This is a genomic window from Leucobacter sp. VD1, assembly GCF_037150695.1.
Lineage (GTDB): Bacteria > Actinomycetota > Actinomycetes > Actinomycetales > Microbacteriaceae > Leucobacter.
Genome location: NZ_JBBCPO010000003.1, coordinates 227,665 through 284,544, shown reverse-complemented (window position 1 = coordinate 284,544; position 56,880 = coordinate 227,665). Strand labels below are relative to the sequence as shown.

The 56,880-nt window shown below is 66.9% G+C and carries 55 protein-coding genes (1 of these 55 only partly in view); 28 read left to right on the top strand and 27 right to left on the bottom strand.

The features are described from left to right. Window positions 1-69: 69 nt before the first annotated feature. From WFL22_RS10375 to WFL22_RS10360, 4 genes are all read right to left on the bottom strand, one after another. Window positions 70-834: an amino acid ABC transporter ATP-binding protein gene (locus tag WFL22_RS10375; protein WP_336651965.1), complete on the bottom strand. Its 765-nt coding sequence runs from the start codon at window positions 832-834 to the stop codon at window positions 70-72. Next, the gene (locus WFL22_RS10370; RefSeq protein WP_336651966.1) at window positions 831-1,781 is read right to left on the bottom strand and encodes an amino acid ABC transporter permease; all 951 of its coding nucleotides are present in this window, start codon (window positions 1,779-1,781) and stop codon (window positions 831-833) included. The genes WFL22_RS10375 and WFL22_RS10370 overlap by 4 nt, the downstream gene beginning before the upstream one ends. 3 nt (window positions 1,782-1,784) lie before the next feature. Then, complete coding sequence (locus WFL22_RS10365; RefSeq protein ID WP_336651967.1) at window positions 1,785-2,708, bottom strand: transporter substrate-binding domain-containing protein; 924 nt, start codon at window positions 2,706-2,708, stop codon at window positions 1,785-1,787. Window positions 2,709-2,772: 64 nt separating this feature from the next. Further along, on the bottom strand, window positions 2,773-4,434 hold the full coding sequence (locus WFL22_RS10360) for an amidohydrolase (RefSeq protein ID WP_336651968.1): 1,662 nt from the start codon (window positions 4,432-4,434) through the stop codon (window positions 2,773-2,775). Between the two features lie 156 nt (window positions 4,435-4,590). Here WFL22_RS10360 and WFL22_RS10355 point away from each other — a divergent pair, with 156 nt between their 5' ends. After that, complete coding sequence (locus tag WFL22_RS10355; RefSeq protein ID WP_336992698.1) at window positions 4,591-5,583, top strand: LacI family DNA-binding transcriptional regulator; 993 nt, start codon at window positions 4,591-4,593, stop codon at window positions 5,581-5,583. A 41-nt stretch (window positions 5,584-5,624) separates the two neighbouring features. Here the strand turns inward: WFL22_RS10355 and WFL22_RS10350 are convergent, their stop codons facing one another. Next, complete coding sequence (locus WFL22_RS10350) at window positions 5,625-6,656, bottom strand: 4-hydroxy-3-methylbut-2-enyl diphosphate reductase (RefSeq protein ID WP_336652201.1); 1,032 nt, start codon at window positions 6,654-6,656, stop codon at window positions 5,625-5,627. A gap of 162 nt (window positions 6,657-6,818) precedes the next feature. On the opposite strand from WFL22_RS10350, the gene xseA reads away from it, so the two are divergent. Continuing rightward, window positions 6,819-8,048: an exodeoxyribonuclease VII large subunit gene (gene xseA / locus WFL22_RS10345; RefSeq protein WP_336651970.1), complete on the top strand. Its 1,230-nt coding sequence runs from the start codon at window positions 6,819-6,821 to the stop codon at window positions 8,046-8,048. A gap of 31 nt (window positions 8,049-8,079) precedes the next feature. After that, window positions 8,080-8,601, top strand: a complete 522-nt coding sequence (locus tag WFL22_RS10340; protein WP_336651971.1) for an Lrp/AsnC family transcriptional regulator — start codon at window positions 8,080-8,082, stop codon at window positions 8,599-8,601. Between the two features lie 20 nt (window positions 8,602-8,621). On the opposite strand, the gene WFL22_RS10335 is transcribed toward WFL22_RS10340, so the two are convergent. Next, window positions 8,622-9,743: a class II histone deacetylase gene (locus tag WFL22_RS10335; protein ID WP_336651972.1), complete on the bottom strand. Its 1,122-nt coding sequence runs from the start codon at window positions 9,741-9,743 to the stop codon at window positions 8,622-8,624. A gap of 260 nt (window positions 9,744-10,003) precedes the next feature. Between WFL22_RS10335 and WFL22_RS10330 the strand changes: the two genes are divergently transcribed. From WFL22_RS10330 to WFL22_RS10295, 8 genes are all read left to right on the top strand, one after another. Then, a complete protein-coding gene (locus tag WFL22_RS10330) occupies window positions 10,004-10,987 on the top strand; it encodes a sugar ABC transporter substrate-binding protein (protein ID WP_336651973.1) in 984 nt (327 codons plus the stop codon). A gap of 78 nt (window positions 10,988-11,065) precedes the next feature. Further along, entirely contained in the window at window positions 11,066-12,583 is a 1,518-nt protein-coding gene (locus tag WFL22_RS10325) for a sugar ABC transporter ATP-binding protein (protein WP_336992696.1), read from the top strand. Between the two features lie 12 nt (window positions 12,584-12,595). Then, the gene (locus WFL22_RS10320) at window positions 12,596-13,606 is read left to right on the top strand and encodes an ABC transporter permease (protein WP_336651975.1); all 1,011 of its coding nucleotides are present in this window, start codon (window positions 12,596-12,598) and stop codon (window positions 13,604-13,606) included. A gap of 157 nt (window positions 13,607-13,763) precedes the next feature. Then, a complete protein-coding gene (locus WFL22_RS10315) occupies window positions 13,764-14,006 on the top strand; it encodes an exodeoxyribonuclease VII small subunit (RefSeq protein ID WP_336651976.1) in 243 nt (80 codons plus the stop codon). Window positions 14,007-14,011: 5 nt separating this feature from the next. Further along, window positions 14,012-14,701 (top strand): DUF4245 family protein, encoded by a 690-nt coding sequence (locus WFL22_RS10310; RefSeq protein WP_336992695.1) that lies wholly within the window; start codon window positions 14,012-14,014, stop codon window positions 14,699-14,701. Then, window positions 14,701-15,375, top strand: coding sequence for a carbonic anhydrase (locus WFL22_RS10305; protein WP_336651978.1), 675 nt, complete (start codon window positions 14,701-14,703; stop codon window positions 15,373-15,375). The genes WFL22_RS10310 and WFL22_RS10305 overlap by 1 nt, the downstream gene beginning before the upstream one ends. An 84-nt stretch (window positions 15,376-15,459) precedes the next feature. Further along, window positions 15,460-16,863 carry a class II fumarate hydratase gene (locus WFL22_RS10300; RefSeq protein WP_024355581.1) on the top strand — a complete coding sequence of 468 codons (1,404 nt, stop codon included), beginning with the start codon at window positions 15,460-15,462 and terminating at the stop codon, window positions 16,861-16,863. A 176-nt stretch (window positions 16,864-17,039) separates the two neighbouring features. Further along, window positions 17,040-17,816 (top strand): SGNH/GDSL hydrolase family protein, encoded by a 777-nt coding sequence (locus WFL22_RS10295; RefSeq protein WP_336651979.1) that lies wholly within the window; start codon window positions 17,040-17,042, stop codon window positions 17,814-17,816. Window positions 17,817-17,874: 58 nt separating this feature from the next. On the opposite strand, the gene WFL22_RS10290 is transcribed toward WFL22_RS10295, so the two are convergent. After that, a complete protein-coding gene (locus tag WFL22_RS10290; RefSeq protein ID WP_336993000.1) occupies window positions 17,875-19,170 on the bottom strand; it encodes a PhoH family protein in 1,296 nt (431 codons plus the stop codon). 319 nt (window positions 19,171-19,489) lie between these two features. On the opposite strand from WFL22_RS10290, the gene mtnA reads away from it, so the two are divergent. From mtnA to WFL22_RS10255, 7 genes are all read left to right on the top strand, one after another. Beyond that, on the top strand, window positions 19,490-20,533 hold the full coding sequence (gene mtnA, locus WFL22_RS10285; protein WP_336651980.1) for an S-methyl-5-thioribose-1-phosphate isomerase: 1,044 nt from the start codon (window positions 19,490-19,492) through the stop codon (window positions 20,531-20,533). 40 nt (window positions 20,534-20,573) lie between these two features. Then, the gene (locus WFL22_RS10280) at window positions 20,574-21,632 is read left to right on the top strand and encodes a BMP family ABC transporter substrate-binding protein (RefSeq protein WP_336651981.1); all 1,059 of its coding nucleotides are present in this window, start codon (window positions 20,574-20,576) and stop codon (window positions 21,630-21,632) included. A gap of 105 nt (window positions 21,633-21,737) precedes the next feature. Then, window positions 21,738-23,330, top strand: a complete 1,593-nt coding sequence (locus WFL22_RS10275) for an ABC transporter ATP-binding protein (RefSeq protein WP_336992692.1) — start codon at window positions 21,738-21,740, stop codon at window positions 23,328-23,330. Then, window positions 23,327-24,544, top strand: a complete 1,218-nt coding sequence (locus WFL22_RS10270) for an ABC transporter permease (RefSeq protein ID WP_336651983.1) — start codon at window positions 23,327-23,329, stop codon at window positions 24,542-24,544. Before WFL22_RS10275 ends, WFL22_RS10270 begins: the two co-directional genes overlap by 4 nt. Next, window positions 24,541-25,455, top strand: a complete 915-nt coding sequence (locus WFL22_RS10265; protein ID WP_336992691.1) for an ABC transporter permease — start codon at window positions 24,541-24,543, stop codon at window positions 25,453-25,455. Before WFL22_RS10270 ends, WFL22_RS10265 begins: the two co-directional genes overlap by 4 nt. 8 nt (window positions 25,456-25,463) lie before the next feature. After that, the gene (locus WFL22_RS10260; RefSeq protein WP_336651985.1) at window positions 25,464-25,985 is read left to right on the top strand and encodes a cupin domain-containing protein; all 522 of its coding nucleotides are present in this window, start codon (window positions 25,464-25,466) and stop codon (window positions 25,983-25,985) included. Next, window positions 25,982-26,563, top strand: a complete 582-nt coding sequence (locus WFL22_RS10255) for a TetR/AcrR family transcriptional regulator (protein ID WP_336651986.1) — start codon at window positions 25,982-25,984, stop codon at window positions 26,561-26,563. Before WFL22_RS10260 ends, WFL22_RS10255 begins: the two co-directional genes overlap by 4 nt. Here the strand turns inward: WFL22_RS10255 and WFL22_RS10250 are convergent. The 4 genes from WFL22_RS10250 to WFL22_RS10235 all read right to left on the bottom strand — a co-directional run bounded on the left by WFL22_RS10250 (window position 26,560) and on the right by WFL22_RS10235 (window position 30,701). After that, window positions 26,560-27,687 carry a DUF1648 domain-containing protein gene (locus WFL22_RS10250; RefSeq protein WP_336992690.1) on the bottom strand — a complete coding sequence of 376 codons (1,128 nt, stop codon included), beginning with the start codon at window positions 27,685-27,687 and terminating at the stop codon, window positions 26,560-26,562. The two genes, WFL22_RS10255 and WFL22_RS10250, sit on opposite strands and share 4 nt — an antisense overlap. After that, the gene (locus tag WFL22_RS10245; RefSeq protein ID WP_336651988.1) at window positions 27,684-28,079 is read right to left on the bottom strand and encodes a GntR family transcriptional regulator; all 396 of its coding nucleotides are present in this window, start codon (window positions 28,077-28,079) and stop codon (window positions 27,684-27,686) included. The genes WFL22_RS10250 and WFL22_RS10245 overlap by 4 nt, the downstream gene beginning before the upstream one ends. A gap of 161 nt (window positions 28,080-28,240) precedes the next feature. Next, entirely contained in the window at window positions 28,241-29,404 is a 1,164-nt protein-coding gene (locus tag WFL22_RS10240) for an acyl-CoA dehydrogenase family protein (RefSeq protein WP_336651989.1), read from the bottom strand. Window positions 29,405-29,444: 40 nt separating this feature from the next. Beyond that, window positions 29,445-30,701 (bottom strand): CaiB/BaiF CoA transferase family protein, encoded by a 1,257-nt coding sequence (locus WFL22_RS10235; RefSeq protein WP_336992688.1) that lies wholly within the window; start codon window positions 30,699-30,701, stop codon window positions 29,445-29,447. An 84-nt stretch (window positions 30,702-30,785) separates the two neighbouring features. Here WFL22_RS10235 and WFL22_RS10230 point away from each other — a divergent pair, with 84 nt between their 5' ends. Then, window positions 30,786-32,351, top strand: coding sequence for a PucR family transcriptional regulator (locus tag WFL22_RS10230; RefSeq protein ID WP_336992687.1), 1,566 nt, complete (start codon window positions 30,786-30,788; stop codon window positions 32,349-32,351). A 5-nt stretch (window positions 32,352-32,356) separates the two neighbouring features. On the opposite strand, the gene WFL22_RS10225 is transcribed toward WFL22_RS10230, so the two are convergent. From WFL22_RS10225 to WFL22_RS10210, 4 genes are all read right to left on the bottom strand, one after another. Next, complete coding sequence (locus tag WFL22_RS10225; RefSeq protein WP_336992686.1) at window positions 32,357-32,539, bottom strand: hypothetical protein; 183 nt, start codon at window positions 32,537-32,539, stop codon at window positions 32,357-32,359. Window positions 32,540-32,605: 66 nt separating this feature from the next. Further along, entirely contained in the window at window positions 32,606-33,226 is a 621-nt protein-coding gene (locus tag WFL22_RS10220) for a hypothetical protein (protein ID WP_336992684.1), read from the bottom strand. Between the two features lie 26 nt (window positions 33,227-33,252). Beyond that, window positions 33,253-33,759, bottom strand: a complete 507-nt coding sequence (locus WFL22_RS10215) for an amino-acid N-acetyltransferase (protein WP_336651993.1) — start codon at window positions 33,757-33,759, stop codon at window positions 33,253-33,255. Between the two features lie 121 nt (window positions 33,760-33,880). Further along, window positions 33,881-36,406, bottom strand: coding sequence for an ATP-dependent Clp protease ATP-binding subunit (locus WFL22_RS10210; protein ID WP_336992682.1), 2,526 nt, complete (start codon window positions 36,404-36,406; stop codon window positions 33,881-33,883). Window positions 36,407-36,609: 203 nt separating this feature from the next. Between WFL22_RS10210 and WFL22_RS10205 the strand changes: the two genes are divergently transcribed. From WFL22_RS10205 to WFL22_RS10165, 9 genes are all read left to right on the top strand, one after another. Beyond that, on the top strand, window positions 36,610-37,224 hold the full coding sequence (locus WFL22_RS10205; protein ID WP_336651995.1) for a hypothetical protein: 615 nt from the start codon (window positions 36,610-36,612) through the stop codon (window positions 37,222-37,224). Beyond that, window positions 37,221-37,463 carry a helix-turn-helix domain-containing protein gene (locus WFL22_RS10200; RefSeq protein ID WP_336651996.1) on the top strand — a complete coding sequence of 81 codons (243 nt, stop codon included), beginning with the start codon at window positions 37,221-37,223 and terminating at the stop codon, window positions 37,461-37,463. The genes WFL22_RS10205 and WFL22_RS10200 overlap by 4 nt, the downstream gene beginning before the upstream one ends. Window positions 37,464-37,559: 96 nt before the next feature. Next, a complete protein-coding gene (locus WFL22_RS10195) occupies window positions 37,560-38,420 on the top strand; it encodes a MurR/RpiR family transcriptional regulator (RefSeq protein WP_336651997.1) in 861 nt (286 codons plus the stop codon). A gap of 151 nt (window positions 38,421-38,571) precedes the next feature. Beyond that, on the top strand, window positions 38,572-39,309 hold the full coding sequence (locus WFL22_RS10190) for a tyrosine-protein phosphatase (RefSeq protein ID WP_336651998.1): 738 nt from the start codon (window positions 38,572-38,574) through the stop codon (window positions 39,307-39,309). Next, window positions 39,306-40,139: a metallophosphoesterase gene (locus tag WFL22_RS10185; protein WP_336651999.1), complete on the top strand. Its 834-nt coding sequence runs from the start codon at window positions 39,306-39,308 to the stop codon at window positions 40,137-40,139. The genes WFL22_RS10190 and WFL22_RS10185 overlap by 4 nt, the downstream gene beginning before the upstream one ends. Beyond that, window positions 40,129-41,151 (top strand): ABC transporter substrate-binding protein, encoded by a 1,023-nt coding sequence (locus WFL22_RS10180; RefSeq protein ID WP_336652000.1) that lies wholly within the window; start codon window positions 40,129-40,131, stop codon window positions 41,149-41,151. Before WFL22_RS10185 ends, WFL22_RS10180 begins: the two co-directional genes overlap by 11 nt. After that, entirely contained in the window at window positions 41,135-42,811 is a 1,677-nt protein-coding gene (locus WFL22_RS10175) for an ABC transporter permease (protein WP_336652001.1), read from the top strand. The genes WFL22_RS10180 and WFL22_RS10175 overlap by 17 nt, the downstream gene beginning before the upstream one ends. 8 nt (window positions 42,812-42,819) lie before the next feature. After that, window positions 42,820-44,022 carry an ABC transporter ATP-binding protein gene (locus WFL22_RS10170; protein WP_336992678.1) on the top strand — a complete coding sequence of 401 codons (1,203 nt, stop codon included), beginning with the start codon at window positions 42,820-42,822 and terminating at the stop codon, window positions 44,020-44,022. Further along, window positions 44,019-44,669: a histidine phosphatase family protein gene (locus tag WFL22_RS10165; protein ID WP_336652003.1), complete on the top strand. Its 651-nt coding sequence runs from the start codon at window positions 44,019-44,021 to the stop codon at window positions 44,667-44,669. The genes WFL22_RS10170 and WFL22_RS10165 overlap by 4 nt, the downstream gene beginning before the upstream one ends. On the opposite strand, the gene WFL22_RS10160 is transcribed toward WFL22_RS10165, so the two are convergent. The 12 genes from WFL22_RS10160 to folE form a co-directional block, all read right to left on the bottom strand. Then, a complete protein-coding gene (locus WFL22_RS10160; RefSeq protein ID WP_336652004.1) occupies window positions 44,650-45,870 on the bottom strand; it encodes a serine hydrolase domain-containing protein in 1,221 nt (406 codons plus the stop codon). The genes WFL22_RS10165 and WFL22_RS10160 overlap by 20 nt on opposite strands. A gap of 21 nt (window positions 45,871-45,891) precedes the next feature. Next, window positions 45,892-47,580 (bottom strand): biotin carboxylase, encoded by a 1,689-nt coding sequence (locus WFL22_RS10155; RefSeq protein WP_336652005.1) that lies wholly within the window; start codon window positions 47,578-47,580, stop codon window positions 45,892-45,894. Between the two features lie 236 nt (window positions 47,581-47,816). Beyond that, window positions 47,817-49,298, bottom strand: a complete 1,482-nt coding sequence (cls, locus tag WFL22_RS10150) for a cardiolipin synthase (RefSeq protein WP_336652006.1) — start codon at window positions 49,296-49,298, stop codon at window positions 47,817-47,819. 70 nt (window positions 49,299-49,368) lie between these two features. Continuing rightward, window positions 49,369-49,548: a hypothetical protein gene (locus tag WFL22_RS10145; RefSeq protein WP_024355613.1), complete on the bottom strand. Its 180-nt coding sequence runs from the start codon at window positions 49,546-49,548 to the stop codon at window positions 49,369-49,371. Window positions 49,549-49,627: 79 nt separating this feature from the next. Further along, a complete protein-coding gene (lysS, locus tag WFL22_RS10140) occupies window positions 49,628-51,166 on the bottom strand; it encodes a lysine--tRNA ligase (RefSeq protein WP_336992676.1) in 1,539 nt (512 codons plus the stop codon). A gap of 255 nt (window positions 51,167-51,421) precedes the next feature. Further along, the gene (locus tag WFL22_RS10135; protein WP_336652008.1) at window positions 51,422-52,138 is read right to left on the bottom strand and encodes a Rossmann-like and DUF2520 domain-containing protein; all 717 of its coding nucleotides are present in this window, start codon (window positions 52,136-52,138) and stop codon (window positions 51,422-51,424) included. Further along, complete coding sequence (locus WFL22_RS10130; RefSeq protein ID WP_336992674.1) at window positions 52,135-53,922, bottom strand: PH domain-containing protein; 1,788 nt, start codon at window positions 53,920-53,922, stop codon at window positions 52,135-52,137. Before WFL22_RS10130 ends, WFL22_RS10135 begins: the two co-directional genes overlap by 4 nt. Beyond that, window positions 53,919-54,437, bottom strand: a complete 519-nt coding sequence (locus tag WFL22_RS10125; RefSeq protein ID WP_336652010.1) for a PH domain-containing protein — start codon at window positions 54,435-54,437, stop codon at window positions 53,919-53,921. Before WFL22_RS10125 ends, WFL22_RS10130 begins: the two co-directional genes overlap by 4 nt. Window positions 54,438-54,482: 45 nt before the next feature. After that, window positions 54,483-55,004, bottom strand: a complete 522-nt coding sequence (locus WFL22_RS10120; protein WP_336652011.1) for a DUF3180 family protein — start codon at window positions 55,002-55,004, stop codon at window positions 54,483-54,485. Then, window positions 54,991-55,536, bottom strand: coding sequence for a 2-amino-4-hydroxy-6-hydroxymethyldihydropteridine diphosphokinase (folK, locus tag WFL22_RS10115; RefSeq protein ID WP_336652012.1), 546 nt, complete (start codon window positions 55,534-55,536; stop codon window positions 54,991-54,993). Before folK ends, WFL22_RS10120 begins: the two co-directional genes overlap by 14 nt. After that, complete coding sequence (gene folP, locus WFL22_RS10110) at window positions 55,533-56,828, bottom strand: dihydropteroate synthase (RefSeq protein ID WP_336992672.1); 1,296 nt, start codon at window positions 56,826-56,828, stop codon at window positions 55,533-55,535. The genes folK and folP overlap by 4 nt, the downstream gene beginning before the upstream one ends. Then, window positions 56,825-56,880: the final stretch of a GTP cyclohydrolase I gene (gene folE / locus WFL22_RS10105; RefSeq protein WP_336992670.1), read on the bottom strand. It continues 541 nt past the right edge of the window; only the last 56 of its 597 coding nucleotides appear in the window; the start codon falls outside the window, past its right edge; it ends in the stop codon at window positions 56,825-56,827. The genes folP and folE overlap by 4 nt, the downstream gene beginning before the upstream one ends.

The following is a 56,880-nucleotide window of genomic DNA, read 5'->3' as shown; positions in this document are numbered from 1 at the left end:
CTCTGGCGGCGCGCAGCGCGTCGGCGCGAACCGTGAACCGAGACAGCGATCCACGATCCGCCCCTCTGCTTAGAGCACCTTTGAGAGGAACGCTTGGGTTCGACCATGCTGGGGTCGCACCAGCACCTCTTCGGGTGAGCCGTGCTCGACGACCTGACCACCGTCCATGAAGGTCACCGTGTCTGCGACCTCCTTGGCGAACCCCATCTCGTGGGTGACCACGATCATCGTCATACCGGTCTCCGCGAGCGACTTCATCACGTCGAGCACTTCGCCAACGAGTTCTGGGTCAAGCGCGCTGGTCGGCTCGTCGAAGAGCATGAGATCGGGTTTCATCGCGAGCGCCCTGGCGATCGCGATCCGCTGCTGCTGCCCACCGGAGAGCTCACTCGGGTACGAGTCGGCTTTGTCGGCCAACCCCACCCGCTCGAGCAGATCGATCGCCGAGCGCTTCGCTTCTGCCTTCCCTTCGCCTTTGACGAACATCGGAGAGCAGGTGATGTTCTCCAGTGCCGTCATGTGCGGAAAGAGGTTGAATCGTTGGAACACCATGCCGATGTTCTCGCGCTGCTTGGCGGCTTCACGTGGGTGCAACTCGTACAGCTTGTCGCCGTGCTCACGGTATCCGATCACTTCACCGTCCACCTCGATGCGCCCGGAGTCGATCGTCTCGAGGTGGTTGATGCAGCGCAGAAACGTCGACTTGCCCGAGCCCGAGGGGCCCAGCAGGCAGCTGACCTCGCCCCGCTTCACCGTCATGTCGATGCCTTTTAGCACATGGTTGTCCCCGAAGGACTTGTGCACATCGAGCGCCGTCATCTTTGCTTCGCTCATCGCGTGGCCTCCTCGTTACCGACCACCGAGGTCTCGGCCTGTGCCGAACCGCGGGTCTTCTTACGCTTGCGCTCGATTCGAGCGTTCTGCCCCTTCGAGAAGTGACGCTCGAGTCGGCTCTGGCCGAACATCATGATCGATGTGAAGACCAGGTACCAGACCGAGGCGACCAGGAGCAGCGGGATCGGGTTGAGTGTCGCAGATGAGATGTCCCTAGCGCGGGTGTACAGGTCGTAGTTGTAGGGAACCGCGGTGACCAGAGAGGTCGTCTTGAGCATCGAGATGAGCTCGTTGCCTGTCGGCGGAATGATGACCCGCATCGCCTGCGGGATGACAACCTTGCGCATCCGCAGCCACCAGCTCATGCCGAGAGCGTCGGCGGCCTCGCTCTGGCCGCGGTCGACCGAGAGCAGACCTGCGCGCACGATCTCGGCCATGTAGGCTGCCTCGTTCAAGCCGAGGCCGACGACAGCAATCCAGAACACCGGGATGACGTCGGCGAGCTCGAGGGTGAACCAAGGCTCGGCGAACGGCAGTCCGACATTCACCTGCTGGTAGATCGCAGTGAAGAGACCCCAGAAGACCAACTGCACGTAGACGGGGGTGCCGCGGAACAGCCACAAGAACCCGAAGGCAATGCTGCGGAGCACCGGGTTTGTCGTCTCTCGCATGATCGCGATGACGATACCGACGACAATCGCAAGGATCATCGAGAGCACGGTGAGCGCGAGCGTGTTCAGCGCACCCATCATCACGCGGCCGTCAAAGAGGTACTGCGCGAAGGAGGGCCAGTCGTAGGCCTCGCGCTGAGCCGCATCGAGCACGAACGCGATGATCGCAATGATGAGAGCGACCGCGAAGAAGTTGCGCCAGGGGTGGCGGAGTGGCACCGCGCGAATTGGCTTCGGCGGTGCCACATTGACCACCTGGGTGATCGGCTGGGTCACGTGTTAGTCCTTATCGCCAGCGTTGATGGTGATCTTGTCGTAGCGACCGGCCTCGACGCCCCAGAACTCGAGGATCTGGTCGTAGGTGCCGTCGTCGTGCATCGACTGCAGGGCCACCGCGAAGGCCTTGGCGAGTTCGCCGCCGGTCTTCTTCGAGAACGGCGCACCGGCGGGCATGTTCTCGTAGATCGGCGAGCCGACAAGCTTGCCCTCGGAGTTCTTCACCGCGTAGCTGACGACGGGCGAGTCTGCGACGAGCGCGTAGGCGCGTCCCAGGTTCACCGCGGCGACCATTTCGTCAGTGGTGTCGTAGCCGAGGGTATCGATGGTGCCCTTGCCTGCCGCATCGCACTTCTTCTGCACCTCGGGGAGGTAGTAGAGGGGTGCGGAGCCACCGTTGGGCACGGCGATCTTCTGGCCGCAGATGTCGAGCTCGTCGTCGATTGGGTTCTTTTCCAGGGAGGCGAACTGGTTGCCTGCCCAGATGAAGTCGACCACGTCGAAGTCCTTCTGGCGCTTCAGCGTGTCGTAGTAGCCGGCGATGCCGAGGTCGAACTTGCCGAGCTCGATGTTCGGGATGATGTTCTCGAACTTCGCGATCTTGAGCTCGGGCTCGAGGCCCATTCGGGTGATGGCGGCGGCGACCATGTCGACCTCCCAGCCGATCGCGTTGCCGTCCGCATCCTTGAACTCGTTGGGCGGGTACGTCGCGTCGACGCCGACGACGACGCTGCCACGCTCTGCGATATCAGCGGGAACGAGGGCCTTGGCTTCTTCATTGACGCCGAGCTTCGCGAGGTCGACCGCGGTGTTCGCAGACGTCGACTCGTCAGCGGGCTTCGTGTCGGCGTCGTTGCCGGCGCCCGAGCAACCGGCGGTGAGCAGCATGGCGGCGATCGCCGCTGCTGCCAGCAGGCTCTTCTTCATGGGGGTTCCTTTCATTGGATGGGTGTGAGGGATTCGAGGTGCGGATGGGGTCGGAGAGCGCGGATCAGCGGCTGTGCACGAGGCGACCGTCGACGTAGACCCGCTCTGCCACGGTTTCGTGGATGCTCGCGCTTTCGCCTGCGAAGGGGTCGCGATTCGCGATGACCACGTCAGCGAGCATTCCGGGGGCGATACGCCCGACCTCGTGATCGCGACCGTTGGTCTCGATACCGCCGAGGGTGTAGGCCCGCAGAGCGGCGGCGAGCGGGAGCCGCTCATGTTCAAGGAACACGCGTTCGCTGAAGTCGGGGTGGTCGGCGGGCACCTGGCGGTTCACCGCGACGTGGATCCCGAGCCACGGGTCGGCAGAGGTGACGGGCCAATCCGAGCCGCCGCTCAGGTGGCTGCCTGCGTTGAGCAGGGAGGCGAAGGGATACTGGTGCCCCACCCGCTCGTCGCCCAGGAAGGGCACTGTCAGTTCGACCATCTGGGGGTCGTAGCTGGCCCAGAGCGGCTGCATGTTCGCGGAGGCGTTGAGCTGCGCGAAGCGGGGCACATCGTCGGGGTTGATGATCTGGATGTGGGCGATCGTGTGCATCATGGTCGATGCCTCGCCGTTCGTCTTCCGTGCCTGCTCGACGGCGTCGAGGGCCTCGCGCACGCCGCGGTCGCCGAGGGCGTGAAAGTGCACCTGGAAGCCTTGCCTGTCGAGCTCGGTGACGTAGTCGCGCAGACGCTCGGGATCGACGAAGGAGATGCCGGAGTTGTTGGACACGCGGTGTTCGCATCCCGGAGCGAGGTAGGGCGTGATCATTGCCGCGGTCTGGTTCTCGGCCACGCCGTCCTGCATGATCTTGACGGTGTCGGCGCGGAACCGACGCCCGGCCACCGCGGCTCGACGTGCGGCGAAGTCTGCGATCTGCTCGACACCTTGGGTGCGTTCCCACCAGAGCGCACCGTTGACTCGTGCGATCAGTTCGCCGCGCTCTTCTGCCGCACGGTAGACGTTGTAGAACTCGGGACTGTGATTGCCGTACTGGCCGATCAGCGCGTCTTGCCAGCTCGTGATGCCGTATTCGATGAGTTTGCGCTGCCCGACGAGGAATCCTTCGTACATGAGCTCGACGGTGGGCTGCGGGGCGTGACGGAGGGCGAGCATGCGCGCGCCTTCGTGCAGGGTTCCGGTCGGTTCGCCTTGGTCGTCGCGCTCGATCCGCCCGTCTGCAGGGTCGGGGGTGTTCCGGTCGATACCGCATCGACGGAGCGCTTCGCTGTTCACCCAGGCGCTGTGATGGTCGCGGTTCGAGATGATAATCGCCCGGTCGGTGCAGATCGCGTCCAGGTCTTCTTTTACCGGGGCCCCGCCGGGGAAGGCGGCCTGCTGCCAGCCGGCGCCGATGATCCAGTCGACGTCCGGGTTCTCTTCGACGTAGGCCCGCACCAGCTTGAGGTAGTCCTCGCGGGTGTATCCCTCGCTCAGGTCGCAGCCGAGCATCTCCATCCCCGCTTCGATCGGGTGGACGTGCGAGTCGTTCATGCCGGGGTGCACCAGCTTGCCGTCTGCGTCGACCACCTCGGTCGAGCTCTCGACAGCGTCGAGGACCTCCTGGCCCACCATAACGATTCGACCGTCGCGGATACCGATGTGGTGGGGTGCCGGAATATACTGCTCACCGTCGAACACCGCGCCGTTCAGAATGGCGAGGTCGAGAGAAACGTGCTCCACAGGACTCCTTTGTCAAGACAGGTCTTTCAGTAACTTAATCGTTTAAGCTACGAGAAGTGACATTAGACGACCGCGCATCGAGGTGTCAAGCCGCGAGGGCTACGCCCGATGCGAGAACGATTGCCGTCGCTATACTCGGGACGGCAACGGAGGACTATGGCGACGAAACTGACTGATATTGCGGCGAGCACCGGATTCTCGGTGGCCGCGGTATCCATGGCGATCAATGGCAAGCCCGGCGTCTCGGAATCGACGCGCGCAGTCATCCTCGCCGAGGCCGATCGTCTCGGATATCGGCCCAATCAGAGCGGGCGTGCCCTGCGACTCTCGCGGGTCGGCTCCATTGGCATCTACACCCCCGCGTCCCTCATGGAGTACCCGCTCTACTATGGCGAGATCACCCGCGGGGTGGTCGCCGGCCTGGCGGACTCCGGGTACTCACCCGTCATGCTGCCCTCAGCCGGCGAAACCGGAGACCTGCGGGATCTGCCAGCCGTCGACGGATATATCCTCGTCGAGCCGCACTCGGACGATCTCGGCACGCATGAAATTCTGCGCGGCGAAGCCGCAACTGTCTGCATCGACCCCGCGCCGCCTGGTTCAGCTGAGCCCTGGGGCGTTGTCGAGTCCGATACGCGCACCAGCACCACCGAGGCGCTTGACCTTATGGCTGCGAGGGGCAGCGAACGCCCGGGGCTGCTGACCGTCGAGACGGTCTCGCAGTGGACCGTGAGCATCGAGGCCCGATACCGCGAATGGTGCTCTGAGCGCGGGATCCCCCCTGAGGTGGTTCGCCTTGACCCCGGTGAGGGGAACGGTTCGCTGCGCCAGAAGCTGGCCGCAGCGATCGGCGAGCAGGCCGAGTCCTGCGATGGGCTGTTCATCTGCGGCGACAGCATCGCGGTCAGAATCGCCGGTGTGCTGCGCAGTTTGGGGTACGTCGTCGGCGAGGATGTGAAGCTCGTCTCAGGTGTGGACAGCACCATGATGGAGTATCACACGCCTCCGATCACCTCGGTCGACCTGAGCCCGCTCGTGTTCGGGCAACGCGCCGCCCGCATGATGCTCGACCTGCTCGAACTTCCCGAGCGACCGTCGGCCATGCATCGGGAAGTGCTGCCCGCGCCGCTTGTGCCTCGCGCCACGTGACCGAGGCCGACACGCGACGCAGGCCGACAGGCAACAGCGCGTCAGCGCACGCGCCCGCCGAGGGCACGCTCGTCTCGGTTGCCCGAGGCGTCCTGTCGCAGCTCCTTTGGCAGCGAGAAGACGAGGTCTTCTTCTGCGGTGACGGTCGCTTCGACGTCCGTGTAACCTGCGTCCGCGAGGTCGTCGAGCAGTTCTTGCACAAGCACCTCGGGCACTGATGCCCCGCTCGTCACGCCGATGGTGCGCACACCGTCGAGCCATTCCTGCTTGACCTCGCTCGCGAAGTCGACGCGGTAGGCGGCCTTCGCACCGTACTCAAGGGCCACTTCGACGAGGCGCACCGAGTTCGACGAGTTCGACGAGCCAACCACGATCACGAGGTCGGCCTGCGGGGCGATCTTCTTGATCGCGACCTGGCGGTTCTGCGTGGCGTAGCAAATGTCGTCGCTCGGCGGGTCCTGCAGATTCGGGAACTTCTCGCGCAAGCGGCGCACGGTCTCCATCGTCTCGTCGACCGAGAGCGTGGTCTGCGAGAGCCAGACGAGCTTGTCGGGGTTCTCAACCTCGAGCGTATCGACGTCCTCCGGGGAGTTCACGATGGTGATGTGATCGGGAGCCTCTCCAGCGGTGCCCTCGACCTCTTCGTGGCCGGTGTGGCCGATGAGCAGGATCTCGAGATCCTGCTTTGCGAAGCGCACGGCTTCGCGGTGCACTTTGGTGACGAGCGGGCAGGTGGCGTCGATGGCGTGCAGGCCGCGGTCTGCTGCGGCGTTCACCACGGCGGGCGACACGCCGTGGGCTGAGAACACGACGTTCGCACCCTCGGGCACCTCGTCGACTTCTTCGACGAAGATGGCGCCCATCTTTTCGAGCGTGCGCACCACGTGGACGTTGTGCACGATCTGCTTGCGCACGTAGACAGGGGCACCGTAGCGGTCGAGCGCTTTCTCAACGGCGACGACGGCGCGGTCAACGCCGGCGCAGTAGCCACGGGGGGCCGCGAGGAGCACTTTCTTGTCGCCCGCGACGGGTTCGTTCTTCAGTCGGCCGGCCTCGCGCCGCAGCCTGGGCATCGCGAGGCTGACAACCGGCGCACCGATAGTGCGCGGATCCCGGGCCTGCGGGGCGGTCTGGGCAGCGAGAACGTCACTCATGGCCGTGATTCTACCGGCCCTCCCTGGGCTGTCCCTCTTCGCCGCAGTTGGGCTCGGGGGGCTGCGGCTAGGCTGGTCGGCATGGCCGAAGCAGGATCCCAGGCACCAGCCACTCGCGACGCTCCGTGGCCGGTGGCCTTGATGAGCGAGAAGATCGCGGCGTGGATCGAGCGTCTGGGCCAGGTATGGATCGAGGGCGAGATCACGCAGTGGCAGCTGCGCGGCGGTCACGTCTACGGCAAGCTCAAAGATCTGGGTCAGGATGCGACGGTGAGTTTCACCGTGTGGCGTTCAGTCGCACAGCGCCTCACCAGCGATTTCTCGCAGGGCGACAGGGTGATCGCACTGGTGAAGCCCAATTTTTGGGTGAAGGGCGGCAGCCTCACGGTGCAGGTCTTCGAGCTGTCGCATGTGGGACTTGGCGAGCTGCTGGAGCGGCTGGAGCGGCTGCGGCGTGAGCTGCAGGCTGAGGGGCTGTTCGATGCCTCGCGCAAACGCCCCCTGCCATTCTTGCCTGGCCTCATCGGGCTAGTGACGGGGCGCGATTCGGACGCTGAGAAGGATGTGATCCGCAATGCGACGCTGCGCTGGCCTGGTGTGCGCTTCAAGATCCATTACGCGGCGGTGCAGGGGGATCGCGCGGCGGCCGAGGTGGCGGCCGGCATCGAGGCGCTGGATCGCGATCCCGAGGTCGAGGTGATCGTGGTCGCACGCGGCGGCGGCGACTTCCAGAACCTGCTGCCGTTCAGCGATGAGCGGGTGGTGCGGGCCGCGGCGGGTGCGAGCACGCCGCTCGTGAGCGCGATCGGGCATGAGGCGGATCGCCCACTGCTCGATGAGGTTGCCGATCTGCGCGCCTCGACTCCGACCGATGCGGCGAAGCGCGTGGTGCCCGATGTGGGTGAGGAGCTTGCCGGTCTCGATCAGGCGCGGGCGCGTATGAGTGCGCGCGTGGGGCAGTTGCTCGCGCACGAGACTGATCGGGTGATGCAGTTGCGGGGGCGGCCGGTACTGGCGCAACCCGAGCGCATTGTGGATGAGAGGGCCGAGGAGCTGGTGCGCTGGGTGGCGCGAGGCACTGAGCTTGCGGATCGGGCTGTGGTGGATCGCGGGCGCGCGCTCGCGGAGGCGCGCGCCCGCTTGGGGGCGCTGTCCCCTCAAGCAACGCTCGAGCGGGGTTATGCGATCGCGCAGCTCACGGAAGCTGATGGTGCTCTCGGCGCGGTGCTGCGCGATCCTGCTGACGCCCCGGCGGGGGCGCGGATCCGCCTCTCTCTCGCCGGTGGACGGCTCGCGGCAACGATTGACTAGGGTGTGACAGCGGCGTGGGATACTGCATCCTATGACCCATGGATCGAAGAGCTCAGACGCGGCCGCAAATGCGCGTGCTGAAGCTCCCGAGCCGTCCGGGGCACTTGACGCGCTCGACGAGCGCCTGATTCTGCTCCTCGAACGCGACGGCCGCATGAGCTACGCGGATCTCGGCAGCGAGGTCGGTCTCACTCCGGGCGGTGCCCGGGCGCGCGTGAAGCGGCTGCAAGAACGCGGGGTCGTGCGAGTGATCGGCGTAACGAGCCCTCACGCAGTGGGCCTCAGCAGCATTGCAAGCCTGCAGATCGAGGTCTCCGGCACGATCGATGCGGTGGCCGACCGAATCGCCGGCTTCGACGGAGTCCGCTATGTCGTGCTCGGCTCGGGCCGCTTCAGCATTCTGGCCGAGGTGTACGCAACGTCTCCGAGCGAACTTTTCACGCTGATCAACCGGCAGATCCGCGAGGTGCCGGGGGTTTCACACATCGAGACATTTCTCTACGAGGCAGTGCACACGCATCGCCCGATCTTCCCGCTCACGAACGGCCGCTAGCGGGAAGATCGCGATGCAGATCAGTCGACAATGAGGCCGAGCGCTCGGCTGAGCTCGGCCGAACGATCGATCACCTCGGTCTGCCACGCGGTGAGAGCGCGAGTCGGCGAGTCACCAACCGAGACATTGAATGGGTCTTCGACATCGGTGCGCACGCCACAGAGAGCCTCAAGCACGGCAATCCCGCAAAATGGCACATGCACTGCGGAGTAGCCGCCCTCATGCGAGAACACGATCTTGCCGTCGCAGGCCTCGTCGGCGATCGCGAGCAGACGCTCGGCGATCCCGCGGAATCCGCCCGAAGTCACACTCATGCGCCCCAGTGGGTCGAGCGCCGAAGGATCGAAGCCGCTCGACACGAGGATGAGGTCGGGCTTGAAAGCGCGGATCGCCGGCCCCGCCACTTCGTCGACAACTGACCAGTAGGCGCCATCCCCGGAACCCGCGGGCAGCGGGACGTTGATATTCGTGCCGGCTCCGGCTCCGGCGCCCTGCTCCTCAACCATGCCGCTGTCCACGGGGAACAGACGATCCTGGTGCACCGAGATCGTGAGCACGTTCGGATCCTCCCAGTAGATCTTCTGGGCACCGTTGCCGTGGTGCACGTCGTAATCGAAGATCGCCACCCGCGTGACGCGCCCCGCCGCTCGGAGCGCCTCGATTGCCACCGGCACGTTGGCGAACAGGCAGTACCCGCGCCCCTGGTCAGGTTCGGCGTGATGACCCGGGGGGCGCACCAGGGCGTACGCGTTGTCGACCGTGCCGTCGAGCACGGCCTCGGCGGCGGCGAGGGTGCCACCCGCAGCCAGTCGCGCGAGTTCGTAGCTGCCTCGGCCGAAGGGTGAGAAGCCGTCACCTGCGTCGCCTCCCCCGTTCTCCGACTGTGTCCGAATCCGCTCAACGTGCCCCGGGGTGTGCACACGAAGCAGATCCGTCTCCGTTACTGGGCGCGCGGGCACTCGAACTAACTGTTCGAGCAACCCGGACACCTCGACGAGTCCCGCAAATCGAGCCTTGGACTCAGGACTTTCGAAGTTGTGGTGCGGCTGCACGTACCCGCCCGACGGGTAGATGCCCGCGTGCGTGCCGGTGTCGTGCCAGGCGTACTGCTCGTGCCATACGTATCCGGTTCTGCGCTCCATTGCGAGTGTCCTTCCCAGGTTCGTGTATCCCTCAAGGGCGCCAGCGCGACGTTGAGGCAAGGTGCCCACCACTGTAACCGCAGGAATTGACAAATCACAATTAGAAATTACGTTTCAGTGTCGAAACATTACTGAAACACAAAACCTATTGACTATCTTCAGTCATTCGTGGTCTCATGGGTGACGCTACAGGACCAGGGTTGACCCAACCGTCCGCGCAGCTGCGCTGGATCTGAGCACACACGACAAGGGAGTCACACATGAAACGCTTCAGCCGCATCCTGGGTGCCGTCGCACTCACATCAGCCGCAGCCCTCGCCCTCAGCGGCTGCACCTCCGACAGCGGGTCCGCAGGAGGGACCGATGGCGGATCCCAGGGCGCACTCGCAATGAGCTTCGCCGGACTGGACATCCAGATCTGGAATGACATGCTCCCCTTCATGGAGACGATCGTCACTGACGCGGGCTACGACTTCGTCACCGACGACCCGAAGTGGAACGCGCAGACGCAGGTTCAGGATTGGGAGTCCTGGATCGTGCGCGGCGACATCAAGGCCATCATGGGGTATCCGGTGCAGTCCGATGCGATGGTCGCCGTGACCACGCAGGCGACCGACGCGGGTATCCCCGTGCTCGGCTACGGCAGCACCTGGGACGGGGTTCAGGCCGCGGTGGTGCTGGATCACGAAGCTGATGGCAGAGAAGCGGGCGAGAAGGCCGCTGAGTGGATCAAGGAGACCTACGGCGACGAGCAAGTCGACGTTGCGTTCCTCGGGTGGCCCGACACAGATCTCGGCCGCCTCCGCGGGAAGGGCATGCTCGACGCCCTGGACGCCGCAAACCTCAATCTCAACATCACCGAGCACAAGGTCTTGAGCCTCGACGACGGCTACGCCGCGGTGCAGAACCAGCTGAACGCCGTACCCAACACCAAGGTGTGGCTCGCGATCGCGAACGATCCCGCGCTCGGGGCCTATCAGGCGCTCACTGACTCCGGCGTCTCCCCGACCGACGAGACCATGCTCCTCGCCAACCTCGACGCCACCGACGCCGAATTGAAGATCATCCAGGAAGAGGGATCCTTCTGGCGCTTCGCATACATCGCGCCGGCCCGCCAACTCGCAGAGGCCAACGCGCAAATGCTGGTCGACGCAGCGGAAGGGAAGCCTGTCAAGGATCAGACGGTTCCCGTCACCGAGGTCACCAGCGCAAACGCCGAGAGCTTCCTTCTCGCGAATCAGTAGCGCCTCCGGGTGCCGGGCTTCGCACCCGGCACCCGCCCCGGTGCTGCGGCACCCCTCACCGTCGAGAGGACTTCAGGAATGACCACTGCGAAGCATCGCCTCGCCTACACCGGCGTGACCGTCGACTTCGGAGCGACCCGCGCACTCGAAGACATTGAATTCGCCGTTGCCCCGGGCGAGATCGTCGGTCTGCTCGGGCACAACGGAGCCGGCAAAAGCACGCTGTTCAACGTCACCACGGGAGTGATTGGCGCTTCCAGCGGCGGCTTCAATATCGACGGGGTGACGATCGACCGCCGGCTCACCCCACGGGAGGCCGCACAACTCGGGATCACGGTGATTCACCAAGAGCCGGCGCTCGCCCCCAATATGTCGGTGCTCGAGAACCTGTTCCTCGCACGCAAAGCACCGGGCGCGGCCGAGCGGCGCACCCGCGCCCGGGAAGCACTTGCGACCGTCGGTGCCGAGTTGCCGCTCGATATGCCAGTCGAAACGCTCAGCCTGGGCGAACGGCAGCTCGTCGATCTCGCGCGCGGGCTCCTCTCCGGCGAGATGAAGGTGCTGCTGCTCGACGAGCCGACGGCCGCGCTGGGTCGCGCTGAGACCGACGCGCTGCACAACCTCATCCGCAGCTTCGCAGCCCGTGGTGTCACGGTCGTCTACGTCTCGCACCGACTCCCTGACATCATGGAGGTCTGCACCCGTATCGTCGTACTTCGCGGCGGACGCGTCGTCGTGGACGGACCCGCGAGCGGATTCACCCCGGCAAAGTTGGCTGAGGCACTCGTACCAGACCTCCGCTCTCTCGATTTCACTCACGTCGAGCCGGGTCGCGAGGTCATGTCGGTAGGCACCCCCGGCGGGCCGGTCGTGGCTCGAGCCGGTGAAGTCGTCGGGCTCTTCGGCATGGCTGGCGGCGAGCAATTCGAGATCGCAGCGCAGCTCGCCGGGGCTTCTGCTTCACCGCAGACGTATCAACTCGACGGCGAGACCTGCCGCTTCAGCTCGCCCGGCCAGGCGATCCGACGCGGAGTCTTCTTCGTCCCACCGGATCGTGACACCGAAGGACTCATCGCCTCTGAAACTGCGCTCGACAACGTCATGCTTCCCTGGTACGCCGCGGGCCCCTCTCGGGGCTGGTGGGTCTCGTCCCGATCGGGTGCCGAGGTGTACGCGCACGCTCGTGAGGCCCTCGATATCCGCGGACCCTCGGCGGATGCCGAGGTCTCGCAGTTCTCCGGCGGCAACCGCCAGAAGCACCTCCTCGCGCGCTGGCTGTACCCCGCCGAGCCTGTCCTGCTCATCCTCGCCCAGCCCACCCAGGGCGTCGATGTCGGTGCCAAGCTCGACATCGTCGAGGCCGCCCGCGCGGCCGCGGGTCGTGGCGCCGCCGTGATCGTCGCGTCAAGCGAGTCCGATGAGATCGCCAGCATGTGCGATCGCGCCTACACCGTGCTGGGCGATCGCCTCGCTCAGGTGCCCCGATCCGCATCTTTCAACGCCGACCTCCTGACCTCGCTGCTCACGATCGCCGAGTCGCATGCCTCCGCCTCGCATGCGACCGAGCCCCATCCGGCCACCCCCGGCCGCGCCTGAACGGAAGCCCCCATGAACGCAGAACGCATCAAGATCTTCGCCGCAAAGAACGGCATCTTCCTCGCACTGATCGTGCTGGTCGCGGTCTTCTCAATCCTCCGCCCCAACTTTTTCAGTTTCGCGAACGGGCAGAGCATCCTGCTGCAGGCCGCAGAACTCGGGCTCATCGCGATCCCAGCCGCTTTCCTCATCATGTCGGGCACGATCGATCTCTCGGTGGGATCCGTCGCGTCCGCGGCCGCGATCACCGGCGGTATCACGATGAGCACGACCGGCTCGACGCTCCTCGGCTTCATCGTCGCGATCAGCACCGGCGTGCTCACGGGGGCTCTGAATGGATTCCTCGTCTCCTACATGGGGCTGAACTCCTTCGTGGTGACGCTGGGCGCGCTCAGCGTATGGGGCGGATTCGCGCTGCTCCTCTCAGACGGCCGCACGATCCCTCGCGCCGAACTTCCGGAGGCGTTCCGCGCCATCGGCACGATGAAAATTGGCCCGGTGCCGATCCAGATCGTCGCCCTCGTAGTGGTCATCGCGCTCGGCTGGTACGTGCTGAATCACACCAAGTTCGGTAAAGAGGTCAAAGCGATCGGCGGCAACGAACGCGCGGCCCGCCTCATGGGCGTGAACGTCAAGCGCTCGCGCTTCCTGCTGTTCGTGGCGACGGGTGCCTTCGCGGCCCTCGCTGGCATGTTCCTCTCCGCGAAGGTGCAATCGGCAAACCCGAACATCGGCTCTGGCCTCGAGCTCGAAGCCCTCACCGTGGTGCTGCTCGGCGGCATCGCATTCGAAGGCGGCGTCGGCCGCATCAGTGGCGTCGTCGCGGGCCTCCTCTTCTTCAGGGTCCTTCGTGCGGGCCTGGTGTTCATGCAGGCATCACCGTTCCTGCAGACCATCCTCATCGGTGCAACGCTCATCGTCGCGGTCGCTCTCGACAACTCGATCCAGCGCATGATCCGGAGCTCCTGGGCCAAGCTTGGAAAGAAGGCCGTCCGGGAGGAGACCCCGGTCGCGACCACGTAGGCATGCAGTCAGGTCGGATCCTGAACTCCTCGGGTGGAGCCCCCGCGCCAGCTGAATGCAACCTTCCGTTCGCATTCGCTCGAGCGACGAGCACCGCCCGAGGAGCGCCCCGCACTCACCTGCCCGCCCTTCAGCCAGCCGCGGTAAGCTGGGAGCCATGTCTTCCCCTGCTCTCCAGGATCCCGCCGAGCTCAGTTATGAGCAGGCGCGCGACGAACTTATCCAGGTGGTGAGCAGGCTCGAACAAGGCGGCATCACCCTTGAGGAGTCGCTCCAGCTCTGGGAACGCGGGGAGGCGCTCGCTGCCCGCTGCGAAGAGTGGCTGCTCGGTGCGCGCCAGCGCTTGGAGACGGCCCGCCAAGGCGCCTCAGTAGATACTGCGGTCGTGGAGGACGTGTAGCCCCCATGGCAAAGAAGCAGAAGCACCCGGTTGTCGTTGCCGAGCTCGGACGGCCAGAGACGCCCTCTGAGACCGCAGCGCGCAAGGCCAACGACAGCCGCCTGTATCGTCAGCGCAAAACCGTGAACAACCTGGTGTTCTCTCTGATCGTAAGCGTCGGCATGATGCTCCTGATCGTACTGATGGCACCCGGTCTGGTCGGCGGCAAGAACAGTTTCGAAGACCATTCGGTCGATGTCGCGGCTCTCGCTGCAGATGCCTCACCGAGTGCGGGCCGCGCGCTCGCCGCCCCCGAAGTGCCTGAGAGTTGGAAGGCGAAGAATGCCGGTCTGCGGCAGCGCGACGGTGTCACCTCGTGGCAGATCGACTACACCACCGTCGACGAGGCGACCGACAGCCATGCTTACGCAGCCGTGGTGCAGGCCTTCACAGCTGACGGATCGGCTGTCGAAGAGCGGTGGATCTCGCAGGCACTTGAGCAGCAGACCCCCACGGGTGCCGAGCAGATCGGCGGCATCGACTGGGTCGTGTACGAGCACCCCGACCGCAACCCCGACGCGAGCAACATGCTGTTCGGCCTGCAGGGCGAGTGGGAGGGCGACACGATCCTCGTCTACGGCACCGATAGCCCGGCCACTATTCGCACGCTTGCGGCCTCGGTCGCCAGCTCACTTACGGCATCGAAGGAGCAGTGATGACTTCACCTCGCGTCACCCCCCAGCAGGCCTGGGACGAACTCATCGCCGGCAATGAGCGTTTTGTCGCCGGCGCCTCCGCACACCCCAATCAGGATGTCGAGCGTCGCAGCGAACTCGTCAATGCTCAGACCCCTGATGTTGCCCTCTTCGGCTGCGCCGATTCCCGTATGGCGGCAGAGATCATCTTCGACCGCGGTCTCGGCGATCTTTTCATCGCGCGCAACATGGGTCATGTCGTCGCCGAGTCCATCACGGCGTCGATGGAGTATGCGGTCACCGCGCTCGGTTCGGCACTGATCGTAGTGCTCGCACACGACTCTTGCGGTGCTGTCGCTGCCGCAATCGATCAGACCAGCCGCGAGCCGTCTCCGGTGACCGAGTCGGTGCGCAACACTCTCGCACCGATCCAGCCCTCCGTGCAACGACTGTGGCTGCGCGATCACACCGACACCCCCTACGCCGATGCGGCGCACATCGACGCCAACGCCGTGGGGCGTATCCATCTGACAGCCACTGTGAACGCCCTGCTGCGTTCCTCGCGCGCGATCAGCGACGCCGTCGATGCCGGCAAGCTCGCGATCGTCGGCTGCCAGTACCGACTCACCGAAGGGCGTGCCGTGCCCTACAGCGTGGTCGGCCCCGTCGAGGTCGAACTCGCAGCGATCGACTGACCGCTCTTTCTACCAACCCTGATCCGCTTTCAGCAACCGAGATCCCGCGATTCAGCGCGGCGTGACGAAGAGAAAAGGAATGCAGTGACCGAAATCGAGTACCGCATCGAGCACGACACTATGGGCGAGGTTCGCGTTCCCAAGAACGCGCTCTACGCCGCGCAGACGCAGCGCGCCGTCGAAAACTTCCCCATCTCGGGCAAGGGCCTCGAGCCGGCCCAGATCGTGGCCCTGGCGCGCATCAAGCGTGCAGCGGCGATCGCGAACAAGGAGCTCGGCATCCTCGAGGCCGGCATCGCTGATGCCATCGTGGCCGCTGCCGACGAAATCATCGGCGGCGCGCACCACGACCAGTTCCCTGTCGACACCTACCAGACCGGTTCTGGCACCTCGTCGAACATGAACATGAACGAGGTGCTTGCCACCCTCGCCACGAAGCATCTGGGTGCCCCCGTGCACCCGAACGACCACGTCAACGCTTCACAGTCGTCGAACGATGTCTTCCCGACCTCGGTGCACATCGCCGTCACGGGCGCGCTCATCGAGCAGCTCAAGCCCGCGCTGGAGCACCTCGCCGAGGCCTTCGAGGAGAAGGCCGAACTGTGGAAGACCGCAGTGAAGTCGGGCCGCACTCACCTCATGGATGCCACCCCCGTCACCCTCGGCCAGGAGTTCGGCGGCTTCGCGGCGCAGATCCGCTACGGCATCGAGCGCGTCGAGGCGGCGCTCCCCCGCGTCGCCGAGGTGCCCCAGGGTGGCACCGCCGTCGGCACCGGCATCAACACCCCCCTCGGTTTCCCCGAGAAGGTCATCTCGGAGATCGCAGCGTCGAGCGGGCTGCCCATTACCGAGGCCCGCAACCACTTCGAGGCGCAGGCCAACCGTGATGGCCTCGTCGAGGCCTCGGGTGCACTGCGCACCATCGCCGTGTCGCTGACCAAGATCAACAACGACATCCGCTGGATGGGTTCGGGCCCCAACACGGGCCTCGCCGAGCTGCACATCCCCGACCTGCAGCCCGGCTCCTCGATCATGCCCGGCAAGGTCAACCCGGTCGTTCCTGAGGCTGTGCTCATGGTGTGCGCGCGCGTCATCGGCAACGATGCGACGATCGCGTGGGCGGGCGCTTCGGGTTCCTTCGAGCTCAACGTGCAGATCCCGGTCATGGGCACCGCGCTGCTCGAGTCGATCCGCCTGCTCGCGAACGCATCGATCGTGCTCGCCGACAAGACCGTCAAGGGTCTTGAGGCGAACCTCGAGCGCGCGGCGGCTCTGGCCGGTATGAGCCCGTCGACGGTCACCCCGCTCAACCGCCTCATCGGCTACGAGGCTGCGGCGAAGATCGCAAAGCACTCGGTCAAGAAGGGCATCACGGTGCGCGAGGCCGTCGTCGATCTCGGCTACGTCGAGCGCGGCGAGGTGTCTGAGGCCGACCTCGACAAGGCGCTCGACCTGTTGTCGATGACCCACCCGGGCGTCGCCAAGTAGCTCGGCGCTCACGCAAGGGGGTTCGGGATCACATGATCCCGAACCCCCTCTTGCTTGCCGGCACGACTGTTTCAGCGAGCGCGACTGTTCCAGCGTCCCTGAAGCAGTCGTGCTCGCTGAAACGCTCGCGCTCGCGCCGGCAAACCGGTCTCAGCGGTGCTCGCTACGCTGGGAGGATGATGCTGGCCCAGTCCCCCGCGCTCGGTGCGAAAGCCCTCGCCCTCTCGGCAACGGCGACGTTCGCGCAACTGGTGAAGTGGCACCGACTCTACGACTGGGCGAATCAGCCGCTGATGCGGCTCGCCGAGATGCAGCCCGTCACCGCGGCCTGGTGGCGCGAGCGCCGTAAGCAGCCCGGCAATTTCTTCTATCTCGCGCTCGGCGACTCCACTGCACAGGGCATCGGGGCGAGCAGCCCCGGGCGCAGCTATGTGGGGCAGCTCGCGGATCGCATTGAAGCCCACCTGGGCGAGCCGATCGCGGTCACCAACCTCGGCGTCTCGGGGGCACCCTCGAATCTGTGCGCGCGGGATCAGCTGCCGCGTGCCGCGAAGGTACTCGCACGGCGCAGCCCCGACCTCGTCACCCTCGACATCGGCGCGAACGACATCGCGCAGTGGGATCCGCGGGCCTTCCACCGCAATATCTCAGCCATTTTCGATGCCCTGCCGGATCACACCATCGTTGGCGAGGTGCCCTGCTTCCACCTGCCGTGGAACGACCGTCGGGTGCGCGAGGCGAATCGGATCCTCCGCACGATCGCGGCGGATCGGGGGCTCGCTGTGGTGCCGATCTATGAAGCGACGCGGGCGCGGGGCGTGCGGGGCATTCTCACCGAGTTCGCAGAGGACGCCTTCCACCCGAACGACCGCGGCTACGAAATCTGGGCCGACACCTTCTGGCCGACCGTGCGCGCACGGATCGACGCGCTCGCACAGCAGCGCGCGAACTGAGCCCGGCGGTAGCGCCCATCCCGATGCTCGGGAGGGACGCGACCGCGTTGGGCTCCCCCTACGGCGTGTCGAGCAGCTCGGTGACGAGCGCCGCGATTTCGCTGCGCTCGGAGCGGGTAAGGGTCACGTGCCCAAACAGCGGGTGCCCCTTGAGTTTCTCGATCACGGCTGCGATCCCGTCGTAGCGCCCCACCCGCAGATTGTCGCGCTGTGCGACGTCGTGTGTGAGCACCACCCGCGAGTTCTGGCCGATGCGCGAGAGCATGGTGAGCAGCACCCCGCGTTCGAGCGACTGCGCCTCGTCGACGATCACGAAGGCGTCGTGCAGGGAGCGCCCACGAATATGGGTGAGCGGCAGCACCTCGATGAGGTCGCGCGCGATCACCTCGTCGAGCACGTTCTCGGAGACGATCGAGCCGAGGGTGTCGAACACGGCCTGCGCCCACGGTCCCATCTTCTCGTCGCGGTCGCCGGGCAAGTAGCCGAGCTCTTGGCCACCGACGGCGTAGAGGGGGCGGAACACCATGATCTTGCGGTGCTGCCGCCGTTCGAGCACCGCTTCGAGGCCCGCGGCGAGCGCGAGCGCCGACTTTCCGGTGCCGGCGCTGCCGCCGAGGGAGACGATGCCGAAGTTCGGATCGAGCAGCAGGTCGATGGCGAGGCGCTGCTCCGCGCTGCGGCCGGTCACGCCAAACACCTCGCGGTCGCCGCGCACGAGCCGCAGCGAGCCGGGCCCTTCCACGCGGCCGAGAGCAGATCCGCGCGGGGAGGTCAGGATCAGGCCGGTGCCGCGTGGGAGGCTTTCGACCTCTGCCACGCCGTCGAGGCGGTCCCCGTCCCAGAGGTCCCGCATCTGCTCCCCGTCGAGGTCTATGGTTGCGGTGCCCGTGTAGGCGTCGTCTTGGGCTTGCTCAGCGCGGTACTCCTCAGAACCGAGTCCGATCGCGGCGGCCTTGAGACGCATCGGCAGGTCCTTCGAGACGACGGTAACGTCAAGGCCTTCGTTCGCGAGGTTCTGTGCGACGGCGAGGATCCGCGTGTCGTTGTCGCCGAGCCGCATGCCGCTCGGCAGCGTGTCGATGCTGGAGTGGTTGAGTTCTACTCGCAGGGTGCCGCCGGCGTCGCCGACGGGCACTGGGAAATCGAGGCGCAGGTGCTTTTCGCGCAGTTCGTCGAGGATGCGCAGTGCACGGCGGGCGAAGTAGCCGAGTTCGGGATCGTGGCGTTTCCTCTCGAGCTCGATGACCACCACGACGGGCAGCACGACCGAGTGCTCGGCGAAGCGGAACAACGCCGAGGGATCGCTCAGCAGCACCGAGGTGTCGAGGACGTAGCTGCGCTGCGCTTGCCGCACGGCGTCGAGCTCGTCGTGGGCGCCGGGCGCCCGCGTCTGGGCGGGAGTTGCGGGGTGCTTGATTTCAGCCACGATGGCTCCTCTGCTCCGGGGCTGCTGCCCCGTTTCAGCGAGGTTGGCACTCCGAGCGGTGCCGGCGGGCCTCCCTCGGTCGGGCACCCTGCCCGACAGTTCACACGCTACGCCTCCGCGCCGGGTCGCGGTGAAATGACACGCGATCGCAGCGGTGAACGTGTCGTAACCGACTCGTGAACCCGGAAGTCGACGGGGAACGGTATCCTGGTCTGCAGTCATTCGCGATTTCCATAGGGGGCACCGCTTGCGCACGATCGACTGGGTCGACGGAGCCATTGAACTGATCGACCAGACCCTGCTGCCGCACCGCATCGAGGTGCTGCGGGTCACCGAGCTTCCTGAGCTCATCGACGATATCCAGCGCCTCGCGGTGCGCGGCGCTCCGGCGCTCGGCGTCGCCGGCGCGATGGGCACGGCGCTGATCGCGGCGAGCGTGGCAGCGTCCGGGGGCGATACCGAGCTCGACCGAGACGAGGTGCGCCGGCAGGCGAAGCTGCTGCGAGAGGCACGGCCCACGGCGGTGAATCTCTCTTGGGGTGTGGATCGGGCGCTCACTCGTCTTGAAGACGGTGCAGAGGCAATCCTCGAGGAGGCTCTCGCGATCCGCGACGAGGACATCGCCGCGTGCGTGTCGATGGGTCTCCGCGGAGCGGATCTGACGCGTGAACTCACGGGCAAGGACCGTGTGCGGGTCATAACCATCTGCAACACGGGCAGCCTCGCCACTGTTGAGCGCGGCACGGCGCTCGGCGTGATCCAGACCCTGCTTGAGCAGGGTTCACTGGAGGAGGCCTTCCCGCTGGAGACCCGCCCGCTGTTGCAGGGGGCACGCCTGACCGCGTGGGAGCTGCAGCGCATGGCGGCCCCGTTCCGACTCATCATCGATTCAGCCGGCCCGTTCCTGCTGTCGCGTGGCATCGCCGACGCGGTGTTCATCGGTGCCGACCGCATTGCGGCGAACGGCGACACCGCTAACAAGATCGGGTCGTTCTCGCTCGCGCTTGCGGCTCAGCACGCGGGGGTTCCGTTCATCGTTGTCGCACCGGAGTCGACCGTCGACATGTCGACTGCCAGCGGGGCCGATATCGAGATCGAGGATCGCGGCGCGGCTGAGGTCACCGGCTTCGGCGGCACCCGCACCGCTCCCGAGGGCATCGGTGCCGTCAACCCGGCCTTCGATGTCACACCGCACGAGCTCATCACCGCGATCGTCACCGAGCGCCGCGTGATTCTGCCTGGCCGCGGCGAAACCCTCGCCAGCGTTCCGCTCGACGATCTGCGCGCCTAAGCTTCTCTCGCTGTTCCCGTTCCACTCGAAAGGATCATCAATGTTCTTCACCAAGCGTCGCGCCCGCGCGGCACTGATCGCAGGCGCTGCTTCGGCAGCGCTCCTGCTCACCTCCTGCTCCTCCGGCGGTGCTGACACCAACGGCGGCGACGCCAGCGCCGAGGGCCCCTCGTTCATCTACATCACGAGCGACCCCATCGGTCAGAACGAGTTCCTCAAGTCGGGCAAGGTCGGCATCGACAACGTGGCCGACACTTTCGAGGGCAGCGCCAAGACCTTCGAGTCGAAGGACGACGCGCAGCGCCGCTCGAACCTCGAGGCCGCAATCGCGGAGGCCCCCGAGGTCATCGTGATGCTCGGCTTCCAGTTCGGCGACGTCGCTCTGGAGCTCGCAGAGCAGAACCCGCAGCAGAAGTTCGTGCTCATCGACACCTTCGTCGAGGGCGCGCCTGAGAATCTTTACCAGGCAACCTTCCGCGAGCAGGAGCCCTCCTACCTGCTCGGCGTTGAGGCCGGCCTGCTGACCGAAGCCAACAAGGTCGGTTCGGTCATCTCGCTCGATATCCCGCTCCTCGCCAAGTACTCGGGCGGCTTCGCCGAGGGCGCGAAGAGCGTCAACCCTGCGGTCGAGACCGTCGCACCGCAGGTCATCGGCGGCGACAACCCCTTCGCTGACACTGCCCGCGCCAAGGAGCAGGCCATCGCCTTCGCCGCCACCGGCGTCGATCAGGTCTTCGCCGTGGGTGCTGCCGCGAACGGCGGCATCATGGAGGCCGCCGCTGAGAAGGGCTTCTCGGCGTACGGCGTCGATGCCAACCAGTGCCCGATGGCTCCCGGCTTCGTGGTCGACGGCACCATCAAGGCCGTCGACAAGGTCGTCGAGACCGTGGTCGGCGAGATCATGGACGGCAAGAGCTCGACCGAGGCGACCACCTCGTTCGGTCTCAAGGAAGAGGGCATGACGATCGTCAGCCTCACCGAGGGTGCTGCCGACTCGCAGTGCACCGTCATGGAGAAGCCCGAGGTCCTCGATCAGGTCAAGAAGGTTCGCGATGACATCGTGAGCGGCAAGATCGAGGTCAAGGACCCCACCGCCTGATAACCGCGTCGACAACGCCGCCCGGCTCCGTAGACCCGGGCGGCGTTGTCGGTGGTGTCGCATACACTCAGAACACCCGCAGGGCACACGAATGAAGGAGCGATGATGGTCGCCGAGGTCTCGATGCGCGGCATCACCAAGCGCTTTCCCGGCGTGCTCGCCGATGACAATGTCGACTTCGAAGTCGAAGCCGGCGAGATCCATGCGCTTATGGGCGAGAACGGCGCGGGCAAGTCGATCCTGATGTCGATGCTCGCTGGCGTGTATCAGCCCGATGAGGGCGAGATCTTCATCCGCGGCGAACGCCGCACGCTCTCTTCCCCCCTCGACGCGATCGATGCCGGCATCGGCATGGTCTTCCAGTCGTTCAAGCTTTTCCCCTCGCTCACGATCGCCGAGAATGTCGTGTTCCGTGCCGAACCCACGAAGCGCGGCCTCATCGACCGCAAGGCGGCCAGCCGCAAGGTTGCAGAGATCGCCGAACGCTACGGCCTTTCGATCGATCCCGATGCCCGGGTCGACTCCGTGCCCGTCGGCGTGCTGCAGCGCGTCGAGATCGTGAAGGCCCTGTACCGCGAGGCGCGCGTGCTCATCCTCGACGAGCCCACTGCTGTGCTCACCCCGCAAGAGACCGAGCGGCTGTTCGACGTGCTGCGGGCACTCAGAGCCGATGGCCGCACCATCATCATCATCACCCACAAGCTGGGCGAGGTCATGGCGATCTCCGACAGGGTCACGGTGCTGCGCGATGGGCGCAATGTGGCCCAGCTCGTCACCGCAGACAGCTCTCCTGCCGAAATCACCAGGCATATGACCGGCCGCGATGTCGATCTCACTACCCCGCCCCCAGCGCTGGAGCCGGGCGAGGTGGTGCTTGACGCGCGAGGTGTCACGGTTCCAGGTGCCGGTGAGCGCGACGCCGTTTCGAACGCCGACCTCTTCGTGCGCTCGGGTGAGATCGTGGGCATCGCCGGTGTCGCCGGCAACGGTCAGGTGGAGCTTGCCGAGGCGATCATCGGCATGCGCCAGGTCAGCTCAGGCACCGTGTCGGTGTCCGGCACCGACCTCTCCCGCGCCACCATCGCGGAGCGCCGCGACGGCGGTATCGCCTACATCCCGGAAGACCGCCACGCTGTCGGCAGTGCCGGTACCGCTGACGCCATCGACAACCTTGCGCTCGGCCACCACCGACGTGCACCGATCCTGCAGCGAGGGCTGCTTTCGCGTTCGGCGATGCTGGAGCACGCCCAGCGGCTGATCAAGCGCTTCGGGGTCAAGATCGCAAGCCCCGCCACCCCCGTCGGCACGCTTTCGGGCGGTAATCTGCAAAAGGTTGTCGTCGCACGCGAGCTCGACTACCGTTCGCCGTTGCTCATTGCCGAGCAGCCCACGCGCGGGGTCGATATCGGTGCCATCGAGGCCATCCACCGCGAGCTCTGCGAGTACCGCGATAACGGCGGCGCGCTGCTGCTCATCTCGGCAGAGCTGAGCGAGATCATGTCGCTCTCGTCACGCATCCTCGTCATGTTCGAGGGGCGGATCGTGGCCGAGGTGCCCAAGCACGAGGCGAACGACGCCCTGTTGGGCCTGTACATGGCAGGCCACGAACCCGAGGAACGGCATCGTCCAGGTGCGTTCGCCGATGCGCTCGCAGCGTCGACGGCTTCGACGAACCATGAGAAGGGAGCCGCCCTGTGAGCGCTCTGCAGAGAGTCGGCCGCTGGCTCGCGGGGCCGATCCCGGTCTCGATCGTGCTGGCCTTCCTGATCGGCGCATGCTTCATGCTGATCGCGGGAGTCGATCCGCTGAACGGGTATGCCGCGATGCTGCAGGGGTCGTTCGGCACCGGTGCCGGCCTTGCGAACACGCTGCAGCGGGCTGTTCCGATCATCGGTATCGGCATCGCCATCGCCATCGCCTTTCGCGCCGGCGTGCTGAATCTCGGCACCGAGGGGCAGGCCGGGCTCGGGGCCCTCGCAGGCGGCATCGTTGCGATCTACGTGCCGGGCCCCGGCCTGCTGGTGCTGCTGCTCGCGCTCGTCACCGCCGTTGTCGTGGGCGCGGCCTGGGGGCTTATCGCCGCCGTGCTGCAGAACCTGCTCGGCGTGCCGATCCTGCTCTCGACGCTGCTATTGAACTACCCGGCCCGCTACTTCTCGTCGTGGCTCATCAGGTTCCGGCTCGACGAGTCGAGTTCGGATCTCGTGGCCAGTGATCAGGTGCGACCCGAGGTGCAGCTCTCCATGATCGTGCCTCGCGACTCGGGCTTCGCCGAGACGCTGCGCAGCAGCCTCGGCGCCACGAATCCGCTCACAATGGTGCTCACCGGTGTCAACTGGTCGCTGATCGTGCTGATCCTCGTGGTCATCGCGACGATCTTCATGAACCGGCGCACGCGCTACGGCTTCGAGTCCGGGCTCAGCGGGCAAAACGCCGAGTTCGTGCGCTACGGGGGCGTGAAGCCAGGCCCGCTCGTGCTGCGAACAATGGCGCTCTCCGGCGGCCTCGCGGGCGCTTTCGGCCTCATGCTGGTGATCGGAGCACCCAACACGCGCCTGATCGAGGGATACTTCGTGCAGACCAACTACGCCTGGACTGCGCTGCTCGTCACCCTGCTCGCGCTCTACCGCCCTGTCGGCATCGTGATCGCAGGCACCTTCTTCGCCGCGATCATGGTGGGCAGCGACGCGATGGGTCGTGAGCTCGGGCTGTCGCCCCAGATCGCCGCTGTGATCCAGGCGCTCGTCATCATCCTGCTCGCGTTCCGCGTGGCATTGCCGCGCTTCCGTCGCACGAGGGCTGCCGCAGACGGTGCCACCGCTCCCCCGCCGGCCAACCCGCAACCGGCGCTCTCCGGGGCCGGCGTCACCGACACGGCCGCTTCCGCTTCCGAGAAGGAGTCCGAGCGATGAACTTCCTCGACCTGTTCGACCAGGATCTCGTCTCCTCAGTGCTGCGCTCCCTGATCCCGATTCTGCTGGCCGCCCTGGGCGGCATGCTCGCCGAGCGTGTCGGCATCTTCAATATCGGCCTTGAGGGCATGATCCTCGTCGGCGCTTTCAGCGGCGTCGCCGCATCGTTCTTCGCGCATAACTGGATCGTCGGCGTGATCGTCGCGATGCTCGCCGGTGCCCTGTTCTCGCTGATCCTGGGCTACGGTGCGGTCTACCGCAAGGGCGACCCCATCGTGCTCGCGATTGCGATGAACATCCTCGCAGTTGGCATGACGAGCTTCCTGCTCGTCGCCATCTTCGATGTGCAGGGTGTGTTCCAGGATCCGGGAGTCGACGGCATTCCGGTGTGGCGCATCCCCGTGCTCGCAGACATTCCCGTGCTCGGTGCCCTGTTCTCGCTCACCCCGCTCGGCTATCTTGCGCTGCTGCTGGTGCCGGCACTCTGGATCGTGCTCTTCCGCACGCCCCTCGGCCTGCGGCTGCGCGGCGTCGGCGAGCGGCCCCTCGCCGCGGCCACGATGGGTGTCAACCCGCAGCGCTACCAGCTGGGCGCCGTGATTGCCTCGGGCGCGCTCGCCGGCCTCGGCGGGGCGCAACTCGCACTCGGCAATGTGGTGCAGTTCACCGAGAACATGTCGGCGGGTCGCGGATGGATCGCCGTGGTCGCCGTCATGCTCGCTCGCGCCCACCCGGTGGGCGTGCTCGGTGCGGCGCTGCTGTTCGGCTTCGCCGATGCGATCGGGTTCCGTCTGCAGTCCTTCGGCCTGCCGCAGCAGCTCACCGATGCCGGCCCCTACGTGGTGACCCTGATCGTGCTCATCCTCATGAGCAAGCGCTTCCGTAAGACCCGCGAAGCTGCGCTCGCGTGAGCCCGGAGATGGCTGACGAATCAGTTCCCGCTGCACTGCCTCCCGAGGCGGCGCAATGGGTGCAGCACCTCGGGCTCGAACCGCTCGAACACGAGGGCGGCCTGTTCAAACGCATGCACCTCGACGAGCACTCGAGCGCCATCTACTATCTGCTCGCCGACCCCGATTTCTCGGCGCTGCACTCCCTCGACGCCGTCGAGGTCTACCACTGGTACGCGGGTGCACCGCTCAATCTGCTCCTGCTGCACCCCGATGGCAGGGTCGAGCACCGACTCCTCGGGCCTGACCCGGAAGCAGGTCAGCTGCCGCAGCTCGTGGTGCCCCCCGGGGTGATGCAAGGCTCGTCTTCGCTCGGTTCCTGGTCGCTCGTCGGCACGACGATGTCCCCGCCGTTCACCTGGGAAGGCTTCGAACTCGGTGAGCGCGACACCCTCCAGCGGCGCTACCCCGAAGCTGCCGATCGCATCGCCGAACTCACGCGTCCGGTTCCCGGTGCTTCCTCGGATCCGCGCACTAAGGTAGTCCTATGACCGACGCGAGAATCGTGCGAACCCGTGCCGCGCTGAATCGCGCGATCATCAATCTCGCCTCCGAGAAGGCCGTTCCCAGTATCACCGTCTCCGAGCTTGCCGCCGAGGCCGGCATCAACAGGGTCACCTTCTACAAGCATTTCACCACGCCTGCCGAGGCCCTGGGCGCGGCGCTCAACCTCGATCTCGATCAGGCGCGCACCCACTTCATTGAGAGCTACGCTGCAACGGAAACCGATCCCGTCGATCTGTTCCGCACGAGCGTCAGCAAGGTGCTCGACCACATCGACCGGAACCGCACCCTCTACGAGCTATCGATCGACTCGCAGCAGGATGGCACCATTCCCAACATCCTGGCCGACCACTTCACCGCGACTCTTGAGCAGTATCTCGAGAGTCGCGCTCAGTTCGAGCCACCGCTGCCCGATGTCGACCGCAGCATCGTCGCCCGCTTCTTCGCGCACGGCCTCGTCGGTGCCATCAAGGCCTGGCTGCTGAGCGGCTCTTCCGAGCACGACGAGGTGCTGAGCGCGATTGTGGCTCTCGCACCCTCCTGGTGGTTCCCCGAGCCGCGCTAAGCCTGCTCGGGCTCTGCCGCCCGCTGCGCAGCGGCGGCGAGCACCGACGCCGCGGTCTCGGAGTCGTCGAGCGTAATGGCGAAGATCCGCCCATCGGCGCGCGTCGCAATCAGCGCCTCGCCCGCACGCATCACGATGCCGAATCGGCCGGGCATCCAGCGCAGCCCCCAGCCACCGAACTCGCCGAGTGGGTTGACCTCGGCGGCTTCGACGCTGCGCACATCGCTTGCCGGGAGGCGGATCACGGGCCAGCCGAGCACTGATCGGGCCTCGAGCCCGCGATCATCGATCCGCACCCGGAACCAGAGCGTCGTTGCGAACAGCACAACAATCAGCAGCAGGATGAGCAGCATCATGACTCGCGTAACGATCACCGCACCGCGCTCGTCGGGTTCGAAGGGGGTGAAAAACACGAGCACGGTCACGGCGGCGAGCAGCACCACCGTCGAGCCGACCAACCACAGCAGGCCTTTCGCGGGCCGCACCTCCCCCAGCCACACCGCACGCTCACGCTCGGCGAGCGGCAGCGGGGCGCTCTCGAGCACAACATCCCGGGGGATGCTGACGCGCGGTTGCACGAACCATCCCACCGCCGTTAGAAGCACCCACACCCCGAAGGCGAGCAGCATGGCCCCACCGATGCCGGAGGCATCGTGGGCGTCGTCGAGATCGAGCTGCACCACGACCGACGCGAGGATTGTGATGGTGAAGAACACGGCATAGCCGAAGGAGAATGCCGCGAGAAAGCGCTGCATCCCAGACCATACGGGCAGCACCCGCTTGGGTGAGGCGGCCGGGATTCGGGCGCTGTAGGCGACAAACACCCACATCAGCGCCACGATGCCGTAGCCGACGAGCACCGGCAGCCAGACATAAGTCGAGGGTGAGCCGAAGCCATTCGGGCCGCTGCCGCTCCAGTGCGTCGCAGCGGGGTTCGGGATGCGAGGCATCCACACAAGCACGGTGATGATTGCCCCGGTGAGCACGGCGAGCGGCAGCAGCAGACCCACCACACAAGCCGCTCGCTTGGCGCGCCGCAGGTCTACCTGCTGCTGCGCTGAGAGTGCGCCGTTGAGATCTGAGCCGTCGGCGCTTACGGCGCGGAGGTGTCGTCGCCCGCTCATGCGGCCACCTCGTTCGTCGCGAGGCCGAGGGGCGGCTGCGGCTCGGGAGATGTCTCGGCAACGAGCGCCGCAAGCAGCGTTGGGCCCACGCCGAGCCGAGCGGCGTGATCGACGAGCGCGCGCACCTCACCGCGCAGCTCGACGAGCCCCGCGGCCGCGGAGGTGACCACTGCCCCGCGTCGCCGTTTGAGGTCGATCAACCCTTCATCGCGCAGCTGCTGGTAGGCGCGCAACACGGTATGCACATTGATGCCAAGGCCAGTGGCCACCTCGCGTGCGGGCGGAAGCCCCCCGCCTGGCGCGATGCGGCCGCTCACCACATCGGCGCGCACGGAGTCGGCGATCTGCGTGTAGATGGGGCGATCGCTCGCCTCGTTGATCCGAATCAGCACAGCAATAACTCTACATCAAATAGAATTATTGCGTCATGCTGGACCCGCATCGTTCCTTCTGGCCACCGTCTGAAAATATGGGATCTGCCGTACATATGCCAGGTCCACCCTGAACCCACATATATACGGCAGATCCCATACCGTCGCAGCCTGTCTGACCCCTAGAACGCGGCGATACCCGTCAGCTCGCGGCCGATCACCAGCTGGTGCACCTCATCCGTGCCCTCGTAGGTGCGCACCGACTCGAGGTTCGCCATGTGGCGCATCACCGGGAAATCGCTCGTGATGCCGTCACCGCCGAGGATCGCACGCGCGGTGCCTGCGATCTTTATCGCCTCACGCACATTGTTGAGCTTGCCAACCGAGATCTGGCCGTACGTCAGATTGCCGGCATCCTTCAAACGTCCGAGGTGCAGCGCGAGCAGCAGGCCCTTCTCGTACTCCACGAACATGTCGGCGAGCTTCGCCTGGATGATCTGCTTGCCACCGATCGGGGTACCGAACACCTCACGCTCCTGCGAGCGGGTCACAGCAGCCTCGAGGCACGAGCGGGCAGCACCCATCACACCCCAGGCGATGCCGTAACGCGCCTCGTTGAGGCACTTAAACGGTGAGGAAAGCCCCTTCGAACCCGGCAGAATCGCGTCGGCGGGCAGGCGCACATCGTTCAGCTCGATCTCGGTCTGCAGCGAAGCCCGCATGGAGAGCTTGTTCTCGATCGCGGTGGCCTTGAAACCGGGGGTGTCGGTCGGCACCACGAAGCCGCGCACGATGCCCTCCTCATCCTTCGCCCAGATCACGCCGACCTGAGCAATGGTGGCAAGACCGATCCACCGCTTCTTGCCGTTGAGCACCCACTCATCACCATCACGGCGGGCAGTGGTGAGCATGGTGTTGGGGTCGGAACCGCCCTGGGGTTCGGTGAGCCCGAAGAAGCCCACGGCCTCACCGCGCCCCATGGCCGGGAGCCACTGCTGCTTCTGCTCTTCCGAACCGAATTTGTAGATCGCGCCCATCGCGAGCGAACCCTGCACCGAGAGCGCCGTGCGGAACCCGGAATCAACAGCCTCGAACTCCATCGCCACGAGACCGTAGGCCACCGACGACGCACCCTTCAGCCCGTAGCCGTGCATGTACATGCCGAAGGCACCGAACTCGCCCACCTCGGGCAGCAGCTCGACGGGCAGACGGCGATCTTCGAAAGCCTGATCGATGATCGGGCGGATGCGCGTCTGCGCGAACTCGCGCGCGCGCAGCTGCCACTCCCGCTCCTCCTCGGTAACAAAATCGGAGACGTTGAACAGCGTGTCGATGGTGGTGGTCATGGGGTGTCCTTTGCTCGGCGGGAAGGTATGGGGTTCGTGACTAGCGCGACAGCCAGACGGCACTCTGGTGCTCGCCGACGGCTGGTGGTGGTGTCTCGTAGCGGGCGGGAGTATCGGAGAGGTGGATCGGCGTGGCGACCGAGCGCAGCACGTGCTGGCGCCCATCAGGGCCTGTTGCGACGGTCTCTGCGACCGGGTCAAGACCGAGCGAGTCGGCGAGCTCGATCGCCTGGGCGATGGTGTTCACGCGGCCTGCGGGAATGTTCGCGGCGGTGAAGGCCTCGATCCACTCGGCTGCGGGCCGTGTGCGCAGCGGCGCTTCGAGGGCGGCGCGCAGCTCGGCGCGGTGCGCCACACGCTCGGGGTTGCTCGCGTAGCGGGGGTCGGCGGCGAGCTCGGGCACCCCGAGCACCTCGCAGAGCCTGCCGAACTGACCGTCGGTGCCCACGGCGAGGGCGATCGCCTGGTCGGCGGCATCGAGCGTCTCGTAGGGCGAGATCGAGGGGTGCGCGTTGCCCATGCGCCCCGGCGAGTCGCCGGTTTCCAGCGTCGACGAGGCCTGATTCGCGAGGGCGGAGAGCAGCGAACCGAGCAGGGTGACCTTGACGTGCTGGCCACGGCCGGTGCCCGGCTGATCCGCGCCACCGTCGCGGGCGCGCAGCGCAGCCTGAATGCCGATCACCGAGTTGAGACCCGTGAGAATATCGACCAGTGCAACGCCCACCTTGGTGGGTTCGCCGCCGGCCTCATCGCTCTGTCCGGTGATGCTCATGAGCCCGCCGACGGCCTGCACCAGGAGGTCGTAGCCGGGCAGCTCGCGCCCGGCGGCGTCGCCGAAGCCGGAGATGGAGCAGTAGACCACGCCCGGGTTCTCGGCGGCAACGGCGTCGTAGCCAAGCCCGAACTTCTCCATGGTGCCCGGCTTGAAGTTCTCGATGACCACGTCGGCCGTGCGGGCCAGCTCGGCGGCACGCGCAATGCCCTCGGGGTCGCGCAGGTCGCACACAACCGAGCGCTTGCCGCGGTTGACGCCGGCGAAGTAGGTGCTCTGGCCGACGGCGTTCACGGGGGGTCGCCACTGCCGGGTGCCGTCGCCCTCCGGGCTTTCGATCTTGATGACATCGGCACCGAGGTCGGCGAGAATCATTGTGGCGTGCGGGCCCGCGAGCACGCGGGAGAAATCGGCGACGCGGATCCCCGCGAGCGCGCCTCGGGGTTCGCCTGCGGGGGCGGACTCGGCTGAGGCACCCGCGCGGGATGAACTCGGGTTCGGATCGGTGCGCGTTTCGTCGTTCACACCGTCAGTCTATGGATCACGGGCGCGCAGACTTGCAGCATCCTTGCATAGCCTCCGGTCTCACACTTGTGCAAGAATCACCCTATGGCCACGCTCTCCGACTTGCTCTCCCTGCCCGATCTCGGGCTGCGACTCATCCAGGCAGGATCCGGTGATCCCGAGATCAGTTGGAGCTCAGTCACCGAGTTGCTCGACCTCAGCGGCTACCTCGACGGCGGCGAGATCATCATGACCACAGGGCTCGCCCTCGCCCCAGACGACGCCCGCTGGCGCGACTTCGTCGCCAGCCTCAGCCGCGCGCGAGTCGCAGCAATCGGCTTCGGCATCGGCGTCAACCACGACCGTGTGCCGCAACCGCTCATCGCCGCAGCGAGCATGTATCGGGTGGCACTCTTCGAAATCCCCCTCCCCGTGCCCTTCATCGCGGTGAGCAAAGCCATCGCCGCCCTCATCAGGGCCGACGAACTGCGCGCAGCCCGCGGCGCGCTGCAAGCGCAGCAGCGGCTCCTTGACGGGGCCAGAGGCGGCCAGCGCCCGGCCGAGGTCCTCGCCAGCGTCGCACAGGCAACGGGCAGGCAGCTCGCGCTCGTCGCCTCCGACGGTGCCGTGCTTGCCTGCACCGCAGGCTTCGCCGCCGCGAACGAGACCGGCGGCGCCGAGCACATCGCACTCGACCGAGAATCCTCGCTGCGGCTCGCGGTCGCAGGCAACACCCCCCTGACCCCAGAGGGGCACGCCGTCATCGCCGCCGGGTCGATGGTGCTCAGCCTCAGCCTGCGGGGCGACAGCGCGGAAGAGACCCGCGAGCGAGAACGCTGGGAACGACTCGCCGCAACACTGCTCGCAGGCGGCGGATCGCCAGCCTCTGTCGCAATCTTGGCCCCCTCGCTCGAACTCCCTGAGCGGCTGCGGGCAATCGCGGTGCAGGGCCGAGCAGAAGACGTGGCCGCCTGGCGCCGACGCCCGCGCAGCGGCCTCGACAGGCTCATCGCACCGGCAAGCGAGCACCCCGCAGCGCCCGGCCTCGCCCTCGCCTGGCAGCTGTGCGCCGATACCGAAACCGCCATCGAGCAGTGCCTCTCGGCCGCGAAACGTCACGATCTCGATGTTGTGGTGGGCCGCCCCGGCCGCCTGAGCGAGATTCCCGTGAGCCGACGCTCGGCCGCAGCCCGCCTGCGCGCACTCTCGGCCACGGCGCCGCTGTACACAGCCCCCCGAGTGCCGCAAACCGTGTGGGCCGATCGCGACACCCCGCTGCTCGAGGCCCTGCTAGCGCTCGGAGGCGCGGATCCCGCAACTGGCGGATCCGCCACCGCGAACACCCCCGCTGGATCCGCGCCCGCACCCAGCCACGCCACCGTCACCCCCGCGATCCGCGACGCTCTCAGCGAGCGCGTGCTCGGGCCGCTCTCACTGCGAGATCCCGGGATCGGCGAGAGCGAACGCGACATGCTGCGCGACACCCTGCGCGCTGTCTTCGACGCCGATGGTCAGCGCGGCCCCGCAGCCGCAGGGCTCGGCATCCATCGGAACACGCTGCGCGACAGACTCACGCGCATCGAACGAATCACTTCGCGGTCACTCTCCGACCCCGATGACAGGGCAGAGCTGTGGCTCGCACTGCGCCTCGAAGACCTCTCGATGCGGTGATCGCGTCAGGAGCCCGCTACGGGTTCAGGCCCGCCAGCAGCCTCAGACGGCTCGTGGAGCGCGTGCAACGCACCGCGGATGTCTCCGTGCAGGAAATCATCGATGAGTTCGTCGACGGCGACGGCTTCATCGGTGCCCTGGGGAACCTCAACCCGGATGCCAGTCTCTGAAACCTTTTTCTTGTCCATGCCTCACCATAACCCCAATGGGGCCTCTTGCGCAGCACCACTCGCCGAATCGTCAGCCTGGATCGCTCAGTACAGCAGGAACTGCGCCGTGCCCGTTCCCTGCGCTCCGGCAGCTGCGACGCGCAAATGATATGAGGCGCCACCCGCGGCGACAGGGTCACGGGTGATCTCGCAGGTCTCCGGGCTCGAACGAGTGCGATCCCACGCCACAGGCTCCGTCTCAAGCGACTCACCCGGCGCGATGATCACAGCGAGGTGTTCGGGATTCTGCTGACAATCGACCGAGCGCCAGACTTCATCGTCGCCGCTCGTCACGGCGAACTCCATCCCAGCGGTGCCGAGATCGGCCGAGCAGGCCTCCTCGCCCGTGTTCTGCACCGTCAGCGAGAACTGCGGCAGCTCGCCCCCGGCATAGTCTGTCTTGTCGGTCACCGGCGTAACCTGCAGCTGCCCCTCATTGCACACCGGCGTCTCACCGTCAGCCGCAGCCTTCTTCGCGTCAGCGGCCGCAAGATCGCTGGGCACCTCGACTTCGCGCGCGCTCTGCGCACTGCCGCTGGCGCCCGGCTTCACAAACACGAGCACCACTACGGCGATCACGGCGAGCAACCCGGCAAGCACCAGGATCCGCCGCCTCACGTAGACCTTCCGGTCCTTCGGCCCGACAGGATTGCGCAGCGTCGACATAGCGTCAGCGTATCCCCGAACGCTCCCTAGAGACGCTTCAACATGCGCGTGTTGCCGAGCGTGTTGGGCTTCACACGGGCGAGATCAAGGAACTCAGCCACGCCCTCATCGCTTGAACGCAGCAGCTCGGCGTAGACATCGGCGGCCACGAGCGCAGTGTTCTCACTCACCTCCGCGAAACCATGCCTGCTGAAGAACTCGGTTTCGAAGGTGAGGCAGAACAGCTGGGCCAGGCCGAGCTCGCGGGCACGCACCTCAAGCGCCTCAAGGAGGCGGTGCCCGATGCCGCGGCCGAGCCAGTCTTCAGACACCCCGAGAGTGCGCACCTCGCCGAGACGCTCCCACATCACATGCACCGCACCGTAACCGATGACTCGGTCGGAGGCATCAGTTGCGACCAGGAACTCGGGCACGGCAGCGTAGAGATCGACGAGGTCTTTCCCCAGCAGAATGCGTCGCGCTACGAGCGGCTCCATAAGCGCGACGATGTGCGGCACGTCGTCCGTGCGCGCGCTGCGGATGCTGATCTCCATCCCTCCAGCCTACTGCGCTTCCACGCCTGCCCTTCTCCGCCGCAGTCCAAGGGCTGAATCGCAGGCACCCCCAGACACGCCGAAGGGCCCGCCTTCTGGCGGGCCCTTCGTGGTGCGCGTACTACTCGGTGGTGCCGGGGGTGGCGGCCGTCGACGCCACGGCAGCGGCCGCAGCGGCCGAGGAGTCGCCGTGCGCCTTCTCGGAGTTGCGATCGGTCTCGAAGGTGAACTCACCATTTTCGAAGCCGATCTTCACGAGGTCGCCTGCCAGCAGCTCGGCGCCGAGGATGCGCTCGGAGAGGCGATCCTCGATCTCGCGCTGCATGGCGCGACGCAGCGGACGTGCACCGAGCGAAGGGTCGTAGCCCAGTTCGGCGAGGCGCTCGCGAGCCGGCTGCGACATTTCGAGATGCATATCGCGGTCGAGCAGGCGGTCCTTCAGCTGCTTCACGAAGAGGTCGACGATCTGCAGCAGTTCGGGCTTGGTGAGCTGCGGGAACACGATGGTGTCGTCGACGCGGTTCAGGAACTCGGGCTTGAAGTGCTTCTTCAGCTCCTCGTTGACCTTGCCCTTCATCGACTCGTAGCCGACCGAGGAGTCGCCCTCGAGCTGGAAACCGACGGGGCCGCCGGCGATCGCGCTCGAACCGAGGTTGGTCGTCATGATGATGACCGTGTTCTTGAAGTCGATCACACGACCCTGGCCGTCGGTGAGGCGACCCTCTTCGAGGATCTGCAGCAGCGAGTTGAAGATGTCCGGGTGGGCCTTCTCGATCTCGTCGAAGAGCACGACCGAGAACGGCCGGCGACGCACCTTCTCAGTGAGCTGGCCACCCTCTTCGAAGCCCACGAATCCTGGGGGTGCACCGAAGAGACGCGACACGGTGTGCTTCTCTCCGTACTCGGACATGTCGAGCGAGATCAGCGCATCCTCGTCGTCGAACAGGAACTCGGCGAGCGCCTTCGCGAGCTCAGTCTTGCCGACACCGGTGGGGCCGGCGAAGATGAAGGAGCCCGAGGGGCGCTTCGGATCTTTGAGGCCGGCGCGCTGACGGCGGATCGTCTTGGCGAGCGCGGCGATGGCCTCGTTCTGACCGATGACGCGCTGGTGCAGGGCCTCCTCCATGAAGCGCAGCCGAGAGGTCTCCTCCTCGGTGAGCTTGAAGACGGGGATGCCGGTGGCCTGCGCGAGCACCTCGGCGATCAGCCCCTCGTCGACCTCGGCCTTAGTGGCGACGTCGCCTGAGCGCCACTGCTTCTCGAGCCGCAGTCGCTCGGCGATGAGCATCTTCTCTTCGTCGCGCTTGTTCGCCGCGGCTTCGAAGTCTTGCCCCTCGATCGCCTTTTCCTTGTCGGCGCGCACCACAGCGATCTTCTCATCGAATTCGCGCAGCTCGGGCGGGCTCGACAGGATCGACAGGCGCAGGCGGGCACCGGCCTCGTCGATCAGGTCGATGGCCTTGTCGGGGAGGTAGCGATCCTGCACGTAGCGGTCGGCGAGGTTCACGGCGGCGACGATCGCACCGTCGGTGATCGACACCTTGTGGTGAGCTTCGTAGCGATCGCGCAGGCCCTTGAGAATGTTGATCGAGTGCGGCAGCGACGGCTCGTTCACCATGATCGACTGGAAGCGGCGCTCGAGCGCGGCATCCTTCTCGAAGTGCTTGCGGAACTCGTCGAGCGTGGTAGCACCGATGGTCTGCAGTTCGCCGCGTGCGAGCATCGGCTTCAGGATGTTCGCCGCGTCGATGGCCCCCTCGGCGGCACCCGCACCCACGAGAGTGTGGATCTCGTCGATGAAGATGATGATGTCGCCACGGTTGCGAATCTCCTTGGTGACCTTCTTCAGGCGCTCCTCGAAGTCGCCGCGGTAGCGGCTGCCGGCGATCATGGAGCCGAGGTCGAGCACGTAGACCTGCTTGTCCTTGAGCGTCTCGGGCACTTCGCCCTTGACGATGGCCTGGGCGAGGCCTTCGACGACGGCGGTCTTGCCGACGCCGGGCTCGCCGATCAGCACGGGGTTGTTCTTGGAGCGGCGCGAGAGGATCTGCATGACCCGCTCGACCTCTTTCTCGCGCCCGATCACGGGGTCGAGCTTGCCTTCGCGGGCAGCCTGGGTGAGGTTGCGGCCGAAGTTGTCGAGCACCTGCGAGCCCTTGGGATCGCTCTGCTGCTCGGGGGCACCCACTGTGGCGCTCTCTTTGCCGGCCTGGTAGCCGGAGAGCAGCTGGATCACGGTCTGGCGCACACGGTTGAGGTCAGCGCCCAGCTTCACAAGCACCTGGGCTGCGACACCCTCACCCTCGCGGATCAGGCCGAGCAGGATGTGCTCGGTACCGATGTAGTTGTGCCCCAACTGCAGCGCTTCGCGCAGGCTCAGCTCGAGCACCTTCTTTGCGCGCGGCGTGAAGGGAATGTGCCCCTGCGGCGGCTGCTGGCCGGTGCCGATGATGTCGGTCACCTGCGCGCGCACAGCGTCGAGCGAGATATCGAGCTGCTCCAGCGCCTTGGCTGCGACGCCTTCTCCCTCGTGGATCAGGCCGAGCAGGATGTGCTCGGTGCCGATGTAGTTGTGATTGAGCATCTTCGCCTCTTCTTGGGCGAGCACAACCACTCGTCGGGCGCGATCGGTGAATCTCTCGAACATCAATAACCTCCTGGGCTCGGGGTCGCGTCGTCGGTGCGGTCCCGGCCGATGCATCCAGGCTACGGGGTGATTGCGGATCGCGGGGGCCTGTTCGATCTGGGCGTAATGGGGCGGCTGGCACCCGGCTTCGACTTGACGGATCCGTCACACTCCCGGTAACTTATCGAAAAGCGATAATAACGAATATCGATAAAGGAGTGATCGTGACCCTTTCCACAGACCTGCACCGCCCCTCCACCGGAGATCGCGCTGGCCTCTGGGTCTTCGTCGGCGCAGGCGCCATCATCACCGTGGTCACCGCCGTGCTGGCGATCCAACGCATCATCGAGCTGCTCAGCCCGGGCCCCACCCCCGTCGAGGTGCGGTTCGCGGGATTGCCCATCGAACTCCCGGCTGGCACCGGCCAACTGCCCGCGCAACTCCAGACCGCAACGATCAGCGTTGACGAGATGCCCCTCGCATCTCTCATCGCCGGCGTCACCGAGCCCGTACTCACCACGCTCGTCACCGCAACGGTCGCCGCCTGCCTGATCGCGCTCGCCATCTCGGTACTGCGGGGCCGCATCTTCAGCCGACGCAACACCCGCCTGGTCAGCGTCGCGGGGATCGTCGGCCTGGTCGGCTCCGCGGCCGCGGCACTCTGCCGCACCATGCTCGCGAACGGCGCACTCGCGTGGGCATCCGATCGGCAGCTCGACAACACCGTATTCAGCTTCGCCCCGGGCCCCTACCTGCTCGCGACCTTCGTAATCGCACTGGTGAGCACGGTCTTCGTGGTGGGCGAACGCCTGCAGCGCGACGCCGAGGGGCTGGTGTGAGCCCCGCCGAGCCCGAAGAGGGCCACACGATCCACTGCCGCCTCGACGAACTGCTCGCCGCACGCAACCTGACCCTCACCGAACTCAGCGAGCGAGTGGGGGTCAGCCTCGTCAATCTGTCGGTGCTCAAGAACGATCGGGCTCGCGCGATCCGCTTCTCGACACTCACCGCAATCTGCCGGGCACTCGACTGCGAGGTGGGCGAGCTGCTCGTGATCGACCGGCAGCCGCAGGCCTGATCGAGCGGCTGCGCGATCCAGCGCAGCATGCGCGGACCTCGGGGTCGCCAAGCGCATCGTCACCTCACCGACACCCGCGTACACTACCCTGTCCGCATGTCCACGCACCTCGGAGCACTGGCCGCTGAGGCCGCAAGCTCAACCCTCGCGCGCATCCGCGCGTACGCCCCCGCGCTCGGCCCGAGCGAGGGGGCGGTCGCGCGTGCAGTGCTCGAACACTCGGCCGAGGTGCCACAGTGGTCGACGCAGCAGCTCGCCGCGGCCGCAGGCACCTCAGCAGCCACCGTAGTCCGGGCCTGCCAGCGACTGGGCTTCACGGGTTTCCAGCACCTGCGCCTCGAACTCGCACGTGACGAAGCGCCCTCGGAGGCCATGCCCGGCGACAGTGTCGACCGGGTGTTCGAGCGCGCCAGAGAGGCCCTGCTGCTCGGGAGGGACACGATCGACCGCCTCGCGCTCGCCGAAGCGGCCGCGGCCGTCGCCGCCGCCGGGCGCGTGTGCTTCACCGCCAACGGCTTCTCGGCACCGCCACTGCAGGACGCGGCCATGCGCTTTGCCACGATCGGGCGGCCGGTGGAGGCCCCGCTCGATATTCTCGCCCAGCAGTTCGCGGCGCACACCCTGGGGCCCGGCGACGTCTGCCTGGCACTCAGCCACTCCGGGGCAAACGCCCACACGCTCGCCGCCTGCCGGGCCGCGAAGCAGCGGGGTGCGACCGTCATCGCACTGTGCAGCTACCCGCGTGCGCCGATTCCAGAACTCGCCGACGTGGTCGTCTCCACGGGTGCCGCAGGATCGCAGCACACTATCGACCCCTTCTTCGTGCGCCTCACCCACGCCGTGCTGCTGCACGCACTGGTGACCGCAGTCTCAGGCTGCCTCGGAGCTACCGAGGCCTTCGACGCCCTCGACATGCGCTCGGTCGTCGCGCACGCCCTCACCGACTCTGAGGCCTAGCGCGGCACCGGCCGGCGCGTTCCCGACTCTTCGCGCGCGGTTCCCTCCCCGTTCATCCTCCGGTCACTCGGCCCCTCGATAGTGGTGATGTAACACGTTCCAGAAATTCTGGAACGAAGCGGAATCACCGCCGCATCATCCGAGGAGTCCCGTGTTCGAATTCCCGCTCGACGGCAGCTACAACGCCCGCGCCATCGGAGCCAAGCATGCACCGTGGCTCGTACGGGCGGCCGCGCTCGACGAGCTCACCGCCGACGGCGAGCGCGCCCTGCGCGACCGGGGCGTCGACCTCGTAATCGACCTGCGCGAACCCTCCGAGCGCAGCAAGCGCCGCCACTCCCTCACTGTGCAATCACTCCCCCTCTACGGCAAGCGCCCGCCGACGAGTGGCACGATCGAGTCGGTCTACACCGGCCTCGTGCGGGATCGCGGCCCGCAGCTCGCCGCGGCCGTGATCGCGATCGCCGAGCACCCCGGCACCGCCGTCGTGCACTGCACCGCTGGCAAAGACCGCACCGGCCTCGTCGTCGCACTCGCCAGGCTGGCCGCGGGCGAGCCGCGCTGCGACGTGCTCGACGACTACGCACGCTCGGGGTCGACGGTGCGCCCGGCCCGACGCGAACTCGTTGCCCAGCAGCTCGACGCGCTCGACCTCGCCGCGACCGCGCGGGCTGATGCCGAACGTCTGCACCTCGACAGCCCCGCGGAAGCCCTGCTCGTCGCCCTCGACCTCGTCGATCAGCTGGGCGGCGCGCACTCGTATCTGCTGCGGCACGGTGCCCGAACCGAACACTTCTCCGCACTCGCCCGCCGGGTGCCCACGGCCGAACCGACTTCGCCCGTCGCTGCACCCGCTTCGCCCGCCGCCGATCCCGAGCCGGTCCGATGAGCTCGGCGACCGGGCGCTTCACCGTGCTGCACATCAGCGACGTGCACGCCACCGAGGAGGGGCTGCTCTACGGCACTGTCGACGGCGTCGGCCGTCTCGAACGCGTGGGCGAGTACGCGCGCTCGGTCGGCATGACGCCTGAGGCCATCATCATCACGGGCGACCTCGCGCAGCGAGGCCACCCGGGAGCGTATCCCGCCGTCGCGCGTGCCTGCGACCGACTGGCCAAGATCGTGGGCGCCCCCGTCTTCACCGTGCTCGGTAACCACGACGATCCGACCGCCGCCACCGTGCTGCCCCGCCACCGCCACGGCCACGTCGGCGTCGAGCACGTCGAGGGATACCGCATCGTGCGCCTCGACTCGAGCACCGGCTCGCTCGGTGCCGAACAGCTGGCCTGGCTCGCCGAGACCCTCCGCGAGCCGTCCGAATCCGGCAGCATCGTCGCGCTGCACCACGCACCCGTCGAGTCGCCGCTCCCGTCGCTCAGCACGCAGGGCCTCGCAGACGCACACGAACTGCTGAGCGTGCTCGAAGGCTCCGACACCCGCGCAATCCTCGCCGGCCACTTCCATCACTCGCTCACGGCCTCGCTCGGCGGTATCCCCGTGTTTGTCGGCCCCTCGCTCGCCTACCACCAGGTGATGGACGCGGGCCCCGACACCGTCGCCGGGCACGACGCCCCCATGTTCTCGCTCGTGCAGTTCACCGCCCTCGGCGTAAGCGCCGCCGCAATCGGCCTGCACTCGCCGCCACCCATCTTCTCCCGACCCCTCACGCACCGCGCAGTACCCCTAGAGAAACTAGAGAAAGCAGATCATGTCCCGTAACCGTTCGCTCGGCGCCGTCGCGGCGCTCTCCCTCTCGGCGTTCGCACTCACCGCATGCGCGGCACCCTCCGCCGACGCGTCAAATGCCCCTCAGGCCGAGCCCGCGAGCCTTACCCTCTACACCTCGGAGCCGCAGGAGAAGATCGACGCGCTCATCGCTGCCTTCACCGAGCAACACCCCGAGATCGACGTCGAGGTGTTCCGCGCCGGCACCGGCGACCTCACCGCCCGAATCGCCGCCGAGGAGAAGGCCGGCGACATCGGCGCCGACCTGCTGCTCGCCGCCGATGCCCCCACCTTCGAGGACTACGCCGAGCGCGATCTGCTGCTCGAGTACGAGTCGCCCGAGGCCGCAAGCATCAAGCAGGATCTCATCGACCCCGAGCACTTCTACGTGGGCACGCGCCTGCTGCCGACGGTGATCGCGATCAACACGAACACGATCACCGACGCGCCGAGCTCGTGGCACGATCTCACCGACCCCGCCTACGCAGGCAAGATCGCCATGCCCAACCCCGATGTGTCCGGCGCAGCGGCCTACAACGCCGCCGTCTGGCTCGACGAGCCGAAGCTCGGGCTGAGCTGGCTCGAGGGTCTCGCCGCGAACCAGCCGCTGATTGCCGAGAGCAACGGCCCGGTGTCGCAGGCGGTCGCCGAGGGCAGCAGCCCCGTCGGCATCGTCGTTGACTCGCTCGTGCGCGATCTCGCCGCGGCCGGTTCGCCGATCGAGGCGGTCTACCCCGAGGAGGGCGTGCCCTTCGTGTCGCAGCCGGTCGGCATCTTCGCCGACACCGAGCAGCCGGAGGCCGCAAAACTGCTGGTCGATTTCCTGATCAGCAAGCAGGGCCAGGAGATCGCCGTCACCCAGTCCTACCTGCCGATCCGCGAGGACGTGCAGAGCCCGAAGGGCGCTCCGGAGATCTCGGACATTGTGCTGCTGACCCCCGAGCTGGAGAAGATCCGCGCCACCCAGGCATCCGCGGTCGAGACCTTCAATGGCCTCTTCCAGTAACGTGCTCGTGCCCGCGGGGCCGGTCGTCACCGGCCGGCCCCGCGGGCGCACCGCGCGCCTCGACGGCCTCGGCGCCGTTCGCGGCGCGTTGTGGATCGCGGTCGGCGCGCTCGTGGTGCTGCCGATCGCGGCCATTGTGGCGATCGCCGCGACGGGCGGCGGCTGGTCTCAGCTCGCCGACCCCGCGGTGCTCGAGGCGACGGTCAACTCGCTCGTCTCGGCCGCGCTGTCGGGGGCGCTCGCCGTGGTCGTCGGCACCGCCCTCGCGCTGCTGCTCGAACGCACCGATCTGCCGGGCCGTCGTGCGCTGCGCCTGCTCGCACTGAGCCCGTTGCTCATGCCGCCGTTCGTGGGCGCGATCGCGTGGCTGAGTCTGCTCGGGCCGAGCTCGCCCGTCAACTCGTGGTGGTCGGCCCGCTTCGGCGCACCGCTCTGGAATCTGTATGGCGGCGACGGCGTCGTCTTCCTCCTCACCCTGCACGGCTTCCCCGTCGCAATGATGATCGTCACCGCGGCGCTACGGCGTGTGCCGGCCGACCTCGAACAGGCGGCACGGATCGCCGGTTCCTCTGCCGGCCGCGCGATGATGGTGGTGACGCTGCCGCTGCTGCGCCCCGCCATGCTGTCATCGTTCACGCTCATTGCCGTCTCGAACCTCGCCGATTTCGGTATCCCTTCGATCATCGGCCTGCCCGAGCGCTATGTCACGCTGTCGACGCTCGTCTACCGCTATCTCCAGTCGGGCACGGTCGAGGATCCCCTCTCGGTGGTCGCGGCGATCGGCTTCGTGCTGCTGGTGATCGCACTGCTCGGCGCGGTGGTGGACCTGCTCCGTTCTCGCACCCGCGTCGAACTCGATGGGCAGGCCGCGGCACCGGATCGGCTACCGCTCGGCCGAGCGCGCGTGCCTGCCGGGGTCGTGACGGCCGTCATCGTGCTTGCGGTGACCGTGCTGCCCCTCGTCACGCTGACCGCCCAGTCGCTGCTGCCCGCGCCCGGGGTGCCGTTCACCCTCGAAAACCTCACGCTCGCGAGCTTTGAGCGCGCGCTGACGGCGTCAGGCACGCTCACCGGCATCGGCAACTCGGTGATGCTCGCCGTCTCCGCGGCCGTGATCTGTGGTCTGCTGGGGCTCGCGATCGGCACGCTCGTCACCCGCACGCGCGCCCGCGATAACGCCGGACTACTGGGGCTCGCACTGCTGCCGCAAGCGATCCCGGGCCTCGTGATCGCGGTGGCCTGGCTGGTGATCGCCCCGAGCATCGGGCTCTACAACACACCGTGGATCATCCTCTGCGCCTACCTCACCTCGTTCCTCGCGCTCGTCGTGCAGTCGGTGAGCGCTCCGCTCGCGGCGACCCCGGCCACCGCCGAGGAAGCCGCGCGGGTGGCGGGTGCCTCACGCCTGCGGGCGCTGTGGGACATCTCGTGCCGCATGGCCGTACCCGCCGCACTGTCGGGGGCGGTGCTCGTCGCACTCACCGCGGTGCGCGAGCTCACCCTGTCGGTGCTGCTGCTCTCCCCCGGTTCGCAGACCCTGGGCGTGGTCATTTTCAATCTGCAGCAGGCCGGTGCCTACAACGCTTCTTCTGCACTCTCTCTCATCGTCGCGCTCGTCGGTCTCGCCGGTCTCGGTCTCACCGCGCGCAGCTCCCGTTAGGAACCCCCATGTCTTCGGTCTCCCTCACTTCCGTCAGCCTCGCCTACCCGGGCGGCCATCTCGGTCTCGCCGACATCGATCTGCGGGTCGGCGACGGCGAGTTCGTGGCGCTCATCGGCCCCTCGGGCTCGGGCAAGACGACACTGCTGCGCACCATTGCAGGATTCGTGCGGCCCACAGCAGGATCGGTGCGGATCGGCGACGCCGTCGTGGCCGACGCCGACCGCTGCGTGGAGCCCGAGCGCCGCGGCCTCGGCATGGTGTTCCAGCAGCACGCGGTCTGGCCACACTGGAGCGTGGGCCGCAACATCGACTACCCGCTCAGACGCGCCGGGGTGGCCCGTGCCGAGCGGGTGCGCCGCGTCTCGGAAGCGCTCGAGCTCGTCGGCCTCGCCGGCGCCGAGCGCCGCAACCCGGCGACGCTGTCGGGCGGTCAACGGCAGCGCGTCGCGATCGCCCGCGCCATCGTCGCGCGCCCGCGCGTACTGCTCCTCGATGAGGCACTGTCGGCGCTTGACGAGCCGCTGCGCGACCGGCTGCGGCTCGAGCTGCGGCAACTGACCCGGCAGCTGGGGCTCACGGTGCTGCACGTGACCCACGACCGCAGCGAGGCACTGGCGCTGGCTGACCGCGTTGTGGTGCTCGACGGCGGCCGTGTCCAGCAGCAGGGCACCCCGGCCGAGCTGCTACGGAGCCCCGCCTCGGCCTTCGTGGCGGGCTTCATCGCCGATGCAACCGTCATCGCCGGCGGGCTCGACGGGAGCGGATTCCGCGCAGACGGGCTGCCTCTCCATGTCTCATCTGGGCGGATCGCGGTCGGACCCGGAGCCGCGCCGCCCGCCGCCGAGGCCGCATCCAGCGCCGCGCCGGGGAGCACCGTCGAGCTGGCGGTGCTGCCCGAGCATGTGCGCGTCGTCCCGGATGCGGACGGGCCCGCCGTCGTGGTCTCCTCGCTCTTCGGCCGTGACGGCGACGACCTCGTCGTCGACTGGAGCGGGCTGCGGCTGCGCAGCCGCGAACACGGGGTGCGCTGCGCCGCCGGCACGCGCGTGCGCATCGAAATCGAACGCGCGATCGCCTACGCCGCGGCTCCCGCCGGGCATCGAGCGGTCGGAGCGCGGTCGGCCGGGTCTCGGCAACAGCCGGTCCAGGGGCGCCGCGGGTCCGCATCCGAAGCGGCTCAGCCGGTACCGCCTATGGTGAATGCATGACCCCGTTGACCGCAAACGCCATCGCCCTGGTGCGACACGGCGAAACCGACTGGAACCTGGCGCGCCGCATCCAGGGACGCACCGAGGTGCCGCTCAACACGACGGGGCGCGCCCAGGCTGCCGCGGCGGCGGCCCGCCTCGCCGAACTCGCTGACGAAGGCGGCGCCCCCTGGCGTGGCCTGCTCAGTTCGCCCCTCGGGCGCGCGATCGAGACGGCCGAGATCATCGCGACAGCGCTCGGACTCCCCCAGGCACGCACCGACGCTGCGCTCTGGGAACGCGACTTCGGCCCGGCCGAGGGCCTGCTCGTGAGCGATGCGCACGAGCGCTGGCCGGGGCTCGATATCCCGGGCGCCGAGCCCAACGACTTGCTCGCCGAGCGGGCCGCTGGCGCCTTACTCGGCATCCTCGACCGCGCACCGGGCACCATCGTAGTCGCGCACGGCGCGCTGCTGCGAGCGGGGCTGGCCCGCCTCGGGGACTCGGCAGTGCCGCGCATCCTGAACGGCGATATCTGGTTGCTCAGCCGCGATCAGCTCGGCGATGCTTCGGTCGACGATCCCTCGGCACACCGGGCCGCACCACACGCAGGGCGCGCGCTGCGCGTCGCCCGAGCAACTGAGACGGCTACGCCTCTCCGCGGTTGAGCGCCCACGAGGCAACTTCGAAGGCGCGCACCGTCCAGAACAGCTTCTCGGCATCCTGCGGTGTGGGCCAGCTTGACACCTTTACCGCAACGACACCCGTGACCCTGTTCATGTAGATCATCTGGCCGTGGATGCCGAGCGCCAGCATCACATCGCCGCTCTCGCCGGGGAACCAGAACCCGTTGCGGTACATCCCACCGCGCATGTAGGTCGCATCGTCTGAGCTGGCGAACGCCGCCCGCGAATCGGGCCCGCCCGCGAAGGTGTCCTCCACCCACCACTCGGGCAGCACCGCCACGCCGTCGAGGGCGTACCCCTGGTTGACGTAGAGGTTGCCGAAGCGCGCGAGATCCCGCATCGCAGCAGACACGCCCCCGTCGAACATGCCGCCACCCACGCTGTCGATGCCGACGTGCGCGTCGAACTCAGCGCCCATCGGCTGCCACAGCCGTTCCGACATCACATCGCCCGCGTGTCTGCCCGCCGCGCCTTGGATCACGAAGCCCAGGGCATCGGTTTCACACGATTTGTAGTCGAACGATCCGCCGTGCGGCTTCTCCTGCCTCAGCGTCGCCAGGAATCCGAGCAGCGAATCGGGCACCTCCGGGTGCTTCTTCGGGGCCCAGCCGATCGCCTCCTCGAGCAGCCGCACCTCGGCATCCTCGTTGAGATATTCCTCTGAGAAATGCACCCCGGTGCGCATGTCGACGAGGTGGCGCACGAGCGCCCCGTCATACCCGGAGCCCGCAAGCTGCGGCACGTAGTCGGTCACTGCGGCGTCGAGGTGCAGCTCTCCGCTCGCCGCGAGCAGCCCCGCTGTCGTCGCCGTGAGCGACTTCGACACCGACATCAGCAGGTGCATGACCGCCGGCCCCAGTGTGCCCAGGTACTGCTCACCCACGATCGCGCCGCGGTGGGTGATCATCCACCCGTCGGTGTACGTGGCCGCCATCACCTCGGCGAAGCTCGCGCTGCGATCTTCCCAGGGGTGCGGCACGGTGAGGGCACCGAGATCCGCCGGGCGAAGCGCGAACTCGGTGGCTCGCACCCCCCGGCGGATCGGGTGCACTGGCAGGAAGGACTGGATGTTCTGCATCGACCACTGCAAGTACGGCGCGAACTGCCACTGATCGAGCGGGGGGACGACCTCGATGACGCCCGTGCTCGGGCCGTTCAGGCCGTATCCGGTCTCAGCATTCATCTGTTCAGTATTCCACGCAGCTCACTTGCCCTTGGCTGGTGCCGGCTTCGGCGCGGGCTCCTCCCCCTCGACCACTGTGGTGCGGTACATGCCGCGGATCGCATCGATGAGGTACTTCGCGTGCAGCGTGAGACCACCATGGCTCGCCTCGAGGTGCGCTTTCGTTACCAGGATGCCCAGATCGGCGCCCTTCCAGCGGTAGTCGCCCTCCTGGTAAATGCGCAGGTAGAACGCATCGGACTCGTTGCCCAGCAGGTGCCAGTCGTAGTCGTGATGCGTATAGACGAGGTTGCCGAAGTGGTCGAGCGAATAGCGCCCGGTGCGCGGCGCCGCGTCGATGCGCTCGACAGTATGGCTCGTGTGCTTGATCACCATGTGGCTCCACTCGTCTTCAGAGGCAAGATCTTCCCAGCGCTGATTGATCTCTTCGACGTCGATCTCGAAGTCGACACCCGAGTATTCGAGCAGGTGAAAGGCGAACAGCGGCACATCGGCGTAGGCCCCGGCGGTGACATTCGTGATCGCCGAAGCACCGCTGATGCGCGGGTTCAACTCGCCGAGATAGACGTCGCCGGTATCGGTGTCGAGCAGCACATCGACCTCGAAGAAGCCGCGGTAGCCCTCTTTGCCGAGACGGTCGCCAAGTCTGCGCACGAGCGCGATCGCGGCATGGCGGCTCTCATCGTCGAGCACCGTCGGAAACATCTCATTGCCGGCCCAGCCGCCGCGGTATGGCGTGAGGTCGGCGTGCCCCGTGATCTCGGTCATGCACGGCCCCACCACGGTGCCTTGCCTGGTCAGCACCGCTTCGATGGCGATCGGACGGTTGTTGATCCGCTTCATCACCTTGATCTCAACATTGGTGATGTCGTCGGCGATGGCCGCGAACTCGGCCTCGCTCGTCACGAAGTAGGTGGTCTTGCCAGAGTCGCCGTAAGCGGTCTGGATCACGAGATCCTGGCCCAATCCGGCGCGCTCGGCGACGGCCACCAGCTCATCCCAGTCGCGCACCGTGGTGAGCACATTGGGCACGCTGGGCACACCAACCGAATCGGCGATCTGGGTGGTGACGATCTTCGAGTCGAGACGCTCGCGCAGTTCGCTGCTCGGCAGAATCAGCTCGTAGTCGAGCTCTTCGCAGATGCGCTCGGTCTCCTCATCGAAGAACACCATCACCACCTGCGGCCGCACACCGGGCGGGGTGCGGCGCTCGATGTGGGCGCGCACCTCATGGTTGCTGAGCAACCAGTTGTTGATCTGCTCGCCGCTTTCAAACTCGACATACGGCTTCTCGGTCGGCGTGAACACCCGCGGATGGTTGCCATCCCAGCTGTCGTAGTAGGTGATGAACGAGAAGCCTCGCACCCAGCGGTCGAGCCCGAGCAGATTGAATGCGGTGGCCCCCACGAAGAACACGGGGGTGTCGCTCGTGCGCAGATAGTGGCGAATCTCAGAGATGTTCTTGAGTTTCGTGAACCCGCTGCGCCCGATGGTGACTGGGCCAGTAACAGGGGCTTTCCGAGGCCGTTTGCGCAGCGCAACGGGCTTCTTCACGGCGGGTGATTCGGAGGTGGCGGATCCGCCCCCAGCCGCTGCCTTCGCCGCCGCACGCGGCTTCGCAGCAGCGCGGGGCTTTGCAGCTGCCGCAGGTGTTGCAGCCGCATTCGAGACAGCGCTCTTGGCCGCCGACTTCGACGTGCGGGGCTTCACGGTTCTCGGCTTCGTTGCCCGAGATTTCTTCACCGCAGACGCTGCAGCTACTGCCGCGCCTTCATCACCTGAGGTGCTCACCACAGGGGTGTTTTCGGGTAGGGGGGAAGCAGTCTGACGCGCCATTGCGTTTCCTTCCGTTGAATACGGTAGAGGAATGCTGACACACCAGCGGCAGAATTCCAAAACGAGACCAACGGGGCTCAACGGCGTGCCCGCTCACACCCGCCGAACGGCTACTGCAGTGCTGAGGTGAGACGGGCCAGACCGTCGAGCAGCTGGGACGGCAACGACTGCTGCTGCCATTCCTCCAGTGTCAATTCACGAGCGTTCTCGCGGTAGTAGGCGTTGACTCCGTCGAGATCTTGCACGAAGGCCGCGCCGTGCACCACCATCGAGATCTCCATATTCAAGCCGAATGACCGCTGATCCATGTTCGACGAGCCCACCACGGCAACATCGTCGTCGATCGTGAAGTGCTTCGAGTGCAGAATGTAGGGCGGCCGGAACATCCAGATCCGCACCCCAGCCCGCAGCAGCTCCTCATAGTACGAGCGCTGCGCGTGATACACCACTGCCTGATCACCGATCTCAGACACGAAGAGTTCGACCTCCACACCGCGCGCCGTCGCCGCACGCACCGCGTTCATGATCGACCCCTCAGGCACGAAATACGGGCTCGTAATGCTGATACGCCGCTGAGCCGCGTACAGCAGGGAGACGAACACCTGCAGGTTGTTCTCGGCACCGTAGCCGGGCCCGCTGGGCACGATCTGGCAGTCGAGTCGACCCGGCCGATCGACCTCGAGCTCCCCCTCCGCGATATTCGTGAGGTACTCACCGGTCTCGATGTACCAGTCGCCTTGGAACACCGCCTCCAGGCCCAGCACGATCGGCCCCTCGACACGCACCATCAGGTCTTTCCAGTGCAGCCCGCGGCGACGATTCGCACGCTTGTTGTAGCTCGAATCGACAAGATTCTGCGAGCCCATGAAACCGACCTTGCCATCGACCACGAGAAGCTTGCGGTGATTGCGCAGATCCGGCCGCTGGTATTCGCCCCGCCATGGCCGCACCGGCAGCAGGTAATCCCACTCCGCACCCATCTCGGTGAGGCTCCGCCGCGTGCGCTTCGCACCGGGATTGCGCACAGCAGAGATGTGGTCGAGCAGCACACGCACCTTGACCCCCCGCGCGATCGCCTCGCGCATCGCGGCGAAGACATCATCGGTGGTGCGGTCATGCACGAGGATGTAGAACTCGATGTGCACGTATTCCTCGGCCTGGCGGATCGCCTCTGCCATACGCGCGAGCGATTCCTCGTAGTCGATGCAGAGCGAGGCCGAGTTGCCGAGCAGCATCGGCTGAGCGCCGAGCGAACGACCCAGCTTCACAGCGTTGTCGACCCCGGGCGGCAGCTGGGACTCGGGGGTCACCAGGCCGTTATCTTCACGGCGCGACACCTCTGCAACGAACTCGTTGACGGCCTCCTGCATCAGCTCGCGCTTCTTCGGTAGGCGCTTACTGCCGATGATGAGGAAGAGCAGCAACCCGGGCACCGGCAGCAGGAAGATCGCGAGCAGCCAGGCCATACCGGAAGTGGGCCGGCGGTTGCGCGGCACCACGAAGAGCGCCACGATCCTGATGACGTTGTCAACGATCAGCGCTGTCAGTGTCCACAGGTACGGCCAATTGAATCCGAACCAGCTCAGATCCATGCCCGCCTGCCTCCCTGAACCCCCGATGAGCGACTCTCACGCGTGTGAGAACACTCTATCGAGGCAGCAGTCAGGATTCGTCGCGCAGCGGAAGGCCCGCTTTGGCGCGCTCCTCGTTCTCAATCTGCTGGTATACCCGGCGCTCCGTGCGATCCGCGCGCAAAATGAGGCGCAGCACCATCCAGAAAAACAGACCGATGAGCACGGTCGGGATCAGCGACCAGATCGCGTTCATCCACCAGTTATCCATGACCCCCAGCGTACCGGCCCTCTCCCGGGCAAATCCTGGGACCGCCACGAGCGTTCCCGTGGCGGCGCAAGCGGAGGGTCTACTTCACGAGCGGGAAGAGAATCGTCTCGCGAATCCCGAGGCCCGTGAGCGCCATGAGCAGACGATCCATACCCATGCCCATGCCACCCGAAGGCGGCATGCCGTGCTCGAGAGCGCGCAGGAAGTCCTCGTCAACGCTCATCGCCTCGTCATCGCCGCGAGCAGCCTCCGCCGCCTGCTGCACGAAACGCTCGCGCTGCACCACAGGATCGACAAGCTCCGAGTAGCCCGTGGCCAACTCGAAGCCGCGCACGTAGAGATCCCACTTCTCGACAACGCCGGGGATGGATCGGTGGTGACGCGTGAGCGGGCTCGTCTCGACAGGGAAGTCCATGACGAAAGTGGGGCGGGTGAGCCCGCCTTTCACGAAGTGCTCCCAAAGCTCCTCGACGAGCTTGCCGTGGTTGGGCAAACGCACCTCGACACCTTCGGCCTCGGCAATCGACAGCAACTCTGCGACGGAGGTCTCAGGGGTGATCTCGCGACCCGCGGCCTCGGACAGCGTGCCGTACATCGAGATGCGGTCCCAGTCGCCGCCGAGATCGAAAAGCGTGCCGTCAGCCCAGCGCACCACGTGGGTGCCCTCACGCTCAGTGCCCTCGTTCACCGCGAGTGCGGCGTTCTGAATGAGCTGCTGCGTGAGATCGGCGATGCCGTTGTAGTCGGTGTAGGCCTGGTACGACTCGAGCATCGCGAACTCGGGGCTGTGCGTTGAATCTGCGCCCTCGTTGCGGAAGTTGCGGTTGATCTCGAAGACGCGGTCGAGGCCGCCTACCACTGCGCGCTTGAGGTAGAGCTCGGGGGCGATGCGCAGGAAGAGCTCGGTGTCGAAGGCATTCGAGTGCGTGACGAACGGCCGTGCGGAAGCGCCGCCGTGCATGGTCTGCAGCATCGGCGTCTCGACCTCGATGAAGCCGCGCTCGGCAAAGGTCTGGCGCAGGCTCGCCATGGTGCGAGCACGGGTGACCACATTGATGCGGGCCTGCTCGCGCTGAATGAGGTCGAGGTAGCGCTGGCGCACGCGTGACTCTTCATTGAGCTCTGCGTACATATTGGGCAGCGGGGCGAGAGCCTTCGCGGCGACCCGCCACTCGCGCACCATGATCGACAGCTCACCGCGGCGGCTCGAAATCACCTCACCGCTCACGAAGAGGTGATCGCCCAGGTCGACGAGCTCCTTATAGGCGGCGAGTGATTCTTCGCCCACCTCGGCGAGACTCACCATCGCCTGGATACGGGTGCCGTCGCCGGCCTGCAGCGAAGCAAAGCACAGCTTGCCCGTGTTGCGCTGGAACACGACTCGACCCGCAATGCCGACCGTCTCGCCCGAGGCGCTGTCAGGGTTCGCCTCAAGGTGGCCCCACTTCGCACGCACCTCTGGGATCGTTGCCGTGACGGGCACCTCAACGGGGTAGGCACCCCCGCCAAGATCGGCACCGTCATTCAGGCGGTCCCGCTTCTCCAGGCGCACGCGCTTCTGCTCGAAGAGGTCTTCCTCGGTTTCAACGTGCGCGGGGGCTGCGGGCTGCTCGCTCATGGGCGGATCCTCCGTGGTCAGGGCTCGAAGCGCACCGGACACTGGGGTTCCGGCTCACCGAACCATCCTACCCGCCCGCCGCGATCCGCCGGCCCTGACAGGAACGGCTCGGGCGGGGTCGGCGCCAGGGGGGCGCCGGGCCGCCGGGCCACGTTCCGACATGCCAACTTGCGCTGGTTTGCGCTGACGGGGTCAGCGCTGAGCGCGAAGGGCCGTGGAGCCGTGGTGCCGCGCAGCGAAGCAGCTGCGGGTGGCTCAGGGAGTAGCCTCCGGGCCCGGCTCGCCCAATGCGTCGCGCAGCTCATCCTCGATCGTGGCCCGCACCACTCCCCCGACCACGCGGTCAGGCTGCTCGACGCCGATGCCGCGAAGCGCATCGACCGCCTGCCGCACCACCGCGCGTGAGAACTCGGCTGCGGCGTCGATCGCCTCTGCGTAGGCCGGTCGATCCTGCTCCTGCACGATCAGAGGTTCAGCCCCCATCTCGACGGCGAGAGCCTGCCCGATGGGCAGCACTGGCGCGGGCGCGGTGACCGCAACCGAGGCCCCGGCGAGCCTTGCGAGGTCAAGGCTCGTGCCTGTGAAAACAACTGCGGGGTGCAGCGCAAGCGGGATCACACCGGCCGCGAGGGCAGGGGCAAACACCCCGTAGCCGTGCTCGGGCGCGGTGTGAATCGCGAGCTGGCCTGGCTGCCACGCCCCTGTGGCGGTGAGCCCGCTGACGAGGTCGGGGAGTTCGGACCCCGGGATCGCGAACAGCACAAGCTCTGAACGACGCACCACCTCGGCAACCTCAAGGATCGGCACACCAGGCAGCATAGCCTCGGCCCGCTCACGACTCTGCTCACTGATCGCCGAGATGCCGGTGATCGCGTGACCGGCACCCGCAAGGGCGCGGGCCAGCACGGGACCCACCCGCCCAGCACCCACAAGCCCCACGCCGAGGCGCGACGCCTGCTGTCCCGCGCTCACGGCTGCGGCTCCTGCGGGAGAACGGGTGCAGCATGCTGAGGCGCAACATCAGTCCCGGCCCGCTGCTGCGCCTCAGCGTTCTGCACCCGCAGCACCGTGGCTGCGAGCTCGTCGAAGGTGCGCTGCGCGTCGTGCAGTTCGAGGCCGCGCATCTCCATCCGCACCGGCCCGAGCACGGTGTGCGCCTGCAGCGATGCGAGCCCCAGGAAGCGGTGCAGCAGTGGTCGGCGCAGCTGCACCGACTGGGCGCGCAGCACCGGCATCACCGCGAAGGACCGCGTGAGCGCCCCTCGTCGAACGCGCAGCGTGGCCTCCGACCGGTCGGCGTCGGCGATCCGCACACCCGCTCGCGAGCGCCCCCACAGCAGCACCGCCGCACCGCGCGGCCCCGCCCCGAGATAGCCGTGAGCCTCGCCCGAAAGCCCGTTCCGCAAAGCGGCGATCTCGTCTTCCTCACTGCCCACGCCGGGCAGCAGCGTCTCGATGACCCGCAGCACATCGGGCTCTCGTCCGACAGGCAGCACCACATTCTGCATCGCGTTCTGACCGCCCTGCGCGAGGGAGTGCCCCGCGGTGGTGATGCGCACCTTCCACCAGCCGAAGCCCCGCCACAGAAGCGGTTGGCGAGCCTCGACGGCGTGAATACGCCCGAACGGCACCGTCTCGGTGACCGTCGACGTAAGACCCGCCCCGGTGCGCACCGCGTCACGAGAACGCGAGAGGGTGAAGTTGAAGCCCTTGTTGAACTGCCCGAACATGATGCCCGCCATCACAAGGAGCAGCGGGACGACGCCTAGGATCAGCGCGGGCTCGAGCACTGCTCCGCCCACCACCACGCCCACGAGGACGACCACGGTGATCACGGCCTCCCAGCTGAGCGCAATGCTGCCAACGAGGCGCGCCACCGGCACCCGCACCAGGGTCTGCGCTTCGAGCGCCGCCGGATCGACGTCGAGATCGACGAAATCTTGCGCGCGGGCCGTCAAAGCACTGCTCGGAGCACCGTAGACGAAGCCATCCGGCCCAACCGGAGCGGGGGCCGAGATCGCACCGGGGCCCGCAGTATCGCCGCCCACCGACCCAGCGGACCCTTCGCGCTTCGCCGCGGCGAGCCGCAGGATCTGCTCGCGCACCGTCTTCGCATCACGGTGACTGAGATAGGCCAGCTCAACTTTGCCGCCCTGACCGCCGGTGAGCACTTCAACTTTCGTCAGGCCGAGCACACGTGCGGGAAGCGGGCGCTGGAGATTCACGCTCTGAATCCGGTCGAGGGGAGCGCGCCGGTGCTTGCGGAAGAGCACCCCGCTCTGCTCCTCGACAGCTTCGCCGTTGATGCGATAGGTGTGGAAGCGCCAGGCGATCCACGAAAACAAGACGATCAGCAGAATGACCGCGAGAATGCCGCCGAGTACGAGCAGCAGCAAGCCCTGCTCGAGCAAGTAGTTGCAGAGATCGACAACATCGCCCTCACCGGAGAAGTCGACCTCGACGCCCTCTCGCCCCCGCCACACCTGATCTGCGAAGAACACCTCGACGAAACGATCGCGGAAGTTCGCAACAATGATGCCCGCGATCACAATGAGCACGAGACCGCCTCGCAGCAAGGGCGAGAGCGGGTGCAACCGACGCCACCCCGCCGCGTCGGCAGTGCCAGGAAGAGCGGCCTCCACCGCACCCGCCAGCGCTGCATCGGGCCCTGCGGCCGCGGGGTGATCTGCGGGGCCGGTGTGCCCGGCATCGCCGCTGCCCGAAGGCGGGGCGTCGGCGTCGTGCTGCTCGGTCACAGGCCAGACCTCCTGATCTCGGCGAGCTGCACCAGACGGTCACGCAGCACCTCAGCATCTTCGAGACGCAGACCAGGCAGATTGACGCCCGTCGCCGCCGAAGCGGTGACAAACTTCAGCGTGGCGAGCCCCAGCGCACGCAACAACGGCCCCCGCGTAACGTCAACCATCTGCAAGCGGCCATAGGGAACGGCAATGACCCGCTCGAACATGATGCCGCGACGGAAGAGAAGATCGTCTTCGCGCAGGATGTAGCCGATCGCCTTCACCCGCCGGAACGCCAGCAGCGAGTTGACGAGCAGCACCACGAACAACCCACTCAGCCCGATGATTAGCGGCAGCGGCGTCTCATCGCGCACCACGACGAGCAGCACCACCAGCACGATCAGCACCACTGCATCCAGCAGCAGATTGAGGACCAGATCTGCCACGGCATACTTGGGAGAGACCCGCTGCCATTCGACCTCGCCATTCGGCCACTGCGGTTCGCTGCTGATGCGCTGTTCGTCGTTCACGTCCCCCAGTGTAGAGGCCACCCCCGACACTGCAGGCGCCTCACCTCAACGCTTGCGGAACGCCGCCTGATCGGCTGGCCCGGCACCCGGCGCGGGATCCGCATCATCAAGCTCAGCGTCATCATCACCCGGCGGCACCCGACAGCAATGCTCCGAGAACAGAGCGCTGGCGGTGAGCACCGCGCCCGCAATCAGTGTGAGCAGCATCGGCAGCCAGCTCGCGGTCGGGGCCGGCACGCTGCGCCCGATCAACGAAAGCGCCAGGCCGCCGCCGAAGCCGCCGAGCAGCGAGCCCACCAGCTGCGCGGCCCGGGAGGCCACCAGCAGCCGCACCGCATGGAAGGGGTTCACCGCGCCTGGCCCCTTCTTCAACGCCCGGCGCAGCCTGAGCGCGAACACCAGCAGCACCACCGCCAGCAGCCCCAGGGTCAGCGGCAGCGAAAGCGGCGGCACCAGGGGCGCGTGGCCGCGGTTCGACAGCACGAACTGCACGAGCAGGCCGGCAGCAGCCCCCACAGCGGCCGCGGCCGCCAAAGCCGCAGGGCTCCCCCGCTCAGCCGGTCGCACGCGCAGCCTCAGCATCGTCGTGGGCCAGCGGCTCGGTGAACGGCCGCGTCGTGTCACCCAAGCGGGCCAACAAATCGGCGACCCGACCGTGGCCCATAAGCACGGCACCAGGGTCGAGGTCAAGCCAGGGCGCAAGCACGAAGTCGCGCTCGTGTGCGCGTGGGTGGGGCACGGTAAGGCGGTCATCTGAGACGACCCGCCCGCCGTACAGAATGAGGTCGATGTCGAGAGTGCGGTCACCCCAGCGCTCATCGCGCACCCTGCCGTGTTCGGTTTCGATGCGTTGCAGCAGATCGAGCAGCTCATGCGGTGGCATGGCAGTCTCGGCGATCGCCACACCATTGAGGTAGCGCGGCGCATCAGGATCAGGCCCCTCCACGGTGAGCGCGATGGTCTCTCGCAGCGGTGAGGCCCGCAACTCGCGAATGCCGGGCGCGTGCGCCAGCTCGTGCTGGGCCGCCCTGATCGTCTCCCCACGGTCGCCGAGGTTGGCGCCGAAGGCGAGCAGCACGGGAACAATCTGCGCGATCACGGCCGCACCACCGCCACTGCGACATCGGCGAAGGTCGCCGCGATCGGCGCGTCAGGCTTGTGCACCGTCACCTTCGCACTGCGCACCCCAGCAAAACGGAGGGCGACATCTGCCACCCGTTCGGCAACGGTCTCGATCAGGTCGACAGGGTCACGTTCGACAGCCGCAACGATCGCCTCAGCCAGCTCGCCGTAGTGCACGGTGCGTTCGAGCGCGTCGCCGGAGGCCGCAGCGCGCAGATCGACGGCGACCTCGGCGTCGATGATGAAGCGCTGGCCGTTCTGCCGTTCGAAGTCGAACACGCCGTGGTGCGCGAACACTTCGAGGCCGGTCAGCACGATTCGGTCTGCCGAACCGCCGACCTGATCCGCCCCACGAGCCGAACTCGCCCCGCCCGGAGTTATGGGATCTGCCGTCGATATGCCGTTTCTCGGCGGATCGGCCATATCTTCGGCAGATCCCATATCTTCGGCAGGCCGGGCGCCCTGCCAGGCCCCGGCCACGGCAAGGGCCTGCACGCTGCCGACGACGTCGTGCACACGAACCCCCCAGGCCGAGCCAGCCGCGAGGGCCGTCACCACCGAGGTAGCGAGATCACGGGCGGAAAGATCGGCTTCGAGGCCGGCACCCACCAGGGCTTCGGCGATCATGCGCTTTCGGGAGGCCCCGACGAGCACGGGATAGCCGAGTTCGATGAGGGTATCGAGGTGGGCGAGCAGGGCCCAGCACTGCTGCCCCGTCTTATCGAAGCCGAGACCGGGATCGAGCACGATGAGCGAACTGTCGACACCCGCGGCGATCGCCGCCCGAGCGCGATCGGCAAGCGCATCCCGCACTTCGGCGATCACATCGGCGTAGTCGGAGCGCTGGTGCGCGGGGTCGGGGATGCCGCGCCAGTGACCGATGATGAAGCGTGCCCCGTGCTCGGCGGCAGCCCGGGCCGCGGCATCGAGCATGGCGGGGTCGTGCAGCCCCCCGGAGACATCGTTGATGCTGCGAGCCCCCGCCGCAACAGCAGCCAGGGCCGTCTGGGCGTGAATCGTGTCGATCGAGGTTTCGATGCCCTCGGCGGTGAGGGCACGGATCACCGGCAGCACCCGGCGCTGCTCCTCCTCGACGGGCACGGGCGTGGCGCCTGGGCGGGTCGACTCACCGCCGACATCGACGATACTTGCGCCCTGAGCCGCGAGTGCACGCCCGCGCGCGATCGCAGCCTCGGTGGCGGCGAACTGCCCGCCGTCGCTGAACGAGTCGGGGGTGACGTTGAGCACTCCCATCACCAGGGTGTTCATGAAACGGATCCCCTATCGGCGATCGTGCCTCCGAGCAGGGCCAGCACCTCGC

Excerpts from the sequence above, each read along its gene's own strand:
- WFL22_RS10310 (WP_336992695.1), top strand. The coding sequence starts at position 14,012 with ATGGCAAAGAAGCAGAAGCACCCGGTTGTCGTTGCCGAGCTCGGACGG.
- WFL22_RS10225 (WP_336992686.1), bottom strand. The coding sequence starts at position 32,539 with ATGGACAAGAAAAAGGTTTCAGAGACTGGCATCCGGGTTGAGGTTCCC.
- WFL22_RS10280 (WP_336651981.1), top strand. The coding sequence starts at position 20,574 with ATGTTCTTCACCAAGCGTCGCGCCCGCGCGGCACTGATCGCAGGCGCT.
- folP (WP_336992672.1), bottom strand. The coding sequence starts at position 56,828 with ATGAACACCCTGGTGATGGGAGTGCTCAACGTCACCCCCGACTCGTTC.
- WFL22_RS10340 (WP_336651971.1), top strand. The coding sequence starts at position 8,080 with ATGACCCATGGATCGAAGAGCTCAGACGCGGCCGCAAATGCGCGTGCT.
- WFL22_RS10265 (WP_336992691.1), top strand. The coding sequence starts at position 24,541 with ATGAACTTCCTCGACCTGTTCGACCAGGATCTCGTCTCCTCAGTGCTG.
- WFL22_RS10195 (WP_336651997.1), top strand. The coding sequence starts at position 37,560 with ATGTCCACGCACCTCGGAGCACTGGCCGCTGAGGCCGCAAGCTCAACC.
- WFL22_RS10240 (WP_336651989.1), bottom strand. The coding sequence starts at position 29,404 with ATGACCACCACCATCGACACGCTGTTCAACGTCTCCGATTTTGTTACC.
- WFL22_RS10320 (WP_336651975.1), top strand. The coding sequence starts at position 12,596 with ATGAACGCAGAACGCATCAAGATCTTCGCCGCAAAGAACGGCATCTTC.
- WFL22_RS10355 (WP_336992698.1), top strand. The coding sequence starts at position 4,591 with ATGGCGACGAAACTGACTGATATTGCGGCGAGCACCGGATTCTCGGTG.
- WFL22_RS10220 (WP_336992684.1), bottom strand. The coding sequence starts at position 33,226 with ATGTCGACGCTGCGCAATCCTGTCGGGCCGAAGGACCGGAAGGTCTAC.
- WFL22_RS10255 (WP_336651986.1), top strand. The coding sequence starts at position 25,982 with ATGACCGACGCGAGAATCGTGCGAACCCGTGCCGCGCTGAATCGCGCG.
- WFL22_RS10215 (WP_336651993.1), bottom strand. The coding sequence starts at position 33,759 with ATGGAGATCAGCATCCGCAGCGCGCGCACGGACGACGTGCCGCACATC.
- WFL22_RS10325 (WP_336992696.1), top strand. The coding sequence starts at position 11,066 with ATGACCACTGCGAAGCATCGCCTCGCCTACACCGGCGTGACCGTCGAC.
- WFL22_RS10175 (WP_336652001.1), top strand. The coding sequence starts at position 41,135 with ATGGCCTCTTCCAGTAACGTGCTCGTGCCCGCGGGGCCGGTCGTCACC.
- lysS (WP_336992676.1), bottom strand. The coding sequence starts at position 51,166 with ATGAGCGAGCAGCCCGCAGCCCCCGCGCACGTTGAAACCGAGGAAGAC.
- cls (WP_336652006.1), bottom strand. The coding sequence starts at position 49,298 with ATGGATCTGAGCTGGTTCGGATTCAATTGGCCGTACCTGTGGACACTG.
- WFL22_RS10305 (WP_336651978.1), top strand. The coding sequence starts at position 14,701 with ATGACTTCACCTCGCGTCACCCCCCAGCAGGCCTGGGACGAACTCATC.
- WFL22_RS10145 (WP_024355613.1), bottom strand. The coding sequence starts at position 49,548 with ATGGATAACTGGTGGATGAACGCGATCTGGTCGCTGATCCCGACCGTG.
- WFL22_RS10260 (WP_336651985.1), top strand. The coding sequence starts at position 25,464 with ATGGCTGACGAATCAGTTCCCGCTGCACTGCCTCCCGAGGCGGCGCAA.
- WFL22_RS10330 (WP_336651973.1), top strand. The coding sequence starts at position 10,004 with ATGAAACGCTTCAGCCGCATCCTGGGTGCCGTCGCACTCACATCAGCC.
- WFL22_RS10365 (WP_336651967.1), bottom strand. The coding sequence starts at position 2,708 with ATGAAGAAGAGCCTGCTGGCAGCAGCGGCGATCGCCGCCATGCTGCTC.
- WFL22_RS10160 (WP_336652004.1), bottom strand. The coding sequence starts at position 45,870 with ATGAATGCTGAGACCGGATACGGCCTGAACGGCCCGAGCACGGGCGTC.
- WFL22_RS10250 (WP_336992690.1), bottom strand. The coding sequence starts at position 27,687 with ATGAGCGGGCGACGACACCTCCGCGCCGTAAGCGCCGACGGCTCAGAT.
- WFL22_RS10170 (WP_336992678.1), top strand. The coding sequence starts at position 42,820 with ATGTCTTCGGTCTCCCTCACTTCCGTCAGCCTCGCCTACCCGGGCGGC.
- WFL22_RS10210 (WP_336992682.1), bottom strand. The coding sequence starts at position 36,406 with ATGTTCGAGAGATTCACCGATCGCGCCCGACGAGTGGTTGTGCTCGCC.
- WFL22_RS10375 (WP_336651965.1), bottom strand. The coding sequence starts at position 834 with ATGAGCGAAGCAAAGATGACGGCGCTCGATGTGCACAAGTCCTTCGGG.
- WFL22_RS10315 (WP_336651976.1), top strand. The coding sequence starts at position 13,764 with ATGTCTTCCCCTGCTCTCCAGGATCCCGCCGAGCTCAGTTATGAGCAG.
- WFL22_RS10275 (WP_336992692.1), top strand. The coding sequence starts at position 21,738 with ATGGTCGCCGAGGTCTCGATGCGCGGCATCACCAAGCGCTTTCCCGGC.
- WFL22_RS10185 (WP_336651999.1), top strand. The coding sequence starts at position 39,306 with ATGAGCTCGGCGACCGGGCGCTTCACCGTGCTGCACATCAGCGACGTG.
- xseA (WP_336651970.1), top strand. The coding sequence starts at position 6,819 with ATGGCCGAAGCAGGATCCCAGGCACCAGCCACTCGCGACGCTCCGTGG.
- WFL22_RS10165 (WP_336652003.1), top strand. The coding sequence starts at position 44,019 with ATGACCCCGTTGACCGCAAACGCCATCGCCCTGGTGCGACACGGCGAA.
- WFL22_RS10230 (WP_336992687.1), top strand. The coding sequence starts at position 30,786 with ATGGCCACGCTCTCCGACTTGCTCTCCCTGCCCGATCTCGGGCTGCGA.
- WFL22_RS10350 (WP_336652201.1), bottom strand. The coding sequence starts at position 6,656 with ATGCCCAGGCTGCGGCGCGAGGCCGGCCGACTGAAGAACGAACCCGTC.
- WFL22_RS10180 (WP_336652000.1), top strand. The coding sequence starts at position 40,129 with ATGTCCCGTAACCGTTCGCTCGGCGCCGTCGCGGCGCTCTCCCTCTCG.
- WFL22_RS10295 (WP_336651979.1), top strand. The coding sequence starts at position 17,040 with ATGATGCTGGCCCAGTCCCCCGCGCTCGGTGCGAAAGCCCTCGCCCTC.
- WFL22_RS10335 (WP_336651972.1), bottom strand. The coding sequence starts at position 9,743 with ATGGAGCGCAGAACCGGATACGTATGGCACGAGCAGTACGCCTGGCAC.